At 52.2% G+C, this 57,671-nt stretch carries 48 protein-coding genes, 2 tRNA genes, 21 pseudogenes and 1 riboswitch (1 of these 72 running past the window's edge); of the genes and pseudogenes, 34 read left to right on the forward strand and 37 right to left on the reverse strand.

Annotation, left to right across the window (positions count from 1 at the left end):
* From ACMZI0_RS20305 to ACMZI0_RS20360, 12 genes and pseudogenes are all read left to right on the forward strand, one after another.
* Positions 1–441: pseudogene (locus tag ACMZI0_RS20305) on the forward strand (DUF3102 domain-containing protein); the annotation flags it as partial.
* Between the two features lie 163 nt (positions 442–604).
* Positions 605–2,402, forward strand: a pseudogene (locus ACMZI0_RS20310) (integrase catalytic domain-containing protein).
* Between the two features lie 13 nt (positions 2,403–2,415).
* Positions 2,416–3,567: pseudogene (locus tag ACMZI0_RS20315) on the forward strand (AAA family ATPase).
* 13 nt (positions 3,568–3,580) lie between these two features.
* Positions 3,581–3,865, forward strand: coding sequence for a hypothetical protein (locus ACMZI0_RS20320; protein ID WP_415674304.1), 285 nt, complete (start codon positions 3,581–3,583; stop codon positions 3,863–3,865).
* A 2-nt stretch (positions 3,866–3,867) separates the two neighbouring features.
* Positions 3,868–4,098 carry a hypothetical protein gene (locus ACMZI0_RS20325; protein WP_415674305.1) on the forward strand — a complete coding sequence of 77 codons (231 nt, stop codon included), beginning with the start codon at positions 3,868–3,870 and terminating at the stop codon, positions 4,096–4,098.
* A 97-nt stretch (positions 4,099–4,195) separates the two neighbouring features.
* On the forward strand, positions 4,196–4,660 hold the full coding sequence (locus tag ACMZI0_RS20330) for a host-nuclease inhibitor Gam family protein (RefSeq protein ID WP_415674306.1): 465 nt from the start codon (positions 4,196–4,198) through the stop codon (positions 4,658–4,660).
* A complete protein-coding gene (locus ACMZI0_RS20335) occupies positions 4,657–4,827 on the forward strand; it encodes a hypothetical protein (RefSeq protein ID WP_415674307.1) in 171 nt (56 codons plus the stop codon). Before ACMZI0_RS20330 ends, ACMZI0_RS20335 begins: the two co-directional genes overlap by 4 nt.
* Positions 4,824–5,066, forward strand: coding sequence for a hypothetical protein (locus tag ACMZI0_RS20340; protein ID WP_415674308.1), 243 nt, complete (start codon positions 4,824–4,826; stop codon positions 5,064–5,066). The genes ACMZI0_RS20335 and ACMZI0_RS20340 overlap by 4 nt, the downstream gene beginning before the upstream one ends.
* 107 nt (positions 5,067–5,173) lie before the next feature.
* On the forward strand, positions 5,174–5,353 hold the full coding sequence (locus ACMZI0_RS20345; RefSeq protein WP_415674309.1) for a hypothetical protein: 180 nt from the start codon (positions 5,174–5,176) through the stop codon (positions 5,351–5,353).
* A gap of 136 nt (positions 5,354–5,489) precedes the next feature.
* Positions 5,490–5,912, forward strand: a complete 423-nt coding sequence (locus tag ACMZI0_RS20350) for a gp16 family protein (RefSeq protein WP_415674310.1) — start codon at positions 5,490–5,492, stop codon at positions 5,910–5,912.
* Positions 5,906–6,297: pseudogene (locus ACMZI0_RS20355) on the forward strand (Mor transcription activator family protein). The gene ACMZI0_RS20350 and the pseudogene ACMZI0_RS20355 overlap by 7 nt, the downstream one beginning before the upstream one ends.
* Before the next feature lie 82 nt (positions 6,298–6,379).
* Positions 6,380–7,027 carry a hypothetical protein gene (locus tag ACMZI0_RS20360; RefSeq protein ID WP_415674311.1) on the forward strand — a complete coding sequence of 216 codons (648 nt, stop codon included), beginning with the start codon at positions 6,380–6,382 and terminating at the stop codon, positions 7,025–7,027.
* 7 nt (positions 7,028–7,034) lie between these two features.
* On the opposite strand, the gene ACMZI0_RS20365 is transcribed toward ACMZI0_RS20360, so the two are convergent.
* The 10 genes and pseudogenes from ACMZI0_RS20365 to rhlE form a co-directional block, all read right to left on the reverse strand.
* Positions 7,035–7,190 carry a hypothetical protein gene (locus ACMZI0_RS20365; protein ID WP_415674312.1) on the reverse strand — a complete coding sequence of 52 codons (156 nt, stop codon included), beginning with the start codon at positions 7,188–7,190 and terminating at the stop codon, positions 7,035–7,037.
* 300 nt (positions 7,191–7,490) lie between these two features.
* Complete coding sequence (locus tag ACMZI0_RS20370) at positions 7,491–8,378, reverse strand: flavocytochrome c (RefSeq protein WP_415674313.1); 888 nt, start codon at positions 8,376–8,378, stop codon at positions 7,491–7,493.
* A 44-nt stretch (positions 8,379–8,422) separates the two neighbouring features.
* Complete coding sequence (locus tag ACMZI0_RS20375; protein WP_415674314.1) at positions 8,423–8,758, reverse strand: FMN-binding protein; 336 nt, start codon at positions 8,756–8,758, stop codon at positions 8,423–8,425.
* A gap of 111 nt (positions 8,759–8,869) precedes the next feature.
* A pseudogene (locus tag ACMZI0_RS20380) lies at positions 8,870–10,150 on the reverse strand (flavocytochrome c).
* 7 nt (positions 10,151–10,157) lie between these two features.
* Positions 10,158–11,221: pseudogene (locus tag ACMZI0_RS20385) on the reverse strand (amino acid permease); the annotation flags it as partial.
* A 178-nt stretch (positions 11,222–11,399) separates the two neighbouring features.
* Positions 11,400–12,124, reverse strand: a pseudogene (dusC, locus tag ACMZI0_RS20390) (tRNA dihydrouridine(16) synthase DusC).
* 97 nt (positions 12,125–12,221) lie between these two features.
* On the reverse strand, positions 12,222–12,407 hold the full coding sequence (locus ACMZI0_RS20395) for a hypothetical protein (protein WP_415674315.1): 186 nt from the start codon (positions 12,405–12,407) through the stop codon (positions 12,222–12,224).
* Between the two features lie 63 nt (positions 12,408–12,470).
* Complete coding sequence (locus ACMZI0_RS20400; protein WP_415674316.1) at positions 12,471–12,956, reverse strand: MFS transporter; 486 nt, start codon at positions 12,954–12,956, stop codon at positions 12,471–12,473.
* Between the two features lie 7 nt (positions 12,957–12,963).
* The gene (locus tag ACMZI0_RS20405; protein ID WP_415674317.1) at positions 12,964–13,407 is read right to left on the reverse strand and encodes an MFS transporter; all 444 of its coding nucleotides are present in this window, start codon (positions 13,405–13,407) and stop codon (positions 12,964–12,966) included.
* 193 nt (positions 13,408–13,600) lie between these two features.
* The gene (gene rhlE, locus ACMZI0_RS20410) at positions 13,601–14,965 is read right to left on the reverse strand and encodes an ATP-dependent RNA helicase RhlE (RefSeq protein WP_415674318.1); all 1,365 of its coding nucleotides are present in this window, start codon (positions 14,963–14,965) and stop codon (positions 13,601–13,603) included.
* 320 nt (positions 14,966–15,285) lie between these two features.
* Between rhlE and cecR the strand changes: the two genes are divergently transcribed.
* From cecR to ACMZI0_RS20445, 7 genes and pseudogenes are all read left to right on the forward strand, one after another.
* The gene (gene cecR / locus ACMZI0_RS20415) at positions 15,286–15,963 is read left to right on the forward strand and encodes a transcriptional regulator CecR (RefSeq protein WP_415674353.1); all 678 of its coding nucleotides are present in this window, start codon (positions 15,286–15,288) and stop codon (positions 15,961–15,963) included.
* A 32-nt stretch (positions 15,964–15,995) separates the two neighbouring features.
* Positions 15,996–16,995: pseudogene (gene hlyD / locus ACMZI0_RS20420) on the forward strand (secretion protein HlyD).
* On the forward strand, positions 16,992–17,387 hold the full coding sequence (locus ACMZI0_RS20425; RefSeq protein ID WP_415674319.1) for an ATP-binding cassette domain-containing protein: 396 nt from the start codon (positions 16,992–16,994) through the stop codon (positions 17,385–17,387). The pseudogene hlyD and the gene ACMZI0_RS20425 overlap by 4 nt, the downstream one beginning before the upstream one ends.
* Positions 17,384–17,443, forward strand: a pseudogene (locus ACMZI0_RS20430) (hypothetical protein); the annotation flags it as partial. The gene ACMZI0_RS20425 and the pseudogene ACMZI0_RS20430, both read left to right, overlap by 4 nt.
* The gene (locus ACMZI0_RS20435) at positions 17,444–18,610 is read left to right on the forward strand and encodes an ATP-binding cassette domain-containing protein (protein ID WP_415674320.1); all 1,167 of its coding nucleotides are present in this window, start codon (positions 17,444–17,446) and stop codon (positions 18,608–18,610) included.
* A pseudogene (locus ACMZI0_RS20440) lies at positions 18,597–19,759 on the forward strand (ABC transporter permease). The gene ACMZI0_RS20435 and the pseudogene ACMZI0_RS20440 overlap by 14 nt, the downstream one beginning before the upstream one ends.
* Positions 19,760–19,769: 10 nt before the next feature.
* A pseudogene (locus tag ACMZI0_RS20445) lies at positions 19,770–20,874 on the forward strand (ABC transporter permease).
* A 60-nt stretch (positions 20,875–20,934) separates the two neighbouring features.
* On the opposite strand, the gene ACMZI0_RS20450 reads toward ACMZI0_RS20445, so the two are convergent.
* The 6 genes from ACMZI0_RS20450 to moaA all read right to left on the reverse strand — a co-directional run bounded on the left by ACMZI0_RS20450 (position 20,935) and on the right by moaA (position 24,546).
* Entirely contained in the window at positions 20,935–21,645 is a 711-nt protein-coding gene (locus ACMZI0_RS20450; protein ID WP_415674321.1) for a Bax inhibitor-1 family protein, read from the reverse strand.
* Positions 21,646–21,784: 139 nt separating this feature from the next.
* Positions 21,785–22,249 (reverse strand): molybdopterin synthase catalytic subunit MoaE, encoded by a 465-nt coding sequence (gene moaE / locus ACMZI0_RS20455; RefSeq protein WP_415674322.1) that lies wholly within the window; start codon positions 22,247–22,249, stop codon positions 21,785–21,787.
* 8 nt (positions 22,250–22,257) lie between these two features.
* Positions 22,258–22,503: a molybdopterin synthase sulfur carrier subunit gene (gene moaD / locus ACMZI0_RS20460; protein WP_415674323.1), complete on the reverse strand. Its 246-nt coding sequence runs from the start codon at positions 22,501–22,503 to the stop codon at positions 22,258–22,260.
* The gene (gene moaC / locus ACMZI0_RS20465; protein ID WP_415674324.1) at positions 22,500–22,985 is read right to left on the reverse strand and encodes a cyclic pyranopterin monophosphate synthase MoaC; all 486 of its coding nucleotides are present in this window, start codon (positions 22,983–22,985) and stop codon (positions 22,500–22,502) included. The genes moaD and moaC overlap by 4 nt, the downstream gene beginning before the upstream one ends.
* Positions 22,986–22,987: 2 nt before the next feature.
* Positions 22,988–23,506, reverse strand: coding sequence for a molybdenum cofactor biosynthesis protein B (moaB, locus tag ACMZI0_RS20470; RefSeq protein ID WP_415674325.1), 519 nt, complete (start codon positions 23,504–23,506; stop codon positions 22,988–22,990).
* 50 nt (positions 23,507–23,556) lie between these two features.
* The gene (gene moaA, locus ACMZI0_RS20475; RefSeq protein ID WP_415674326.1) at positions 23,557–24,546 is read right to left on the reverse strand and encodes a GTP 3',8-cyclase MoaA; all 990 of its coding nucleotides are present in this window, start codon (positions 24,544–24,546) and stop codon (positions 23,557–23,559) included.
* Positions 24,534–24,683, reverse strand: a riboswitch (molybdenum cofactor riboswitch). It overlaps the preceding gene by 13 nt.
* A gap of 237 nt (positions 24,684–24,920) precedes the next feature.
* Between moaA and ACMZI0_RS20480 the strand changes: the two are divergent.
* Positions 24,921–25,565 (forward strand): annotated as a pseudogene (locus ACMZI0_RS20480) (gluconeogenesis factor YvcK family protein); the annotation flags it as partial.
* A gap of 31 nt (positions 25,566–25,596) precedes the next feature.
* Here the strand turns inward: ACMZI0_RS20480 and ACMZI0_RS20485 are convergent.
* From ACMZI0_RS20485 to ACMZI0_RS20500, 4 genes and pseudogenes are all read right to left on the reverse strand, one after another.
* Positions 25,597–26,031, reverse strand: coding sequence for a glyoxalase (locus ACMZI0_RS20485; protein WP_415674327.1), 435 nt, complete (start codon positions 26,029–26,031; stop codon positions 25,597–25,599).
* 25 nt (positions 26,032–26,056) lie between these two features.
* Entirely contained in the window at positions 26,057–28,069 is a 2,013-nt protein-coding gene (gene uvrB / locus ACMZI0_RS20490; RefSeq protein ID WP_415674328.1) for an excinuclease ABC subunit UvrB, read from the reverse strand.
* 760 nt (positions 28,070–28,829) lie between these two features.
* Positions 28,830–29,498 carry a dethiobiotin synthase gene (gene bioD, locus ACMZI0_RS20495; protein ID WP_415674329.1) on the reverse strand — a complete coding sequence of 223 codons (669 nt, stop codon included), beginning with the start codon at positions 29,496–29,498 and terminating at the stop codon, positions 28,830–28,832.
* Between the two features lie 97 nt (positions 29,499–29,595).
* Positions 29,596–30,021, reverse strand: a pseudogene (locus ACMZI0_RS20500) (biotin synthase BioB); the annotation flags it as partial.
* Between the two features lie 132 nt (positions 30,022–30,153).
* Here ACMZI0_RS20500 and bioA point away from each other — a divergent pair.
* The 5 genes and pseudogenes from bioA to ACMZI0_RS20525 all read left to right on the forward strand — a co-directional run bounded on the left by bioA (position 30,154) and on the right by ACMZI0_RS20525 (position 35,620).
* A pseudogene (gene bioA, locus ACMZI0_RS20505) lies at positions 30,154–31,444 on the forward strand (adenosylmethionine--8-amino-7-oxononanoate transaminase).
* A gap of 125 nt (positions 31,445–31,569) precedes the next feature.
* Positions 31,570–31,980 (forward strand): CidA/LrgA family protein, encoded by a 411-nt coding sequence (locus ACMZI0_RS20510; RefSeq protein WP_415674330.1) that lies wholly within the window; start codon positions 31,570–31,572, stop codon positions 31,978–31,980.
* Complete coding sequence (locus tag ACMZI0_RS20515; protein ID WP_415674331.1) at positions 31,980–32,675, forward strand: CidB/LrgB family autolysis modulator; 696 nt, start codon at positions 31,980–31,982, stop codon at positions 32,673–32,675. The genes ACMZI0_RS20510 and ACMZI0_RS20515 overlap by 1 nt, the downstream gene beginning before the upstream one ends.
* A 189-nt stretch (positions 32,676–32,864) precedes the next feature.
* Positions 32,865–33,742: pseudogene (gene cdd, locus ACMZI0_RS20520) on the forward strand (cytidine deaminase).
* Positions 33,743–33,922: 180 nt separating this feature from the next.
* A complete protein-coding gene (locus ACMZI0_RS20525) occupies positions 33,923–35,620 on the forward strand; it encodes an NAD-dependent malic enzyme (protein ID WP_415674332.1) in 1,698 nt (565 codons plus the stop codon).
* 62 nt (positions 35,621–35,682) lie between these two features.
* Here ACMZI0_RS20525 and gsiD read toward each other — a convergent pair.
* The 4 genes and pseudogenes from gsiD to ACMZI0_RS20545 form a co-directional block, all read right to left on the reverse strand.
* Positions 35,683–36,588: pseudogene (gsiD, locus tag ACMZI0_RS20530) on the reverse strand (glutathione ABC transporter permease GsiD).
* A gap of 9 nt (positions 36,589–36,597) precedes the next feature.
* A complete protein-coding gene (gene gsiC / locus ACMZI0_RS20535) occupies positions 36,598–37,482 on the reverse strand; it encodes a glutathione ABC transporter permease GsiC (protein WP_415674333.1) in 885 nt (294 codons plus the stop codon).
* A gap of 138 nt (positions 37,483–37,620) precedes the next feature.
* Positions 37,621–39,104: pseudogene (gene gsiB, locus ACMZI0_RS20540) on the reverse strand (glutathione ABC transporter substrate-binding protein GsiB).
* Positions 39,105–39,200: 96 nt separating this feature from the next.
* Positions 39,201–40,334: pseudogene (locus ACMZI0_RS20545) on the reverse strand (ATP-binding cassette domain-containing protein); the annotation flags it as partial.
* 465 nt (positions 40,335–40,799) lie between these two features.
* Between ACMZI0_RS20545 and moeA the strand changes: the two are divergent.
* The 3 genes from moeA (at position 40,800) to ACMZI0_RS20560 (ending at position 43,596) form a co-directional block, all read left to right on the forward strand.
* Complete coding sequence (gene moeA / locus ACMZI0_RS20550; protein WP_415674334.1) at positions 40,800–42,044, forward strand: molybdopterin molybdotransferase MoeA; 1,245 nt, start codon at positions 40,800–40,802, stop codon at positions 42,042–42,044.
* Entirely contained in the window at positions 42,044–42,829 is a 786-nt protein-coding gene (gene moeB, locus ACMZI0_RS20555; RefSeq protein ID WP_415674335.1) for a molybdopterin-synthase adenylyltransferase MoeB, read from the forward strand. The genes moeA and moeB overlap by 1 nt, the downstream gene beginning before the upstream one ends.
* Positions 42,830–42,996: 167 nt before the next feature.
* Positions 42,997–43,596, forward strand: coding sequence for a nitroreductase family protein (locus tag ACMZI0_RS20560; RefSeq protein WP_415674336.1), 600 nt, complete (start codon positions 42,997–42,999; stop codon positions 43,594–43,596).
* Positions 43,597–43,642: 46 nt separating this feature from the next.
* Here ACMZI0_RS20560 and ACMZI0_RS20565 read toward each other — a convergent pair whose 3' ends face one another.
* Positions 43,643–44,542, reverse strand: a complete 900-nt coding sequence (locus ACMZI0_RS20565; RefSeq protein ID WP_415674337.1) for a lipid kinase — start codon at positions 44,540–44,542, stop codon at positions 43,643–43,645.
* 282 nt (positions 44,543–44,824) lie between these two features.
* On the opposite strand from ACMZI0_RS20565, the gene ACMZI0_RS20570 reads away from it, so the two are divergent.
* Entirely contained in the window at positions 44,825–46,201 is a 1,377-nt protein-coding gene (locus tag ACMZI0_RS20570; RefSeq protein ID WP_415674338.1) for a diguanylate cyclase, read from the forward strand.
* Between the two features lie 101 nt (positions 46,202–46,302).
* Here the strand turns inward: ACMZI0_RS20570 and ACMZI0_RS20575 are convergent.
* From ACMZI0_RS20575 to ACMZI0_RS20615, 9 genes and pseudogenes are all read right to left on the reverse strand, one after another.
* A pseudogene (locus ACMZI0_RS20575) lies at positions 46,303–46,701 on the reverse strand (AEC family transporter); the annotation flags it as partial.
* A gap of 252 nt (positions 46,702–46,953) precedes the next feature.
* The gene (locus tag ACMZI0_RS20580) at positions 46,954–47,121 is read right to left on the reverse strand and encodes a YqaE/Pmp3 family membrane protein (RefSeq protein ID WP_415674339.1); all 168 of its coding nucleotides are present in this window, start codon (positions 47,119–47,121) and stop codon (positions 46,954–46,956) included.
* Between the two features lie 191 nt (positions 47,122–47,312).
* Positions 47,313–48,242 carry a hypothetical protein gene (locus tag ACMZI0_RS20585; protein WP_415674340.1) on the reverse strand — a complete coding sequence of 310 codons (930 nt, stop codon included), beginning with the start codon at positions 48,240–48,242 and terminating at the stop codon, positions 47,313–47,315.
* On the reverse strand, positions 48,145–48,570 hold the full coding sequence (locus ACMZI0_RS20590; RefSeq protein WP_415674341.1) for a hypothetical protein: 426 nt from the start codon (positions 48,568–48,570) through the stop codon (positions 48,145–48,147). Before ACMZI0_RS20590 ends, ACMZI0_RS20585 begins: the two co-directional genes overlap by 98 nt.
* A 58-nt stretch (positions 48,571–48,628) precedes the next feature.
* On the reverse strand, positions 48,629–49,540 hold the full coding sequence (aztC, locus tag ACMZI0_RS20595) for a zinc ABC transporter substrate-binding protein AztC (protein ID WP_415674354.1): 912 nt from the start codon (positions 49,538–49,540) through the stop codon (positions 48,629–48,631).
* Positions 49,541–49,591: 51 nt separating this feature from the next.
* A pseudogene (aztB, locus tag ACMZI0_RS20600) lies at positions 49,592–50,478 on the reverse strand (zinc ABC transporter permease AztB).
* Positions 50,478–51,200: a zinc ABC transporter ATP-binding protein AztA gene (gene aztA, locus ACMZI0_RS20605; RefSeq protein WP_415674342.1), complete on the reverse strand. Its 723-nt coding sequence runs from the start codon at positions 51,198–51,200 to the stop codon at positions 50,478–50,480. Before aztA ends, aztB begins: the two are co-directional and overlap by 1 nt.
* Positions 51,201–51,322: 122 nt before the next feature.
* Positions 51,323–52,588, reverse strand: coding sequence for a CobW family GTP-binding protein (locus ACMZI0_RS20610; RefSeq protein ID WP_415674343.1), 1,266 nt, complete (start codon positions 52,586–52,588; stop codon positions 51,323–51,325).
* A 333-nt stretch (positions 52,589–52,921) separates the two neighbouring features.
* Positions 52,922–53,011 (reverse strand) — tRNA-Ser (locus tag ACMZI0_RS20615).
* A 96-nt stretch (positions 53,012–53,107) separates the two neighbouring features.
* Here ACMZI0_RS20615 and mtfA point away from each other — a divergent pair.
* The 5 genes and pseudogenes from mtfA to ACMZI0_RS20640 all read left to right on the forward strand — a co-directional run bounded on the left by mtfA (position 53,108) and on the right by ACMZI0_RS20640 (position 56,344).
* Positions 53,108–53,902 carry a DgsA anti-repressor MtfA gene (gene mtfA, locus ACMZI0_RS20620; protein ID WP_415674344.1) on the forward strand — a complete coding sequence of 265 codons (795 nt, stop codon included), beginning with the start codon at positions 53,108–53,110 and terminating at the stop codon, positions 53,900–53,902.
* A gap of 108 nt (positions 53,903–54,010) precedes the next feature.
* A tRNA-Asn gene (locus ACMZI0_RS20625) sits at positions 54,011–54,086 on the forward strand.
* 285 nt (positions 54,087–54,371) lie between these two features.
* Positions 54,372–54,464: pseudogene (locus ACMZI0_RS20630) on the forward strand (hypothetical protein); the annotation flags it as partial.
* A gap of 631 nt (positions 54,465–55,095) precedes the next feature.
* A complete protein-coding gene (locus ACMZI0_RS20635) occupies positions 55,096–55,974 on the forward strand; it encodes a hypothetical protein (RefSeq protein WP_415674345.1) in 879 nt (292 codons plus the stop codon).
* A gap of 211 nt (positions 55,975–56,185) precedes the next feature.
* Entirely contained in the window at positions 56,186–56,344 is a 159-nt protein-coding gene (locus ACMZI0_RS20640) for a SymE family type I addiction module toxin (RefSeq protein WP_415674355.1), read from the forward strand.
* A 63-nt stretch (positions 56,345–56,407) separates the two neighbouring features.
* Here the strand turns inward: ACMZI0_RS20640 and ACMZI0_RS20645 are convergent, their stop codons facing one another.
* The 3 genes from ACMZI0_RS20645 to ACMZI0_RS20655 form a co-directional block, all read right to left on the reverse strand.
* Positions 56,408–56,758 (reverse strand): hypothetical protein, encoded by a 351-nt coding sequence (locus ACMZI0_RS20645; RefSeq protein WP_415674346.1) that lies wholly within the window; start codon positions 56,756–56,758, stop codon positions 56,408–56,410.
* 4 nt (positions 56,759–56,762) lie between these two features.
* A complete protein-coding gene (locus tag ACMZI0_RS20650) occupies positions 56,763–57,344 on the reverse strand; it encodes an RHS repeat-associated core domain-containing protein (RefSeq protein ID WP_415674347.1) in 582 nt (193 codons plus the stop codon).
* A gap of 82 nt (positions 57,345–57,426) precedes the next feature.
* A protein-coding gene (locus ACMZI0_RS20655) for a hypothetical protein (RefSeq protein WP_415674348.1) crosses the window boundary here: on the reverse strand, positions 57,427–57,671 show its 3' portion. Its footprint extends 1,051 nt past the window's final position; the window shows 245 of its 1,296 coding nt (coding positions 1,052–1,296); its start codon lies off the right edge, out of view; the stop codon is at positions 57,427–57,429.

Below are 57,671 nucleotides of genomic sequence, written 5' to 3' on the forward strand. Positions count from 1 at the left end.
AGCTCTTCATTCCCAGCGCTGGGAATGCTAGGAAAAACTAAGCTCTTTGAACTGATGACAGAAGACGATGAAGACCTCGCCGAACTTGCCGAAGGCGGCACCATTGCCGGTCTAACGCTGGATGAGATTGATCGCATGTCGTCGCGAGAACTTCGCGCAAAACTGCGTGATACAGAAAAATCACTTGAAGCCAGCCGCCGCTTGGCCAACGAGAAAGATCAAAAGATCAATGAACTGAGTGAAAAGCGCTTGCTCGATCAACATCGCCCGTTAGGTGAAGAGGGAATACGCCAGCTCCGTGAAGAAATTGGCCTGGTGGGCTTTGATGTTAAGGCCATATTAATGGGGCGCTTTCGTGAAGGGCTGGAAAAATTGAATGACCACACTGGCGATATGACTTCTCACGCCGACTATTTAGCGGGCCTGCTTAATGATATTTAGTTTTAAATCAATGTGTTGCGCAGTGATTTTCGCTACCCCATCACGCCCCCTCAGATACTGTACCAGACTGGGTAAACGCCGATGCAGAGGCGGAAGACGCAGATTTTCAGTTACCTGAACATTTACGCGGTACCGGACAGGATAGCGGCGAGGAGGTGGAGTAATGAACCCCATCCTGACCGAACGCATACTAGCCATTGCCCAGGCCGCCGAAAAAGCCGGGCATGGCGGCAAAGACGCCGTTTATCAGACGGGTTGCCAGGCACTCGGTATTTCCAGGGCGACTCTGCTGAGAAGAATTAAACAGGTGAGCTATAAACCGCCGCGTAAGCAGCGGGTAGATTATGGTACCAGTGCCCTGACGCGTGACGAAGCTCTGTTGATATCTGGCGTCATCATGGAATCAGAACGCAAGAACGGCAAGCGTCTCTACAGTCTGGAAAAGGCGGTTAACGACCTGCGGGCCAATAACCTGATTAATGCCGGGTATATTGATAATATATTGATAACGAGACCGGCGAGTGGTTCCCCCTGTCGGTCGATGCCATCAGTCGGGCGCTGTACCAATATCGCCTGCACCCCAACCAGTTACGGGCACCAGCCCCGTGCGTTCAATTGAAAACCGACCACCCCAATCATGTCTGGCAACTGGATGCGTCGCTGTGTGTGCTCTATTACCTGAAAAATCCCGACAAAGGGCGCACCACGCGCGATAGCGGCCTGCGCATGATGAATGAGGCGGAATTTAACAAGAACAAGCCGAAAAATCTGGCACGGGTAGTCAATGACCGCGTCTGGTCATTTGAGCTGACTGACCATACCAGTGGCTGGATTTACGCCGAGTACCGCTTCAGCGGCGAAACAGCACAAAACTTTACCGATGTGCTGATTAATGCCATGCAGGAGCGCGGTGGGGCCGACGTACTGCATGGCGTGCCGCGCATCCTCTATACCGACCCCGGTTGCGCGCTGGTCTCGTCCACCATGCGCAACCTGTGTAAAACACTTGGTATTCAACTTATCGCACATAAAGCCCGTAATGCCCGCGCCACCGGCTCAGTGGAAAAGGCGCGCGACATTCTCGAGTGCAATTTTGAATCCGGCCTGCGGTTTGTGCAAGTCGATAATATTGATGAATTGAACTGCCTGGTCGGGTTGTGGCGTAAAAATACAACCGTACCGCCATCCACCGACGTACTGGCATGACCCGCACCGACTGCTGGTTACGGGTCACTCCGCAGCAGTTAATTAAGGCACCGCCCGTTGATGTGTGCCGTGAGCTGGCAGTGAGTCAGCCGGAAAGCCGTAAGGTCACTACTCATCTTCGCGTGTCGTTCAGGGGGAGTGAATACGATGTACGGCAAGTCCCCGGCGTTTGCGTGGGCGACACCGTACAGATAGTGCGCAACCCCTGGCGCGACAGTGAAGCGCAGGTGGTAATGATGAATGAAGACGGACAGGAAATCTTCTGCCGGGTACCGGAAGTGGCGAAAGACGACTACGGTTTTTCCCTCAATGGCCCGACATTAGGCGCATCTTTCAAGGCATTACCCCACACCACGGCGCAACACCATCTGGCGGAAGTCGAGCAGACCCTGTATGGCACCACCACGCCGGGGGAAACCGCCGCCGCGCAAAAAGCCAATGCCTTACCCTTTGGTGGGCGCTTTAACCCCTATCTTGACAATGAACGCGATACCCCACCGATTTACCTCCCCAGACAGGGGCAGACATCCACGGTCTGTGCCCCGCGTTTTGAAGAGCGCTTAAACCCGGTTGTGGTGGTTCAACGCCTGCGCGCGCGTTTTCAGGCAGCAGGCAAGACCTGGCGCAGTGAATTTTACACCACACTAACCCAGCGTTTTCCTGACGGCATTCCGGCTGACCAGGTCGACGCCCTGGGTGATGAGCTGATGGGGCTGACCAGCGATGTGGTGGTCAGCCTGGCCAGCCACGGTTAACCGGAGGGCAATCATGCTGAAACTGAAAACCCTATTACAGCGACACAACCTGACCCAGGCCGCCCTAGCCCGCGCGCTTGACCTTTCCGAGGCGACGCTGGCGCAGATAGTCAACCACCACCAGTGGCCGAAACAGGACACCGACACGCTAAAACACCGTATCCGGGCCTGGCTGCGTGACCAGAGCATAGAGGCGGACGACTGCTTTGACGGGGTCACGCCCGACGGCAAGGAAAATGCACCCCCCCAGCAACGAGGAGGACACCATGTTACTAAAAAACAGGTATTAACCCCTACCACGAAAAAGCATTTCGGGCTGTTTCGCGCCCCGTTTGATGACAACGCGGTACAAGGTCATGAAGATGTTTTTTTAACCCCTGAAAGCCGTTATGTGCGCGAGGCCCTGTACCAGACCGCACGCTATGGCGGCTTTATCGCGGTTATCGGTGAATCCGGCTCGGGTAAAAGCACCCTGAGGCGCGACCTGGCTGACCGGATTAACCGGGAAAATGCCCCGGCCGTCGTGATTGAGCCGTACGTGCTGGCCATGGAGGATAACGACCATCAGGGTAAAACCCTGAAAGCCGCCAGCCTCGCCGAAGCCATTTTCCATACGCTGGCCCCACTGGAAAAACTCAAACGCTCGCCGGAGGCCCGCTTTCGTCAGCTACACCGGGTATTAAAAGACAGCAGCTATGCCGGATACAGCCATGTGCTGGTGATTGAAGAAGCCCATGCGCTGCCCATACCGACCTTAAAGCACCTTAAACGCTTCTTTGAGCTGGAAGACGGCTTTAAAAAACTGTTGTCCATCGTCCTGCTGGGACAACCCGAATTGGGAGACAAGTTATCAGAGCGCCTGCTGACCGTCAGAGAAGTGGTGCAGCGCTGCAAGGTGATTGACCTGCCGCCACTGGATGAACACCTGACGGCGTTTCTTGACTTCAAATTTAAACGCATCGGCGGCGACATGAGCAAAGTCCTTGGCCCGGATGCGATCCCGGCACTGCGCCAACGCCTGAGCTAGCTGCGCCCCAAGAAAGACATAACGGTCAGCCTGCTTTACCCGCTGGCTATCGGCAATCTGGTGACCGCCGCCATGAACCTGGCCGCCGAGAACGCCATCCCGGTTATTGACGCCAATATTATCCACAGTGTGCATTAAACAGGAGGCTACCATGCTGACATCTTCTCTGGCCTGCAAACATCCACCTGTCGTGTTGCAGTTCACGCAGGCCTTCCGGGCCATCGACAGCCTGAGAATGCAGGGCTTTACCGTCGACCACCTGGAAATGGATGGCTACACGCGCCCAACCCTTACCGTTCAGTATGACCACCGCTGTCGCGCCTATCAACAAAGCGGCAGGGCGGTAAGGTATTCCCACGGCGTAGACCACCGGGGACGTTTTGAAAAGTACCAGTTTCAGCAGAACCAGTGCCGAATTATCTGGGAGGTACGTTAATCATGAGGAATGTGCCCGTCTGCATTAGCGCAAAGCAATGGGTCTATCTGGAAAAAACAGTTTATATCACCGAGCAGGACTATGAGGACTATTTATCGATTTGCGAGAACTGCCGTGACATGGATGAACAAGACCGCCGTCTTGGTGAAATAACGGCCCGCTATCGAATTAACGTCTTTGAGCATATTCAACACAGCGACGCCCTTGAGGAGATTATTTTCGAGCGCGTTTAATCCCCAACGTTGTTAATTAAAAGGTAAAAAAATGGCAAAGAAAATAACGCGGCTTTAAGCCGCGGCGGCTTCCTGAACCCCGCAAACCCGTGAGCAGGTGACGGACGATATTAAGCGGATGGGCGATATCCAGCGGGAAATGACCCGACTGGAGACGCATATTAATGATGAAATCGCACGGTTAACTCATCAGCATGCGGCTGATATTGAGGCCATGAAAGCCCGGATAACCCTGTTGCAAAAAGGTATCCAGACCTGGTGTGAAGTCAACCGCGAACCGCTGACCCAAAATGGCAAAACCAAAACCGTTAACCTGATAACTGGCGAGGTGTCATGGCGTAACCGCCCGCCGTCCGTCTCCCTAAAAGGAATGGACGATATCCTGCAGGCGTTAGAAGAAAACGGACAGACCCACTGCATTATTCGTAAGCCGGTCATTGATAAAAATTCCCTGCTAAAAAATCAGGACACGATAAAACAGCTTAATATCCGGGGCATTACGTTTCATAACCAGCTTGAGGATTTCATTATTACGCCCTTCGAGCAGGAGGTGGCCTCATGAGCCATCAGGAAATAAAACATCTGCGCCATCAGATTGAAAGGCACATAAACCGCGCCATGCACCACCTGCGGGCAGACCATTCTGCCGCCGCTTATTGTGAGTTCCAGAATGCCTTCGAGATATTGGCCGAACTGATAGCCACATTAGATAAGGAGAACGTCTTATGAGTATTACCTGCATCAGCTGCCATCAGACAACAAACCAGCTGAATCCTACCCAGGCAGACATTACCCAACAACCGGAAAGTGGCGAGTGGGGGGTTGACCTGCTACTGGTCTGCCCACACTGCGAACAGCAGTATAGCGCCTGGGTGCTTAACTGGGATGTTGTGCCCTTAAAGGGTATCACGGCGAACTCGGCATCAACGCCAACCCATCATCAAACGCACGAGGTCAATAACCCATGAACATTGACCGTTGGTTAGCTTTGTTTGCCGGTTTTATGGTGTTCATTGCGGTCATTATTTGTTTTGTTGAACACATGACCTGATTGACTAAAAGAGGATAAATTATCATGTGGATATTAATTTTAGCCATGTACGCCAGTCCTTATACTGATGCGTCTTTTTCCTCGCTGCATACACAGGAATTTGACACGGAAACCGCCTGTCAACAGGCCGCCAGACAGTTCTCAGAAAAATTTGAAACCTTTAAAGATATTGATGCCAAGGCGATTTTCGTGAAGAAGTCATAGTCTAAAATCGGCATTTAGCACATTCAATTGTGTAGCAAGTGTATTCACTTTATAATCCTTCAAAACCTGAAGGATTATTTTTTGCCCATAGTATAAGGAACCCTGACCTCGACCACGACGATAAAGGACGCCAGCGATGACCCGACAAAAATACCTGCAGTTAATCCATATTGCCGCCCACAATCTCAAGCTGGACGACACGACTTACCGCCAGATGTTGCACAGGCTAACGGGGAAAACATCGGCAAAAGCCCTGAATATCGGTCAACTGGCTCAGGTGTTAAACGCCCCGAAAGCCAAAGGCTTCCGTATCCAGCCCCATCAAGCCAATACAAAAAAGCAGACTGACCGTCCGCAACTCCAAAAAATGGAGGCCTTGTGGCAGGCAATGGCCCACGAGGGCATTGTCCGTGATGCCTTAGCAAAAGCCCTTGCCCACTTTGTTAAACGGGAAACCGGTTGTGATTCGCCTTACTGGCTGGATAGCCAACAGGCCAGCCAGATTATCGAGAAACTCAAGCAGTGGCAGAAGCGCGTGGCGAGGGCAACATCATGCTAGAGAATACCTTTCGTAGCAAAGGGCCAGAGTTACTTTACTGGTTGAGCTGGCTGAACATACGGCGCAGACCGTCAGGCAGATTATCGATGTTGACCCCGCCGTTGCCAGCCAGATAGGCGACACCGTCGCCAGTCAGATGATGGCGGTCTGGGGTGGGCAAAATGTCTATTTCCCGATGGGGCTGATATGGAAACTCAGCCAGCGTGACCGGGAGATATTTGCCAATTTCAACGGCCATAACCACCACGCGCTGGCGCGTAAATACAAAGTCTCACTACAGTGGATTTATTCGGTGGTTAAACGGGTAAAAAAAGAAGAGCTGGCCCGTATCCAGGGCAATCTGTTTGAAGATGAAGATGAAGATGAAGATAAGCAGGCAGGATGATCATCTATAACGCACTTTAAGTACTTTAGTGCTTTTTTGTTACTATCATTGCCACGACAGCATCCATGCAAAGGAGATAAATATGCTTGATTCAACCCTGCTCGATTTACCCTGGGCAACACTCGTCACATTGTCCTCTGGCTACATTAGCTACTTTATTGCTAATGTCGGCCTGAAAGAACACCATAAACCCATTGACATTCTCTTCTCCACACTGATTTTTAGCCTGTTGCCGACAGCAATATACCACGTGACACTATGGTGTGGCGTCAATGCTTACGTGGCAGCGTTGCCGCCAGTGTTGTTGGCATTGACCCTGGGGGCATTGTGGCGTAAATATGGGCGTAAACGGTTGTACGCATTTCTCCGGAAGCACAATATCTCGTGGTCTGATGGCACCCATTCTGCGTGGCAGCAGCTGTTTGGACAGATTGAATACCGGGCCACTGAAGTGTTCGTTATTCTTAAGGATGGCAGCGGGTTATTATCGCGGCCTCTGGCTCGTTTTGAAGGACTCCCTAATGGACCGTTCGCGCTGGGCAATACGGGAGATGTCATTCTTTATGTAACACACCATAGCGCACCTGGTAGTGATGAATGGCACGAGTTTGCCAGTGTGATCGATGATTCTTGGGGAGCGCTGGCGACCTACATTCCTGCGGAGCAGATAGCCAGGGTAGAAATCAGGAGGAACAGGGTTAAAGCTGTATCCACGCCTCCTGAGGTTTAGGTGTCAATTATTTTTTGGGACGGATGCCAGGCTGGTGATTTGACTGTTGCGATGGCGCGGGTTTTTTCTCCTTGCTGGCATCTCTTTCAAATGTGACTACTCGGGCATTTTTGGGATTCTCTGTAAAGTCACAGCTATCATGATTGTTGTTCTTGGTCGTCATGGAAACTTCCTCTAGATAAAATCAATTGTAGCGGATTCTACTCTAGTTCAGTAAAGAGGATGTTTTCAATTAATGGGTTTTAAAACGTAATTTCTGTTTCACTATGTGTAACTTAATCACCATGAATTGTCCCAGGTAGATCCACATTTATCGCACGTTTCCCTTTCAAATATCTCACGTCCTATCAGATTCTCCATCCTGCTAAAGGCGAAAAGTGTGCGTACAACAGAACGCCTGTCGCTTATGCCACAGGCGTTCTGTTCGACGACGCTTTCGCTTGTCATCGCACAATAAAACCGATCATTTACCGGCTTTAATTTCTTTTACGGCTTCATCCGCACCGATACGACCAAAAGTAACGATATCCGCCAGTGAGTTCCCCCCCAGACGGTTGGCACCATGCACCCCGCCAGCAGCTTCACCTGCCGCAAACAGGTTCGGGATTACCTTACCTTGGTTATCGATAACCTGCGCTTTGGTGTTAATGGCGATACCGCCCATCGTATGGTAGATGCCCGGCGTCACTTCGATTGCGTAATATTTTCCGGTATCCAATGCTTGTTTAAAACTTTCGCGACCAAACTCGGTATCTTTGTTCGCTTTCGCGTAGCCCGTGTAGGCAGACAAGGTTGCAGATAACTGTTTGGGATCCATCTTGATGGCCGCGGCGAGCGCCTCCACAGAATCACCCTCGAACACCAGTTTCTGTTTAAAATAGGTATCAATGGTCTTATTCTGTTTAACCAAGGCGTCATTGAAAATCACATAAGCATGGGCGTTGGGCTGTTTTAAAATGTTTTGCGAAACGACATCACGCGTTAGCAATTCATTAATAAAACGTTTCCCTTGTTCATTGACTAAAATAGCGCCATCACCACGCACACCTTCCGTAATCAGAATACCTTTTCCGGGTACTGTTGTTGGGTGAATCTGGATATATTCCATATCCACCAGCTTGGCGTTAATACTTTCCGCCATTTTTACACCTTCGCCCAACGAACCGGGTGCATTGGTTGTTTTAAAACCGATCAGTTTGGGATCGTAGTGTTTAATCATGTCAAAATTGGCACCAAATCCACCGGCGGTAATCATCACCTTCTTGGCATCAATGGTGAACACATTTCCATCTTTGCCTTTGGCTTTAATTGGCTGTTGGCCCATCCCTGGCCCCACCTCTAACAAGGCCACTGCAAGCAGCGTTCCTGCAACGCAAATAATTTAGGTATAACCGATTAAGACTTCGCTTGCTCCAACGCCTGTTTTGCCGCTTCCAGCACGCCAGTACTGGACATGGTCGCGCCCGTCACTGCATCAATACCCTCTGTCGTTTGTTTTTCGACAATTTCCGGCACGATATTATCAATCACACCCAACATCAGCGCTTCGGTGTCCTCGTGTTTTACCACTTCCACATTGGCAATTTTGCCGGCGCTGATATTCACCGAAACTTCGATCTCCCCTTCTTTACCCTGCGCTTTTCCGGTGTATGTTCCGTCTTTATACGTTTGAACGCCGGCCGAAGCCACAAACAACAAGGCGGCAGCCAACGATGGAACGATTTTTTTCATAATTCTCCCGCTTTTCTCTGGTTTTTTGATGACTGCGACGCCGCTGCTCACGAAACGGCGTCGCACTAATAATATGACTTATTTACCTGCTTTAATTTCTTTTACGGTCTTTTACGGCTTCATCAGCACCGATGCGGCCAAAGGTAACAATATCCGCCAGTGAGTTACCGCCAGACGGTTGGCACCGCGAACGCCGCCTGCCGCTTCACCCGCAGCAAACAGGTTCGGGATCACTTTCCCGTCTTTATTGAGCACTTGCGCTTTGGTATTGATGGCAATGCCGCCCATGGTGTGGTGAATGCCAGGCGTCACTTCAATAGCATAATATTTACCGGTATCCAGCGCCTGTTTGAAGCTGTCACGCCCAAATTCGGTATCCTTGTTGGCTTTTGCATAACCTGTGTAAGTTTTCAGGGTTTGCGGCAGCTGTTTGGCATCCACTTTAATGGCATTAGCCAACGCTTCCGGTGTATCACCTTCAGCAACCAGTTTTTGCTTAAAGTAGCTGTTGATGGTCTTGTTCTGTTTCACCAAATCATCATTGAAGACCAGATAAGCGTGGGCACCCGGTTGTTTCAGGATGCTTTGTGATACCACATCGCGCGTCTGTAATTCATTGATAAAACGTTTACCCTCTTCGTTAATCAAGATTGCACCATCGCCACGCACCGCTTCGGTAATCAGAATGCCTTTACCCGGTACGGTGCTGGGGTGAATCTGGATGTACTCCATATCCACCAGCTTGGCATTGATTTTCTCCGCCATCTTTACCCCTTCGCCTAACGAACCCGGTGCATTGGTGGTTTTGAAATTAGCCAGTTTCGGGTCGTACTGCTTGATCATGTCAAAGTTGGCACCAAACCCACCTGAGGTGATCATCACTTTTTTTGCATTGAGCGCAAATTCTTTGCCATCTTTGCCTTTTGCTTTGATGCCGGTGACTTCGCCCTTGTCATTTTGGACAATTTCGGTTGCAGAGGTATTGGTGCGCAGATCGATGTTCAGCGCCTTCACTTTTTTGATCAGTGCCGTCGCGATGAAGCTACCGGCTGGCTCGCCCCGGCAGGTCTGTGGGTACGATCGACGCTGGCCCCATCCGTACGTGTTAAATCAGCCAAACTCTGCGCCGTTATCCTTCAAAAATTGCACAGAGTCTTTTGCCCGTTCAGACAAGGTGCGCACCAGGTCAGGATTATTGATGTTCTTACCGCCCTTTATCGTGTCCTGAAAGAACAACTCCGGGCTATCCTGAATGCCTTTTGCCTTCTGGTAAGGGGTACCCGCCGCGTTCAAGCCAGCCTCGGCGCGCGCCGTATTGCCTCCGGCAAACGGCATTTTTTCCAGCATGATAACTTTAGCACCCTGGTTATGTGCCTTAATGGCGGCGGACATGCCTGCCCCCCCCCAGCATACTGACCGAAATCGCTATCAGCGGGATACCACGCCGTGTGAGGCGAGCAAAGCAGGCGGGCAGCGTACGCTCGTTAGAAAGCGACCAAAGCATACGCCCCGACGCGTAAAGCCCGGAATTCGCCGCAGACAAAATCGCCGTCAGGATAACAAAGTTAAAAATATCTGCGGCATACGGAATACCGATGCGTTCAAAGACTTGTACAAACGGGCTTTTTACAATCCCCGCCTGCTCCATCGGAATAAGCGCCGCCAGCACCAGCATAGTGCCAATAAAAAACACAATCAAGCGCACAACGGTGGTGCGAATCGCCAGTGGTACCACTTTATGCGGATTCTCCGTCTCTCCGGCAGCAATGCCTATCAACTCGGTACCGGAAAAAGCAAAATTAACCGCAACCATGGTCATCAGAATGGGCAATCCACCGAACGGGAACCAACCGTGTGCGGTAAGGTTGGTTAACAGCGGCGCAGGCGTGCCATCTTTCAGCGGAATGATGCCAACGATCGCCCCTGCCCCTAGGACAATAAAGGCCAGAATCGTAATCACTTTAATGACGGAGAACCAAAATTCCCCCTCAGCAAAAAAGCGCGCGGAAATCACGTTCAACACAAAAATTACTATGCAAAACACCAGGCACCACACCCAAACCGGGACAGCAGGAAACCAGTACTGCATGCAAAAACCTGCCGCCGTCAGGCTCGAACCTAATGCGACCGTCCAGGTCAGCCAATAAAGCCAGGCGACGGTGTATCCCGTGGCCGGACTCAGGTAACGCGCGGCATAGGAGTGAAACGCCCCGGTTTCCGGCATCGCGACCGACAATTCCCCAAGCGACAGCATCACCAGACACACCACTGCCGCCCCAATCAGATAGGCAAGCAGCGTGCCCGCGGCACCCGTAGTAGAAATGATATAGCCGGTATTAAAAAACAGCCCGGTTCCGATAACGCCCCCCAAGAGAGCATAATCAGATGACGCTCCTTCATTGAGCGTTTAAAGGTGCCCGTTTGCGCGGTGGCTTCCTGCGTGGGTGAGGTGTGCTGCTGCATGCGTTTCCTTATACGTATAGACGTCTACACATCCAAATTGTGTCGTGTTATACCGCTCCGCCAACGGGAAAGCAATGGGATCCCCATAAAGTGATTGATAGATGGAGAAAAAACAGGCGTATTCAACACAGCATTCGCCAATACATAAGGCGTATGGCAAACGCGGATCACACGCCTGTTAGTTCAGCGCAGCGATACTCCGCGCGATGGCCTGTGACGTGGTCAGGGTTCGGATCTGGCGGAATAAGTCATCGGCCTCAACATACTCCTTGCGCAGATAGCCCAACCACTGTTTGATGCGCGCAACGTGATACATGCCGGTATCACCCTGCTTCTCAAGTTGGGTGTAGCGCTGCAACAGAGCAACAACGTCTGACCAGGGTAACGGCGGGTCGTTGTATTTAATCACCTTGCTGAGATTGGGCACGTTGAGCGCGCCGCGTCCAATCATTACGTCCTGACATCCGGTTGCCGCGATGCAGTCCTGAGCACTTTGCCAGTCCCAAATTTCACCGTTAGCCACTACCGGAATCGACAACCGCTTACGGATCTCGCCAATGGCCGCCCAGTTAATGAGCTCAGCTTTGTATCCGTCTTCTTTGGTACGTCCATGTACCACAAGCTCGGTAGCGCCCGCTTGCTGAACAGCATCCGCAATTTCAAATTGACGTTCGCCTGAATCCCATCCCAAACGGATTTTAACTGTCACGGGGAAATGGCGTGGCACAGCCTCACGCATGGCTTTCGCCCCCTGATAAATCAATTCAGGATCCTTGAGCAAAGTAGCGCCTCCACCACGCGTAAAAACTCGGTGACGCACAGATCGTACTCATTGATGTCGGTCAGCAGTTCCCGCACCAGTGCATCGAGAACTCCTTCCATCGGCGCAAGAAGGATACGCATAACGCAATTCAGCTCATCAGGGCGCCGCACGGCGCTCCGGTTAAAACAGCCCGTCATGGTACTGAGGCGGGCGGGAAAAGCAAGCGTTACCCTATTGCTAGTCTTTATCCGCAACCGAGGGGTTAAATGCCTGGCGGGTAAAACTCAGCAGACACGCCAACGCCGCCGTGCCACATCCCATGTAAAGCGCATAGTAACCTCCCTGCATATCGAATCGCTCCAGCAGCATGCCAACAAACGCGGTGCCGCTTGATTGTCCGATCAAACGCGCAGTTCCCAGCATTCCCCCCGCCGCGCCACTGCGCTGGCGAGGCGCAGAGGTGACCAGCAAGCGGTTATTGGGCGATTAGAACAGGCCGAAACCTGCACCGCACAGGGCCATACGCCAGGCTATCCCCCCCATGGTGGTGACGGGTGAAAGCTGACTCAGGGCCAGCATCCCCACAGCGAGCAGCAGCAGCCCGACGCCCCCCAGGATCGCCGGTGACATCCGATCCGAGAGCCTGCCCGCGACCATTGCCATAACGCCGGTTGCCAGCGGCCAGGGAGTCATCATCAGACCAACCTCGGCCGGTGTCAGTGCCAGCTCGTGATGGAACAGAAACGGCAGGGAAACAAAGGCCAGCATCTGGGTAGTGAAAGAAGCAATTGAAGTAGCGAGCGACAAACTGAACACCAGAATGCGCAGCAAATCAAACGGGAACAGCGGCGCAGTGGCAGACGCTTCCCTGCGCACCAACAGCATTGCGGCCACGAAAGCCAGCACCAGTTGCCCGCCGATCAACACGCCATTGCTTTTATGACCGATGCTCTCAATAGCGGTAATCGCCACCAGCGCATTAATCCCTATCGCCCCCCAGCTTGGCGCGCGGAACGATATAACGGATAAGCGCGGTATTCACGCTCATCAATCCCGCTGCACCGATACCTTGCGCCACGCGCGCCAGCGTCAACATCGGCATACTGTTCGCTAACATACAGGCCAGAGACGACACGATAAACATGGTCAAGCCATACATATACACCGTGCGATAACCGTAAATCTCGTCCAGACGTGCGAAGGGGATCAGGCATACCACCACCGCCAACTGATACCCATTGACAATCCAGATCGCGCTGGCCGCGCTAATAGTAAAATCTGTAGCAATGACCGGCAATGCCACATTGGCAACCACAGCATCCATCACCGCCAGTGTAATACTGATGGCAATCGTCAACATGGCATAGTAGCGCTGCGGAGTCGGCAGACCATCTTCAGTGATACCGGGTGCGGCTATTCTCATTATTCAGTCTTTATTCGGGCAAAGCGCGTCGGCTTGCGGATGAAAGCTAGTTAAGCAGCTTACTGATAATCCACAGTAATGGGAAGCATGTGGCAAGAGGAAAGGCTAAGTAGGTGAAACGCTAAGGTAAAGGCATGCAACACAGGGGGCGCAATAGCGCAGGAGAGCGACAGCTCCCCTGCGAATGGCCTGATTACTCGCTTCTAGCGCGCGCCGGGCGGCGCTGGCCATTGCCCTGCGCGCGCGATGTAGCCGGTTTCCCCTGACCACCACGACGAGGCTCGCCGGAATGGGCGGCTTCCCCACTGCGTTGGCGGCGCGGTACCGTGCTATGGCGCTCACTGCCGGAACGATTGCCGCAGCGCGGTGCACCGAGCTGACTTTGGCGTCCGTTTTGAATCGGCTCAGCTTTAATAGTCGGATCGGGCTCAAAACCCGGCACGGCAATGCACGGAATTTCACGTTTCAGCAACCGCTCAATGTCACGCAGCAGCTTGTGCTCATCGACACACACCAGCGACAGGGCTTCCCCCGTGGATTCCGCACGTCCGGTACGACCAATACGGTGCACGTAATCTTCCGGCACGTTGGGCAGCTCATAGTTCACCACATGCGGCAGTTGATCGATATCCAGACCGCGCGCGGCGATATCCGTTGCCACCAGCACCCGAATCGATCCTTCCTTGAAATTCGCCAGCGCACGGGTACGCGCGCCCTGGCTCTTGTTACCGTGGATAGCCGCTGCGGTAATGCCGTCCTTGCCCAATTGCTCAGCAAGATGGTTAGCACCGTGCTTGGTGCGCGTAAACACCAGCACCTGCTGCCAGTTCTGTTTGCCGATCAGCAAAGAGAGCAACTCGCGTTTGCGCTTCTTGTCGACAAAATGCACGTTTTGGGTCACCAGTTCTGATGGCGTATTACGACGCACCACTTCGACCGACGCAGGACGCGTCAGCAGCGTATTGGCCAGCGCCTTGATTTCATCGGAAAAGGTCGCGGAAAACAGCAGGTTTTGCCGTTTGGCAGGCAGTTTTGCCAGTACGCGACGAATGTCGTGGATAAAGCCCATATCCAGCATCCGATCCGCTTCATCCAGCACCAGTATTTCGATACGAGAGAGATCAACCGCGTTCTGGCGTTCCAGATCCAGCAGGCGTCCCGGCGTTGCCACCAGAATGTCGACGCCACCGCGCAACTTCATCATTTGCGGGTTGATACTGACGCCGCCGAACACCACCAGTGAGCGCAAGCGCAGATATTTGCTGTAGGCCTGCACGTTTTCACCAATCTGTGCGGCCAGTTCACGCGTCGGCGTCAGGATCAGCGCCCGCACCGGACGACGGCCTTTAACGTCACTGGGTTTTGCGCTCAGCAGTTGCAACAGCGGCAGAGTAAACCCGGCGGTTTTACCGGTGCCCGTTTGCGCACTGGCCATCAAATCCTGACCAGACAGCACCACCGGAATCGCCTGGCGTTGTACAGGCGTAGGTTCACGATAGCCCTGTTCTTCAACAGCGCGGAGAATATCGGCGCTCAGGCCGAGAGATGCGAAAGACATAGAGAAAACAACTCCAGATCCACCCTGACCGAGCCAAAGCCGGTGCAGTTTCCAGGGGGAACATCAGGCGGGTTTGCCGAGCCACCATCAACCGAGCAATAACGACGTGAGCAACAACCACAATGAACGAGCACAAACTACGGTGCATAAGGCTACTAGTGTAACAGAGATTTTACCTTTCTGATATGCCGTCCTGATAGCTACTATTCCTAATTACCGTGTCAGAGCGATCCAGCACATAATGGCCCAAATTCAGTTATGTGATAAATGTCACCTATAAAAACCGAAAATCCGCTAAATTTAATCATACAATTGATTGAATAAGACCGTGTGCCATATTCCTCCAGGCTGCGTCGCCTACGCGCGGCCATCAAACTGAGCAACGACTGTTACAGGCAGCACTTGAGGTGTTTGGCGAGTTTGGCCTGCAAGCCGCCACCACGCGCGATATTGCCAGGCGTGCCGGGCAGAATATCGCCGCCATCACCTATCACTTTCACTCAAAAGAGGGGCTATACCGCGCGGTGACCAGCACCATTGCCGATGAAGTAGCGCACACCTATCTCCCCTTGCGCACAGAAATTGCCGATTATCTGCAACGGCCCACATGCACGCCAGAGCAACACATGGTGTATCTGCAAAAGCTGGTACTGAGTTTTACCCGGCTGATGACCAGCCCGGAAACCCTGCACTTCAGCCGCTTTATATCACGCGAGCAGTTGTCACCGACGGATGCCTACCCGCTGGTGCATGAGTGCATTATTGCCCCGATGCACCAGTTGATGACGCAACTGGTCGCGGGCTACACCAGGCTGGACAGTACAGACCGCAGAACCGTGATCCACACCCATGCGCTAATTGGTGAAGCGCTGGCATTTCGCGTTGCTCGGGAGGGCTGGGACGATATCGGTCTGGAACAGAGCCTGGTGATTAACGACGTGGTGACACAACACATAGAACTGGTGCTTGACGGCCTGAGAGCCGTACATCAGCGCTGATGCCTTCAGCCCGTAACAGAGGGACGCCTTCCATGAGTAAAGTTAAATCAAGCGCGACCATCGTGGTGCTTTTGCTGCTGGCAGCCGCACTCTATGCCGGTTGGGCGCACTATGCGCGCCGCGACACGCCCATTACGCTGTACGGCAACGTGGATATTCGCACGGTCAATCTGGCGTTTCGCGTCAGTGGACGTCTGGCCACCCTGAATGTGGATGAGGGCGACAGCGTTAAAGCAGGACAGGCGATAGCGGCGCTGGATACCGCGCCGCACAACAATGCGTTGCGTCAGGCCGACGCCAGTGTTGCCAGTGCAGTGGCCCAGCTGGCACTGCTTGAAGAAGGCTATCGGCGCGAAGAGGTCGCTCAGGTACGTTCTCAGGTAGCGCAGGCCCAGGCCGCCTATCATTACGCGGACAGTTTCTATCAACGCCAGCAAGGCATGTGGCGTAAAGGTGCCGTGGCACAAAATCCCCTGGAAGATGCCCGCTCGGCGCGTCAGCAGGCACTCGCTACGCTGCAAGCGGCTAAAGAGAAATTGAGTCAATTTGAAAGCGGTAACCGCCCGCAAGAAATTGCCGCTGCACAGGCCTCACTGGCGCAAGCGCAAGCAGTACAGGCGCAGGCGACGCTCGATCTGAGCGATACTACGCTGATCGCCCCTTCTGATGGTGTGATCCTCACGCGAGCAGCCGAAGCAGGAAGCATGTTAAACGCAGGCAGCACCGTTGTTTACACTCTCATTGACGCGCCCGGTGTGGATTAGCGCCTATATTGACGAACCACAGCTTGGGCAGGTGAGGCCGGGGCGAGAAGTGCTGATTTTCACCGACAGCCGCCCTGACCAGCCCTACCATGGCACCGTTGGCTTTGTGTCACCCAGCGCAGAATTCACCCCCAAAAGCATAGAGACAGAAGCACTGCGCACCGATCTGGTCTACCGGCTGCGTATCATCGTCAACGATCCGGACAACCTGCTGCGTCAGGGAATGCCGGTCACGCTACGCTTCGCCAATGAAAATGTGACGCCATGAACAGCACGACACCGCGCATTACGCTGGAAGGGGTAGAAAAAACCTTCCCTGGCAGCACTACGCCAGCGCTGAAACCGCTGACGGCCACCCTTGATGCCGGTGCGGTTATTGGATTGGTGGGGCCGGACGGTGCGGGCAAAACCACGCTGATTCGCATGCTGGCCGGGTTATTGACCCCTAGCAACGGTACGCTGCGCGTCATGGGGCTCGATCCGGTACAGGATGACCGGCAGTTACATGCCATCCTGGGTTATATGCCGCAGAAATTTGGGCTGTATGAAGATTTGAGTGTGATGGAAAACCTGACGCTTTACGCCGACCTACGCGGTATTACGCCGACCTACGCGGTATTACGGGCACACAGCGTCAGGAAACCTTTGAACGTCTGCTGACGTTTACCGATCTCACGCACTTCACTACCCGTCTGGCGAAAAAACTTTCCGGAGGCATGAAACAAAAATTAGGGCTAGCCTGCACCCTGCTGGGCCAACCTGACGTGCTGCTGCTCAACGATGGCGAACTGTTATACCGCGGCGCGCCGCAGGATCTTACCGCGACCATGGCTGGGCGCTACGTGCTGGCCCACGCCGATGGCATTGCACACCGCACGCTGCTGCAACAGGCGTTGCAACATCCCGCCGTCAGCGACGGTGTGATTCAAGGAAAATATTTGCGGCTGATGCTTAAAGCAGGCGCAGACCCGCACAGCCTGTGTGGTCCCTTACCGCCGACGCCAGGCAACATCGAAGAAACTGCTCCTCGCTTTGAAGATGCCTTTATCGACCTGTTGGGCGGTGGCCCCAAAGGGGATTCATCTCTGGCGCGCATCATGCCACGCATCCCGGATGATGGCGATGACAAGGTCATCGAAGCCCACCACCTGACCAAAAGATTCGGCGAATTTGTCGCGACCGATCGGGTCGATTTTACCGTGCGGCGCGGCGAAACTTTTGGCCTGCTCGGTCCCAACGGCGCAGGGAAATCAACCACGTTCAAAATGATGTTTGGCTTACTCACGCCAAGTGAAGGTCATGCTCGCGTGCTGGGCATGGACCTTAAAATCAGCTCAGGCAAAGCACGCCAGCATCTGGGCTACATGGCACAAAAATTTTCCCTGTACGGTAACCTGACCGTTGAGCAAAACCTGCGCTTTTTCTCCGGCGTGTACGGATTACGGGGCCGTCAGCAGCATGATAAAGTCGCCGCGATGACTGAGGCGTTCAACTTTACGCCTATCAGCCGCCAAACGCCGGACGCTCTACCGCTCGGGTTCAAACAGCGTTTGGCCCTGGCCTGCGCCTTAATGCACGAACCGGATATCCTGTTTCTTGACGAACCCACGTCTGGCGTCGATCCCCTCACCCGCCGAGAATTCTGGATGCACATTAACGGTATGGTCAACCGTGGCGTGACGGTGATGGTCACAACCCACTTTATGGATGAAGCGGAATATTGCGATCGTATCGGCCTGGTTTATCGCGGAAAACTGATTGCCGGTGGAACCCCGGATGCCCTGAAACAGCAGGTTGTTACGCCAGAAATGCCGGATCCAACCATGGAGCAGGCCTTTATCGCCCTGATCCATGCCTACGACACGGAGAATGCACATGGCTAGCGCGAACAACACTCAAGCATCGGGCAGTGGCGCATTTTCATGGCGACGCCTACGCGCCTTATGCCGCAAAGAAAGCAGATCGTGCGCGATCCCAGCAGCAGCCTGATTGCGTTTGTCATCCCATTAATGTTGCTGTTTATTTTTGGCTACGGCATCAATCTAGACTCTAGTCGTCTGCACGTAGGTATTCTGCTAGAGCAACAAAGCGAGGCAGCGCGTGATTTGGCTCAGACCTTTGCCGCTTCGCCATATATTGAACCCACCATCAGCCACGACCGCCAGACGCTGATTCAGTTGATGCAGGCGGAACGCATTCGCGGTTTGATCACCATCCCCAGCGACTTTGCCGAGCAACTGGCCCGCCCCGGAAGCCTTGCGCCCATACAGGTGATCACTGACGGCAGCGAACCTAACACCGCCAATTTCGTTTCTGGCTATGTGCAAGGAGTCTGGAAGGTCTGGCAGGAGCAGCGCGCGCTGGCTCAGGGGGGCACATTTACGCAACCCATTGAGATACAACTGCGCTATTGGTTCAACCCGGCAGCAGTCAGTCAGCACTTTATCATTCCCGGCGCCATCACCATTATCATGACGGTTATTGGCGCCATTCTGACCTCGTTAGTGATAGCCCGCGAATGGGAGCGCGGCACCATGGAGGCGCTGCTGTCAACTCAGGTCACGCGAGCAGAGCTGCTGCTGGCCAAGCTGATCCCCTATTATGGACTGGGCATGATAGCCATGGTGTTGTGCATGGTCGTTGCCGTCTTCATACTGCATGTTCTCTACCGCGGATCGCTATGGATACTGTTTGGCATCAGTAGCCTGTTTCTCGCCTGCACCCTCGGCATGGGGCTGCTGATTTCTACCCTGACGCGCAATCAGTTCAATGCCGCGATGGTGGCGCTGAACGCCGCCTTTCTCCCTGTGGTGATGCTCTCCGGGTTTATTTTTGAAATTGATAGCATGCCGGCATTGGTGCGCGCCGTCTCCTACGTGATCCCGGCGCGTTATTTCGTCAGTACGCTGCAAAGCCTTTTCCTGACCGGTAACGTGGTTAGCATCTTGCTGATCAATCTTGGCTTTTTAACCCTTGCCACGCTGTTTTTCATCGGGCTGACCGCCTTGAAAACGCGCCGCAGACTGGATTAGGAGGGCGGCGATGTTTTACCGCTTATGGACGCTGATCGTGAAAGAGCTGCAATCGCTGTTACGCGAACCACAAACCCGCAGCCTGCTGATTCTCCCCGTGGTGCTTCAGGTTTCTCTGTTTCCCTTCGCTGCGACGCTGGATGTCACCAATGCCACAATTGCCATTTACAGCGAAGACAGTGGTCCTGCATCGATTGAACTGACCCAACGCATCGCCAATGCGCGTACCTTTTCTCAGGTGTTAACGCTGCGCAGCCCACAGGCCATTGCTCCAACCATCGATAACCAAAAAGCGTTGTTGCTGGTGCGGTTTCCGCCTGAGTTCTCACGCGACCTTGCCAGTGGCAACGGCACGTCAGGTGATTCTGGATGGGCGACGCTCTAACAGAGCGCAAATTGCAGCGAATGATATACAGCAGATTGCTCAGGATTATGAACGGGAACTGATGGACGGAAAGACGCGCAGCAACCAGAGCGAACTGGTGATACGCCACTGGTATAATCCCAATCTGAACTATAAGTGGTTTGTGGTACCCTCACTGATTGCCATGATCACCACCATCGGCGTACTGATTGTTACTGCGCTCTCTGTGACACGCGAGCGTGAACAGGGAACGCTGGACCAACTGTTGGTATCGCCACTGGCGACCTGGCAAATTTTTATCGGTAAAGCGGTCCTGGCGCTGATTGTCGCCACCGGCCAGGCTACCATCGCACTACTGGCGGGGATCTTCGCTTACCAAATCCCGTTTGCGGGTTCATTGCTGCTGTTCTATGCCGCTATGCTGCTGTACGGCTTGTCTCTGGTGGGATTCGGTTTACTGATTTCGTCTCTGTGTGCCACGCAGCAGCAGGCGCTTATCGGCGTGTTTGTTTTCCTGATGCCCGCCATCCTGCTCTCGGGCTACGTCTCGCCGGTGGAAAATATGCCACTGTGGCTACAAAACCTGACCTGGGTAAATCCAATCCGTCATTTCACCGACCTCACGAAACAAATTTACCTCAAAGGGGAAGATTTCAGCGTGATATGGCACAGCCTGTGGCCGCTGCTGGCTATAACAGAGACCACCAGCAGCGCTGCCTACTATGGGTTGTTCAGGCGAAAGATGTCGTGAATATCCTAAAAAAAGCCCCGCACGTTCTACGCACGGGGCTATAGCTTGTATTACTGCGTCTTAACGGCGGTTGCCAAAAATGCGCAGCAACATCAGGAACAGGTTGATGAAGTCCAGATAAAGCGTCAGTGCACCGACAATGGCGTATTTGCGGAAGCTGTCGCTGTCATCGGCGGAGAGTTGCTCGCCGATATTCTTCAATTTTTGCGTGTCGTATGCCGTCAGGCCAACGAACACCACCACGCCGATATAGGTCACTGCCCACATCAACGCATCACTTTTCAGCCAGATATTGACCAACGAAGCCAGCACGATACCGATCAGGCCCATAAACAGCATGCTGCCCAGACCACTCAGATCGCGTTTCGTGGTGTAGCCGTACAGGCTCATGGCACCAAACATCCCCGCAGTAATGACAAAGGTGCTGGCGATGGATTGCCCTGAGTAGAGGATAAAAATGCTGGAGAGCGTCAATCCGGTCAACGCCGAATAGAGCATAAACAGCCCTGTCGCCACGCTGCCGCTTAAGCGCTGTACCATGCCGGAAATCACAAACACCAGACCAAGTTGAGCGATGATCAAGCCGAAAAAAGTAATCCGACTGGAAAAGACGAAACTCATTATTGCGGGCGACTGCGCCGCATACCAGGAAACAAACGCCGTCAGCAATAAGCCACAGGTCATCCAGCCATAGACCTGCGCCATATATGCCTGAAGGCCGCTATTAGCGCGTTCGACTATCGAATCGCCTGAACGAGGGAACCGATCCATGATACTACCCTTACGTTGCTGTCTGGCACGGCAGACAGAGATTGGGACTCGGGCTTGCATGCCCACCACTAACAAGTGTATCACATGGTGTAGTACTGCATACGGCGATCAAAAGCGGAATGGAAAACTCAATGCGGGATTATTGCCAGCGTTGCGCTGCCGCATGGTCGCTATCACGCGCATCCACCCAGCGATCGCCTTCTGGTGTGGCTTCTCGTTTCCAAAACGGGGCGCGGGTTTTCAGGTAATCCATGATAAATTGCGTAGCATCAAACGCTACCTGGCGATGTGCTGCACTCACGCCAACAAACACAATTTCATCGCCCGGATAGAGCGGCCCAACCCGATGGATCACATAAACATGCGGCAGCGCCCAGCGTTCTCTCGCCAGCTCAACAATCTCCGCTAACGCTTTCTCCGTCATCCCCGGATAGTGCTCCAGCGTCAGTGCGCTGACATCTGAAGCCAGATTATGGTTACGCACTTTACCCGTGAACGTCACCACGGCACCGTCTTCATCGCATTGCGCCAGCCAATGATAGGCCTGCCCCACATCAAACGGTGCGGTTCCTACCTCGATACGGGTTTCAGGTTGTGGGTTCACTGACATCATCAACCCCCGGTTACCGGAGGAAAGAACGCCACTTCATCACCATCACGCAACGGATGGGAGGGCTCAACCAGTGTCTGATTCACCGCTGCCAGCAGTTTGCCGGATTCCAGCGCCAGCGCCCAGCGTTCACCGCGCGCTATCAGAGCCTGACGCAGCGCGTCCACAGTGCCAAACTCCGCCGGAAGGCTAAGCGAATCCGTTTGCGTCAGCTCTCGCACCTGAGCGAAAAACAGTACGTTTATCATTCAACCTCCGCCTGAAAATCCCCGGATTTGCCACCGCTCTTTGCCTGTAAACGCACTGGACCAATAGTCATGTCTTTTTGCACCGCTTTGCACATGTCATAAATGGTCAATGCCGCCACCGAAGCGGCAGTCAGCGCTTCCATCTCCACGCCGGTTTTTCCGGTTAAACGGCACAGCGACTCGATACGAACCCGGTTGTGCTCGGGTTCGGCCGTCAGATCAACGGCAACTTTGCTTAGCAGCAGCGGATGGCAGAGCGGAATCAACTCCCAGGTGCGTTTAGCCGCCTGAATTCCGGCGATACGCGCGGTGGCGAACACGTCACCTTTGTGGTGCTGCCCATTGATAATCATCGAGAGCGTTTGTGCTGACATGGTGACAAACGCCTCCGCGCGTGCTTCTCGCACCGTTTCGGCCTTTGCTGATACGTCCACCATAGCGGCTTCGCCGGCGGCGTTAATATGGGTGAGCTGAGAGGACATGATTAGTTCAGTTTCTTCAAATGTGGGAAAAAGTTGCACGGTTTTTGTCGGGCATCCAACTGTTCCTGAATGATACGTTCCCAAGCTGTGCGACAAGCGCGTGTCGAACCGGGCACGGCAAAGATAACCGTTTGATTTGCCAGCCCTGCGACAGCGCGGGATTGAATGGTGGCGGTGCCGATATCCTCATAGGAGACCATACGGAACAGTTCACCAAAGCCCTCAATCGGGCGATCGAACAGCGGTGCGATCGCTTCAGGCGTGACATCGCCTGCGGTAAACCCAGTTCCGCCATTGATCAAGATAACCTGTACAGTATCACTGGCAATCCAGGCGGCAACCTGTGCCTGAATCTGGTAGCGGTTCTCTTTGACGATGGCGCTGGCCACAATCTGATGACCCGCTTCTTGCGCCACTTCGCGCAAATAATCACCGGAGGTATCATCTTGCGCGGCGCGGCGCGAAGAAACGGTTAACACCGCAATTTGCAGCGGGATAAAGTCATCACTGACCTTGCTCATATCACACACCTCTCAACACGGAAAATCGCGAGTAACACCAAGGGCAGCTATCAGCCACCGATAAAAGAAAGATTCTGCGTTATGCCACTGTTGCCATCATGCAGGAAGTGGGTCTGCTTTTTCAGCGATAACCCACCCGCAATACGCAGAGCCAGATCGTCCAGTTGGCTATCTTCCGCCAGCAGGTCACGCAAAGGGATGCCCTGCTCGCCAAACAGACACAGGTGCAAGTTACCCACAGCAGACACGCGCAGACGGTTGCAGCTCAAGCAAAAATCTTTCTCGTACGGCATGATCAGGCCAATTTCACCCTGATAATCATCATGACGAAACACCTGAGCGGGCCCATCACTGCGGCCGCGCGCTGCCAGTTGCCAACCCTGCACCAGCAGTTTATCGCGGATCACCGTTCCGGGCAGATGGTGACGGGCAAACAGTTCTCTCCCCTCACCCGTTTCCATCAACTCGATAAAACGCAGTTGAATGGGTCTGTCCTTTATCCAATGCAAAAAGGCGTGCAACTGAGTGTCGTTCACGTCACGCATCAGAACCGTGTTCACTTTCACTTTGGCAAAGCAGCAGTCAAAGGCTGCATCAATCCCAGCCATCACCTGATGGAACTTGTCCTGCCCGGTAATGGCGTGGAACTGGCGAGCATCCAGACTATCAACGCTGACATTCAGCGCCGTTAGCCCTGCCTCGCGCCACAATGCAACATCACGCGCCAGCCGATAACCGTTGGTGGTCACCGCCAGGGTTTTGATCGAGGGATTTTCGCGGATAGCAGCCAGAATCTCGACAAAGTCACGTCTTAACGAAGGCTCTCCCCCGGTTAGGCGAACCTTTTCCGTGCCGAGCGCGGCAAAAGCACGGCTGACACGACGAATTTCATCCAGCGAGAGAAAACGCTTGGTGGGTGCGCCAGAAAGCTGGTAGCCATTAGGCAAACAATAGGTGCAACGAAAGTTGCATACATCAGTGATCGAAAGGCGCAAATAGTAAAACTTACGCGCAAACGCATCCGTCAATTGACTCAGCATAAACACCCTTCCAAATTCGGGAGATGCGAGCATTTCTACCCTGCACCCTGGTGACCTCAAGGGTCACGGCCAGAGCACCGTATGACGCAGTCATTGCCACATCACTTAGGCACAAAGGCTAGGAGTCTGATTTCATCAAAGAAGAGTCTAGCGTTACTTAGGCATAACGTCACCCAAATAATCGTTATATATTTATGTATATAAAAATTATATAAGGGTTTTTTCTCTTCCACAGGTCTCCAGAATAGTCGAAAAGGGGCGAGAAAAGTTGTCGTAAATCATCCTGAAGCAAAGATTTTTGGTTTTTTTCGCCTTTGTGATAGAAATCAGCTACCTTTGCCACGTACGTTCCCCTCTTTATGTAAAAGGTCTCTATGCGCAATCGCACGTTAGCCGATCTCGACAAGGTTGTCGCGCTGGGTGGCGGACACGGTCTGGGCCGCGTCATGTCATCACTTTCCGCGTTAGGTTCGCGGCTTACGGGGATTGTTACCACCACGGATAACGGTGGTTCGACGGGAAGGATCCGCCGCGCGGAGGGCGGCATTGCCTGGGGAGACATGCGAAACTGCCTGAACCAACTGATTACCAGCCCCAGCGTGGCCTCCGCCATGTTTGAATATCGTTTCACTGGCAGCGGCGAACTCGCCGGACACAATCTGGGCAACCTGATGCTCAAAGCGCTGGACCATCCGAGCGTTCGGCCTTTGGAAGCGATTAATCTGATTCGCGGGTTGCTGAAAGTCGACGCAGTGCTGATCCCGATGTCTGAATATCCCGTCGATCTGGTGGCTACCGACGACGGAGGAAACCAGATCTACGGTGAAGTGCAAATCGATAACCTGAGTGTGCTCCCACACGATCTGCAACTCCACCCGGCGGTCAAGGCAACCCAGGAAGCGGTTGACGCCATCAATTAGGCAGATTTGATCCTGATCGGTCCCGGCAGCTTTCTGACCAGCCTGATGCCACTACTGTTATTGGATGATCTGGCGCGCGCGTTGCGCCATTACCCTGCAACGCCTGGGCTAAAACCGCTCCGTCAGCATGCTATTCGCTGCGCAGCCACGGGGTATGGGTGACGCCAACCAAAATACCTTCCGGACTAAGGAAACGGGTAACCGACTGCCCCCAAGGCTCCAGGCGGTTATCCACCAGTAACACATAACCTGCTTGCTTGACAGCGGCTGTGGCTGTCGCCATATCTTCGACCTCAAATTCCAGCCAACTTTGCGGCACCGTTACATCCTCTGGCCAATGCTCTGTGCCAAAGCAGGATTGGCTTGCCTGCGCCAACGGCCACAGCGCAAAGTGCTTCACCCCACCCAAGGTATCTGCTACCAGATAATCACCCGACTCTGCCAGCGGTTTAAGCGGCAAACGCAGCGTGTCCAGATAGAGTGCCCGGCTTGCTGCCAAGTCCGCTGCAATCGGACCGAAGCCCGCGACAAACAGCACATTAATATCAGGTAGGGAAAATGTCATCTCTGCTCCGAGGCTTACAGGGAAATCACGATGCGGCAATAAACCACTCACGTAAGGCATGAATCTGATCGCGCAGCGCGGCCGCTTCTTCAAACTCCAGATTCTGCGCGTGGGTCATCATTTGACCTTCCAATTCACGGATTTTTTGCTCCAACGCTTTCGGCGTTAGAGCATGATATTCTGCGGCTGGCTCAGCGGCTTTACGACCCGTGCGCCCTTTTCCTTTCGGCGTTGGCTGGCCCAGTTGTAGAATGTCGTCGATTTTTTTGTTAAGACCGGTCGGCATGATGCCATGTGCTTCATTGTACGCCTGCTGCTTCTCGCGACGTCGCTCCGTTTCCTGAATGGCGCGCTGCATTGAGGGCGTTATCTTGTCGCCATATAGAATGGCTTTACCATTCAGGTTACGCGCAGCGCGGCCAATAGTCTGAATTAATGAGCGTTCCGAACGCAGGAAACCCTCTTTATCGGCATCCAGAATGGCCACCAGCGACACTTCAGGCATGTCCAGTCCTTCTCGCAGCAGGTTGATACCGACCAACACGTCAAATTCACCCAAACGCAGGTCACGAATAATCTCAACGCGCTCTACCGTATCAATATCTGAGTACAAGTAACGTACTCGCTCACCGTGCTCTTCCAGATACTCGGTAAGATCTTCCGCCATGTGCTTAGTCAATGTGGTGACCAGCACGCGCTCATTCAACGCAACACGTTTGCGGATTTCAGACAGCAAATCGTCCACCTGCGTCGCAACCAGGCGCACTTCCAGTAGCGGATCGAGCAGGCCGGTAGGACGCACCACTTGATCGACAACATCACCGCCGGAATGCTCCAGTTCATAATTGCCGGGCGTCGCCGAAACATAGATGGTTTGCGGCGCGAGCGCTTGAAACTCCTCAAACTTCATCGGGCGGTTATCCAACGTGGACGGCAGACGAAAACCATGCTCCACTAGCGTCTCTTTACGCGCCCGGTCACCGCGATACATGCCGCCTAATTGCGGAATCGTCACGTGAGATTCATCGATGACCAGCAAACCATCGGCAGGCAGATAGTCAAACAGCGTCGGCGGCGGCTCGCCTGGGCCACGCCCGGAGAGGTAGCGCGAATAGTTTTCGATACCGGAGCAATACCCGAGCTCGTTCATCATTTCAAGGTCGAACTGGGTACGCTGGGTCAGGCGCTGCTCTTCCAGCAGTTTATTGTTGGCGAGCAACACCTGGCGACGCTCTGCGAGATCCACTTTAATCTCTTCCATCGCCTGAAGGATACGTTCACGCGGCGTGACGTAGTGCGTTTTCGGGTAAATGGTATAACGCGGCACCGTTTGTAGCTGCTGACCGGTGAGCGGATCGAACAGCGTCAGGCGCTCAACTTCCTCATCAAACAGCTCAACGCGCAGCGCAATTTCGTCAGATTCTGCCGGAAAAATATCAATGACGTCACCCCGTACGCGGAAAGTACCGCGCGCGAAAGCCTGATCGTTACGCGAATACTGCAACTCAGTCAGCCGCCGTAAAATCGAGCGCTGATCGATGATCATGCCCACCGTGAGGTGCAGCATCATTTTCAGGTAGAGATCGGGATCGCCCAACCCGTAGATGGCGGAAACTGACGCAACAACCACCACGTCGCGCCGCTCCAGCAACGCTTTGGTGGCTGACAGACGCATCTGCCCAATGTGCTCATTGACCGAAGCATCTTTCTCGATAAAGGTGTCGGAGCTTGGGACATAGGCTTCGGGCTGGTAATAGTCATAGTAAGAAACAAAGTACTCAACCGCATTGTCAGGGAAAAACGCTTTCATCTCGCCATAAAGCTGGGCTGCCAGCGTTTTATTGGGGGCCAATACCATGGTGGGACGGTTGAGGTCCGCAATCACGTTGGCAATGGTAAAGGTTTTTCCCGAACCGGTTACCCCCAGTAACGTCTGATGCGCCAACCCCGCCTCCAACCCTTCTTCCAGCAGGCGGATCGCTTCAGGCTGATCGCCTGAGGGGGTAAACTCGGAATGCAGTTTAAAGGGTTTGCTCATGAACAACCTGCCAGCAAGTGGACCGTGCGTCGCCGGACGATGCAACGCACAGTCAAATTCAACAATGAGGGTAAGACGTCAAGCATAGCACTAACAATGCCCCCTCAGATATCCATTCATCCGTAGTATACTGGATATAAAAACAGCATCCAGTCATTTATTGATGAAAATGCCTTGCTGAACAAAACATCTGATTAGCTAAACGGTTTTGCCATCAAGGCACTAGAGAAAAAAAGTGGCAATAACACAGCAGGAAGGATTTATCCAGTTAAAAATGTGCTATTTATCCCCAGAAAATGCGTTTTGCTTAACAAAGTGGTTAGACCAGCTCTGGGAAAATATGCAACCATTAGCTGCGCGTAAATTGAGACTTGATTTTATTTAACGATATGATTTTCAACTATAAAATAAAAAAGAGGCGAATCACTCCAACCTAACGAGAACCCGCGCCAATTCTCGCTTTCCGCCGTTTTTCTAAACCTAATGCACATGGTTATCCACAGAAGTAGTGGATAACTCCCACAAGCCCGCATGCCTGCTGCGTTAGTGAAATATCTTATCGCTATGGGACTAAGGCAAATCAGGATTTTTTTGGCATTTTTGCAAGGATTTCACATCCGCTAGGTGTTTTGCGATTTTGCAGCAAAAAGGACGCAGGTATGCTGTTCCGATGTCATCACTTGCTGTGATCAGGGTAGCTGTTTGGAAGTGCATTCTCGGTAAGCTGACCAATGCCCTATTTGCAGGCAAAAATTGTCTGTCAGACAGACAATAAAGAAATGCCCAAATCCTGCGTATGCGGCGCATCGACATAGGGAATCTCGCCGAGCAACGGCGCGTGCAAATGGCATTGCAGCGTTTCCAGATAAGCCTGATGCCAGCGCCCGACCGGTTGGATATCGTTGGCAATCCAGCCAGCCAACCTCAATCCGGCATGTGCAACCGCCTGAGCCGTGAGTAATGCGTGATTGATGCAGCCCAGTTTTATACCGACCACCAGGATCACCTGTAGTTGCTCGCGCTGCACCCAATCAGCAAACGTCTGCCGTGGCGTCAACGGTGTGAACCATCCACCCGACCCCTCCACCAGAACCCAGTCAGCTTTGGCGGTCAGCGCTGCCAAGCCACGCGACATCACGTCGAAATCAATAGGACGCTGCTCCAGCGCACTCACGATATGCGGTGAAGTCGGCTCAATAAACACCAACGGATTCACTTCATCGTAAGTCAGCGACACGCTACTACAAGCTTGCAGATGGCAGGCATCTTCATTGCGTATGCCTTGTGGCGTGTTCTGCGCTCCGGAGGCGACAGGTTTATAGCCCGCGCAGCGGTACCCTGCCTGTTCAGCTGCCTGTAACAGCGCCCCGCTGGCAATGGTTTTGCCCACTTCGGTGTCTGTTCCGGTAATAAACCAACGTTTAGTCACGATAAATAATTCCATAAACCAAATGATAACTGAGAGGAAACCCGCCCGGCGCGGCAGGGTAAACCTGCGACAGTGCTTGCAGCCGCCGACGGGTGAGTAAACCGCGGGCGCGATCGCCGTGCAGTATGCCTAACGTCATGCAGGTTTCCATTCCCATGGCTTTAACGCCTTTCACCATCTGCTCCAGATAGGGCATATCGCGTTCATGCGGGTTTTTCCAGGCAGCGCCCATGCAGAAACGGGTTGAGCCCGCCGCTTTGGCCTGCCGCGCAGAATCCAGCACCTGCCCTACCTGCATCAACCGCTCTGCTTCCAGTCCGGTACGATAGCGCGCACTCTGCGGGCAGTATTTGCAATCTTCCGGGCAGGCACCGGTTTTAATCGAGAGCAGCGTGCTCACCTGTACCTGACGCGGATCGAAGTGCTGGCGGTGTACCTGCTGCGCCTCAAACATCAATTCCAGAAACGGTTTATCAAACAGTTGTTGTGCTTGCTCCAGCGTCCAGTGAATACGTTCTGCCATATGGTTGTCCTCTTTGTTCGACAGGGTGCCACGCCTCCTGCGCGGCATGAAAATGTGGCATAAGTGTAAATGTCGAGGTTATAATGTCAATCAAATCAATATTAATTTAGTTTACAATACGGTTTATTAATAATGTTGCTCTCCCGCGCGAATTTGGATTTCGACCAACTCCATATCTGGCACCCTTATACGTCGATGACGCAGCCCCTCCCCTGTTATCCGGTGATGGCCGCCCACGGCTATCACCTGCAACTGGACGACGGGCGAGAACTGGTGGATGGCATGTCTTCCTGATGGGCGGCAATCCACGGCTACAAACATCCGCGCCTCAATCAAGCGTTGCAGCAACAAATCAGCCAGATGTCCCATATGATGTTTGGTGGCATCACGCATCCTCAAGTAATTGCGCTATGCCAGCAGACGTCCGTGCCGTTAGAGTGCGTATTTCTGGCTGATTCCGGCTCGGTGGAGGTGGAGGTGGCGCTGAAAATGGCGCTGCAGTATTGGCAGGCTCGCGGCGAACGCCGGGCGCGATTTTTGACCCTGCGCCACGGTTATCACGGTGATACCTTTGGCGCGATGTCGGTGTGCGATCCGCTGAATGCCATGCACAGCCTCTATCAGGGCTACCTGCCTGCGCATCTGTTTGCGGATGCGCAGCGCTGCCGTTTTGATGAAGCGTGGCAAGAATCTGATATCCAGCCGTTTCACAGCATGCTGGAGGCACACAGCCACGACATTGCCGCTGTTATCCTTGAACCGGTGGTACAAGGCGCAGGTGGTATGCGTATCTACCACCCCACGTACCTCAAACGTGTGCGTGAGTTGTGCGATCGCTACGGTATCTTGCTGATAGCAGACGAAATTGCGACCGGATTTGGCCGTGCAGGTAAGCTGTTTGCCTGTGAGCATGCAGATATCGCACCCGACATCCTGTGTCTGGGTAAAGCGTGAACCGGGGGATACCTGACGCTTTCTGCCACCTTGACCACGCGAGAAGTTGCAGACACCATCAGCAACGGCGAAGCCGGTTGTTTTATGCACGGCCCGACCTTTATGGCAAACCCGCTTGCCTGTGCCGCCGCGAATGCCAGTCTGGCACTGCTGACAGAAGGCGACTGGCAACAGCAGGTGATGGCGATTGAGCACCAGTTGCACGATGAATTATTGCCATTAATGGATTCGCCACAGGTTGCGGATGTGCGCGTTTTGGGGGCTATTGGCGTGGTGGAAACCGTGCGTCCGGTGGACGTGGCGCACATACAGCGCTTTTTTGTTGAGCGCGGTGTGTGGATCCGGCCGTTTGGCAAGCTGCTCTATCTGATGCCGCCTTATGCCGCCTTATATTATCTCGCCGGAGGCATTAACACGCTTGACTGACGCACTGCGTGACGCCGTACAGCAGCCAGCGCTGTTTCAATAACGCACTGTTCTAATAACAAACGGTTTCAATAACGACAGAGAAAGTCAGCGGAAAAAACCTGTGATCTGTGGCACACCAAATTGATTAGCGCTATGATAATCGCCTCAGCTTATCAGGAACTTCCCATGCGTAATACGATCATCCTTAGCGGGCAGTATTTACGCGCTTTCGCACTTATTTATCTGTGTCTGTTCGCAGGTAATGCAATATCCGCGTTACTCCCGCTGACTATTCCCGGCAGCATTATCGGCATGCTTATCCTCTTCGCCCTGCTGGCCTCGCAAATTCTTCCCGCCCCTTGGGTCAAACCCGGTTGCCATTTGATGATTCGCTATATGGCTCTGCTGTTTGTGCCTATCGGCGTTGGTGTCATGAATTACTATGACCTGCTGAGCCAGCAGTTCGGTCCGATCGTGGTGTCCTGTTTAATCAGTACGCTGGTGGTGATGCTGGTAGTCGGCTTTAGCACACAATTGATGCAACGCGAACATATCATCACTACGCATGAACCACCTGATGAGGAAGGGAAAAAATAATGTTGTCCACTATCTGGTGGTCATTGCCTCTGACGCTGCTGACCTTTTTCGCTGCGCGCAGACTGGCCATCAAATGCAAAATGCCCTTGTTGAATCCGCTGCTGGTGTCGATGGCGATCCTGATCCCGGTATTGTCGCTGCTCGATATCCCATACGAACACTACTTCGCGGGCAGCAAGGTGCTTAACGATCTGTTGCAGCCCGCCGTGGTGGCGTTAGCATTTCCGCTCTATGAACAGCTCCATCAGATCCGCGCGCGTTGGAAATCGATCATCAGCGTCTGCTTTATCGGCAGCATCACTGCCATCATTTCCGGCACCGTCATCGCACTGTGGTTAGGTGCTACCCCAGAGATTGCTGCATCCGTTCTGCCTAAATCTGTGACCACGCCCATCGCCATGGCTGTCGCAAGCACCATTGGCGGCATTCCCACCATCAGTGCCGTATGCGTGATTTTTGTCGGTATCCTCGGTGCCGTATTTGGGCACACCCTGTTTAATCGCGCGGGTATCCATACCAAAGCCGCGCGCGGTCTCGCCATGGGCACAGCGTCACACGCACTGGGCACCGCGCGCTGTGTAGAGCTCAATTTTCAGGAAGGGGCGTTCAGCTCATTGGCATTGGTGATTTGCGGCATCATGACTTCACTGCTTGCGCCTTTTATCTTTCCGCTGCTCGTGCAACTGTTTCACTAGCCAGAGAGAGGATGCAGACAGCGCGATAGCGGCAGAACCGTTGCATCTTGCTCAATAATTTGAGATATATTGCGCAGTTTGCATTTTATTTTCAATAAGTTCACATTCGACGAGATACTGGTCACGATTTATTGATACGCTACTTTTTACCCTGACAACAAACAATAATGGCAAAAAGAGTACATCGCTATGCATCCACGATATCACGCCCCTTTTACACAACTTTCTGACACATTGCAACACGCGTTGTCTCCGTTACTTGAACATCCTGATTTTACCGGGATGTTGCTTGCCGACGACGTAACGGTGATTTGTGCTCAATGTGAGCTCGCGCCAGAGGCACTGGCATACGCGTTGCTGCCACTGGCGCCCTTGCTCCCATTTCTCAGTTTCAAGTTGGTGCCGTTGCTCAGGGTGAGAGTGGCAACCTCTACTTCGGTGCCAACATGGAGTTTACTGCGGTACCGCTGCAACAAACCCTGCACGCAGAGCAGAGCGCCATTGCTCACGCCTGGTTGCGTCAGGAACGTGGTTTGATCAGCATTACTGTGAATTACACGCCTTGCGGGCACTGCCGCCAGTTTATGAATGAATTGAACCGCGCAGACACCTTGCATATTCACCTGCCGGGCCGTGAGCCTGCGCTGCTGCACCACTATTTACCCGATGCCTTTGGGCCGCGGGATCTCAATATCACCACGCTGTTGATGGATCAGGTGAATCACGGGCGCACTCTGCCCGATGCCGATCTGCTGGCGCACGCCGCACTGGACGCGGCCAACCGCAGTCACGCCCCGTACAGTAACGCGCTGAGCGGTGTGGCGTTGGAAACGGAGCGCGGCACGGTGTATACCGGGCGCTACGCAGAGAATGCCGCATTCAACCCCAGCTTACCGCCGCTTCAGGTGGCGCTGAACCTGATGAATCTAGCCGGCGATGATATTCACAACGTACGCCGAGCGGCATTGGTTGAGCCGCGCAATGCCACGCTAAGTCAGTGGGTTATGTTGCAAATCATTCTGGCTGAAGCCGGGTGTACCGACGTACAGCAACACTTTATCGACTGATACAGGACACAAAATGGTGATCAAACCGGGGAGTATTGGCTAAAATGTTGTGACGCAAGTCATGTGTAACTAATTTAATTAACATTTTCTGTACATATTTTTTGGGTAATTTAAGATCCGCCCTGTCATGTCGTGTCATTACCTAAATTCGTTTCTGTTACCCGAAGAGTAAGAAAAGTCATGGAATTAGAATACGAAAGCAAACGCGCACTCTACATCCCTTATGCTGGCCCAATCCTGTTGGAATTCCCTTTACTGAACAAAGGCAGCGCCTTCACCAATGAAGAGCGAGCCAACTTCAACCTGCATGGTCTGCTGCCAGAAGCGGTGGAAACCATTGAAGAGCAGGCAGAACGCGCCTGGCGTCAGTATCAGGAATTCAAAAATGATATGGAGAAACACGTCTACCTGCGTAATATTCAGGATACCAACGAGACGCTGTTTTACCGCCTGCTGGACGCACACCTGACCGAAATGATGCCGATCATCTACACCCCTACGGTAGGTCAGGCGTGCGAACACTTCTCTGATATTTACCGTCGTGCTCGAGGATTGTTTATCTCTTATCCGAACCGCGAAAACATCGATGACATGTTGCAAAACGCCACCAAGCAGAACGTGAAGGTGATTGTGGTCACCGACGGTGAGCGTATTCTTGGCCTGGGCGATCAGGGCATCGGCGGCATGGGGATTCCTATCGGTAAGCTGTCGCTCTACACCGCCTGCGGCGGTATCAGCCCGGCTTATACACTGCCCGTGGTGCTGGATGTGGGTACCAACAACCCGCAACGCCTGAATGACCCGCTCTATATGGGCTGGCGTCACCCACGTATCACCGGTGAAGAATACGATGCCTTCGTGGAAGAATTTATCCAGGCAGTGAAACGTCGCTGGCCGAATGTGCTGCTGCAATTTGAAGACTTTGCACAAAGCAACGCCACGCCGCTGTTAAACCGTTACCGCGATGAGATCTGCTGTTTCAACGATGACATTCAAGGCACAGCCGCTGTGGCGCTGGGTAGCCTGATTGCCGCCAGCCGCGCCGCTGGCACTCAGTTGCGCGATCAAACGGTGACCTTCCTCGGTGCAGGTTCGGCCGGTTGCGGTATCGCTGAGCAGATTATCGCACAGATGAAATCTGAAGGTCTGAGCGAAGAAGAAGCGCGCGCCCGCGTGTTTATGGTGGATCGTTTCGGCCTGCTGACGGACAAGCTGCCGAATTTGCTCGATTTCCAGAGCAAGCTGGTGCAGAAGAGTGAACTGCTGAGTGAGTGGGATGTCGCCAGCGATGCCATCTCGCTGCTGGAAGTGGTACGTAACGCCAAGCCGACCATCCTGATTGGCGTATCCGGCCAGCCGGGGCTGTTTACGGAAGAGATCATTCGCGAAATGCACACCCATTGTGCACGTCCTATCGTGATGCCGCTCTCCAACCCGACCTCCCGCGTGGAAGCGCGTCCAGAAGATATCATTCGCTGGACCGACGGTGCCGCGCTGGTCGCAACGGGAAGCCCGTTTGCACCGGTTAAGCACAAGGATACGCTGTTCCCGATTGCCCAGTGCAATAACTCCTATATCTTCCCTGGCATTGGTTTAGGCGTGCTGGCTTCCGGGGCCAAGCGCATTACCGATGGCATGCTGATGGCAGCCAGCCGCGCGTTGGCCGACTGTTCGCCGTTGGCAAACAACGGTGAAGGTGCGCTGTTGCCGGACTTGAAAGATATCCAGGATGTTTCTCGCCGTATCGCGATGGATGTGGCAAAAGCAGCGCAGTTGCAAGGTGTCGCGGAAGTGACCTCCAGCGATACTCTGGCGAAGGCCATTACACACAACTTCTGGCAACCGCAATACCGCAGCTATAAACGCACCTCGTTCTAAGCGATTTCGCTGCCTGAAACGCAACGGCCCCGATAATCGGGGCCGTTTTCATTGGTGGCGAGCTACGGGCGTAATTTGAGATCGAGTGCATCGCTCAAACCATCCCCCAGCAGGTTAAACGCCAGAACAGTCAGGAAAATCGCCAGGCTGGGAAACAGCGCCACGTGCGGGGCCATGACCATATCGGCCCGCGCTTCATTGAGCATCGCCCCCCACTCCGGCGTCGGCGGTTGCGCACCCAACCCGAGAAAAGAGAGGCTGGCAGCGGTAATGATCGACATGCCAATACGCATCGAAAAATAGACCACAATTGAAGAGAAAGTGCCAGGAAGAATGTGACGCATGAGAATGGTGCTATCGGATGCGCCGATACTGCGTGCCGATTCCACATACGTTTACTGTTTCAACACCAGCGTATTCCCACGCACCAAACGCGCAAAAGCAGGAATACTGAAAATGGCCACGGCGACAATCACATTGACCATACCGCTGCCCATCACTGCAACCACGGCAATCGCCAGCAGAACGCCGGGAAAGGCAAACAGCACGTCGCACAGCCGCATGATCAACCGATCCCACACGCCCTCGTAGTAGCCAGCCACGAGTCCCAGCAATGTACCGATCACCATACCTACAACGACGGATAAGATGCCTGCCGCCAACGAGATTCGCGCGCCGAGCAGAATACGACTGAAGATATCACGCCCAAGCGCATCGACACCTAGCCAATGCAGTGAAGAGGGGCCCTCGTTTAATCGGTCGTAATCGAAATAGTTTTCCGCATCGAACGGGGCCAGATAAGGGGCAAGCAGCGCCACGGCGATCAGCAACAGCACAAAAATCCCCGCAATCACGGCGGTACGCTGCAACATAAAACGTCGCCAAAATTCGCCTAGCGGAGTGCGAATGGTGGTTTCCCGCAGCAGCGGCAACGATGCCAGCATCGCCTTGCGGCGCCAGTGTTTCATCGCGAATCCTTATCGATAGCGAATTGACGGGTTGATTGCGGCATAGAGCACATCCACAAGCAGATTGATCACAATAAACTGCAGAGAGAACAACAGCACCAAGCCCTGAATAACGGGATAATCACGCATCTCCACCGCATCAACCAACAAACGCCCCAGTCCCGGCCAGTTGAACACCTTTTCCACCACGATCGACCCGCCCAGCAAAAAACCAAACTGGAGTCCCATCATGGTTACCACTGGGATCAGTGCATTACGTAGACCATGCTTGGTAATCACCAGAAACTCACGTACCCCTTTGGCACGCGCGGTACGCATGTAATCCTCTTGCAGCACGTCCGCAAACGATGCGCCCAGGGTGATTGAAGGCAAAATATAATGACGCCAGCTATCAGCGCCCACCGTTGGCAACCAGCCCAGCTCGACGGAGAACACCTGCATCAACAGCATCCCCAGCGCGAATGCCGGAAATGACAAGCCGGAGACCGCCAACGTCATCCCCAGACGATCGGGCCAGCGGTTATGCCAAATGGCAGAAATCATACCGATGCTCATGCCGAAAATGACCGCCCAAACCATGCTGGTTAATGTAAGCCAGAGTGTAGGCAAAAAGCGGATGGCAATCTCATTGGTGACCGGGCGCTTGGAGGCCATGGAGGTACCCAGGTCCCCCTGCAACACATGGGTGAAAAAACGCCAGAACTGCTCATAGAGCGGTTTATCCAAGCCTAAATCCTGCCACACCATGGCAATCACAGCGGCATCCGCTTCTCGCCCGGCCATCAGATGGGCCGGATCGCCTAGCAGAAAATGTACAAACAAAAACACCAGTACCAGCACAATCAACAATGTAGGGATCATACCCAGCAGGCGTTTGAGGAAGTAATTCAGCATAACGGCATGGTTGTCCTTATCGTCTCATCTTCTGGCATAACGCTCTCTGCATCCTGTTCTACATGCTGCGGCAATACTGAAACGATGAGGTTCTCAGCCGCGTCGAATCACACGGCTGAGAAAAATCGCCGACATCACCTATTGCGCCAAATCCGCCTCATCAAAACTGAATGCGGTGTCAGGCATCACATAGAATTCGCTCAGTTTCTTGCTGTTCGCTGATACGAGCTGTTCCGTGACCAAAAACGCCCAAGGTGCATCCGCCCAGATCTTGTCCTGCGTATCTTTATACAGCTTTTCCTTCTGCATACAGCTTTTCCTTCTGCACGCGATCGGTGATCTTCAACGCATTAGTCAGATCGGCATCCACCTGCGCGTTGCTGTAGAACGCGGTATTGAACAGCGCTGGCGGCCAGGAAGCGGTGGCGAACAGCGGCGTCAGCGCCCAATCGGCTTCGCCGGTAGAGGCTGACCAGCCGGTGTAGAACAGGCGCACGCCGGTTTCATTCACGCCCTTCCCTTCCACTTCTGCGGCGCGCTGCCCGGCATCCATCGCCGTGACTTGCACTTTAATCCCCACCTGCGTGAATTGCAGCACCTTTTGCGCCGTACTGTGGTTATGCGATGACCACAACGTAGTGGTAAACCCGTCCGGATAACCCGCTTCTTTCAACAGCTCGCGCGCTTTTGCCGGATCGTGAGGCCACGGCTGGTACTGCTGGGCAAAATCGATGCTCTTTGGCAACGGTCCCTGTGACGGCACGGCATAGCCAGAGAATGCCACCTTGATCAACGCCTCTTTATTGATGGCGTAGTTAATGGCTTGCCGCACTTTAGCATTATCGAACGGCTTTTGTGTTACGTTGAAGCTGATATAACGGTGCAAAATTGAAGGCGATGTCACCACGGCCAGTTGGTCGTTTTTCTCCAACACCTTGGCTTGCTCAAACGGCACCGGGAAAGCGAATTGCGCTTCGCCCGTCTGAAGCAGTGAGGCACGGGTGTTGTTATCCACCACCGGACGCCAGGTAATGCTATCAAGCTTGGGCAAACCCGCACGCCAATAACCGGAGAATTTCTCCACTTTCACGTAGTCCGTTTGGTTCCAGGTGACAAACTTGTAAGGGCCAGTGCCCACCGGGTGGAAACCAATCTCCTTGCCATATTGCTGCAATGCGGCAGGAGAAATTATCACGGCGGCGGGGTGCGCCAGATTGTTGATAAACGCCGAGAACGGCTGTTTCAGCACGATTTTCACCGTCTGCACATCCACCACTTCCGTTTTCGCAATCACCTTGAACAGGTTATAGCGTTTCAGGCGATTTTCCGGATTGCTGGCACGATCGAGGTTCACCTTCACCGCCTGCGCATTAAAATCAGTACCATCATGGAATTTCACACCGGAGTGCAATTTTATCGTGTAAGTCAGGTTATCGTCGCTGACCTGATAGCTCTCGGCCAGCACGTTAACCAATTTCATGTCCTTATCGAAACCGAACAATCCCTGATAGAAGGATTTCGCCACCGTTTGCGACAGCGTGTTGTTGGCATCATAAGGATCGAGAGTAGTGAACAGCAATTACCGCATCTTTCGCCGCCCAGGCGGGCGCAGACGCCATCATGGCTGTCGCCACCGCCAGCGCAACCGCAGGTTTCGCGGTGAGCAGATTAATACGAGTCAAAAGTGTCATTGTGGTCGTTTCTCCCTGTATCCTCTGTCAATAAGCGCCCGCTATCGTGTGGTGGGCCACGTAGTGCCGTTCACCCACTTCAACCAGCGGTACGATCGTTGGTTCATCGCCCAGCGCCCGGACAGGGCTGGGTATATCATCCGCCAGCAGCGCATGGCGGTGATGGCGGCGGCCCGGATCGGCGACCGGAACTGCTGCCATCAGTTTTCGGGTATAGGGGTGTTGAGGGTTCTCAAACACGGCCTGCCGTGGGCCGATTTCCACAATCTGCCCCAGATACATCACAGCAACACGGTGGCTGATTCGCTCCACCACCGCCATGTCATGGGAAATAAACAGGAAAGCGATACCGTATTCCTGCTGCAACTCCATCATCAGATTGACGATTTGTGCCCGAATCGACACATCCAGCTCGGACACCGCCTCATCAGCGATCACCACCTTGGGATTCAGCGCCAATGCGCGTGCAATGCAAATACGCTGACGCTGCCCGCCAGAAAATTCATGCGGGTAACGCCCCGCGTGTTCCGGCAGCAGTCCCACGCGCTTAAGCAGTTGCGCGACCCGCGCTTCGGCAGCGCGTTTATCCATTACCCCATGCACCAACAGAGGTTCCATGATCGAGAATCCCACCGTCAGGAGGGGATCCAGCGAAGCATAAGGATCCTGAAAAATCAGTTGAATATTGCGACGTATCCGGTGCAGCGCCTCGCTGCCCAGACCTTCAATACGCTCACCGGCAAAGGTGATACTGCCGTGCTGGCTAGGCACCAGTTGTAGCAAGGCGCGGGCTGTAGTCGATTTGCCGCAACCAGACTCCCCAACCAGCGACAACGTTTGGCCGGGGTAAAGATCGAAACTGATGTGCTCCACGGCATGCACCTGATGGGTAACGCGGTTGAGTATTCCCCGCTGCAGCGGAAAACGCGTGACCAAATCACGCAGGCGACGCATGTCGCGTTGGCTGGCCTGGGTGACATCCAGAATTTGACCATTACGCCGACGAAACAGAATATCGCCGTGATGAATATCGCCCCCATCCTGCTCGATTAAGCGCATGATCGCCAGCGCCGTGACTGATTTTCCCAAGCCGGATTCACCGACTATCGCCAGCGTCTCACCGCGCGTAACTGTCAACGAGAGATCGTGGATTACCGATACCGGCTCCCGCTGCGAGTGAAAACGCACGCCGAGTGACCGCACTGACAGAATCTGCTCTTCCGGCAAAATCAGTGTGGTATCAGCAGCTTCACGCACGGGCGCATGGGATATCATGAACGGTTTATCTCCTTGTTTAACGCGTAGCAGCATCAGTCCGTATGAAAAACGGTTTTAGTTTTATTTAGCACACTGAGGGAGGTTTAGCATAAAACCACCGTGCAATGAATAAAATACGTGTCTTATAACATTGAGTTACAGCACATAATCAATCCGTCTATACCTCGCATGCCTTAACAGGTGCTACTCCCTGATGATAGGGTTTCCTGCCATAACCTTGACGTTGCCACATTCACCCGCCGGGTGTTCTCTGACATAATAGCGTTCACTTTGCTGGCGTTATCCCAGTGCACTGTACCGAGTTTCGCCCGATCTCCCGACGCACAGACGTCGGCGAATGGAGTCATCATGGAAGCATTTACCTCAGGTTTACTCGCGCTTGAGCAAGCGCTGCAACGTATGCTGGCGCTGGTTTCGCCGCTTACCCAAACTGAAACTATTCCTTTGGAACAGGCGGCGGGTCGCATTACCGCCATGGATATCACGTCGCCGCTTGACGTACCCGCATTTGCCAATGCGGCGATGGATGGCTACGCGGTGCGTATGGCCGATCTGGTGAGCAGCGAAGCGCCGTTACCGGTGGCGGGGAAAGCTTTTGCCGGTAACCCGTTCCCGTTCGTTGGCGACTGGCCTGCGGGAAGCTGTATTCGCATCATGACGGGCGCACCTGTGCCACCGGGTACAGAAGCAGTGATCATGCAGGAATATGCCGAAGCAGACACCCATGGCGTGCGTTTCACTCATCCTGCAAAAATCGGGCAAAATATTCGTCTGGCGGGTGAAGATATCCAGTGCGGCGCGCGCGTACTGCCGGCGGGCTGTGCACTGGGGCCCGCTCGGCTGCCGCTGTTAGCATCGCTGGGTATTGCAAAAGTCACGGTAATACGCCGCCTGCGCGTAGCCGTGTTTTCTACCGGCGATGAGTTGCAGCGTATTGGCCAGCCGCTTCAGGCAGGGCAGATTTATGACACCAACCGTTTTGCCGTGCGCCTGATGCTGGAAAAACTGGGTTGCGATATTCTCGATCTCGGTATCATTCGTGACGATCCGGTTGCCTTGAGTGAGGCATTTCAACGCGCCGACAGCGAGGCCGATCTGATCATCAGCAGCGGCGGCGTCTCGGTGGGAGAAGCCGATTATACCAAGCAGATTCTGGACAACATTGGCGACATCCATTTTTGGAAGCTGGCGATCAAGCCCGGCAAACCGTTCGCCTTCGGCAAGCTGCGTCAGGCCTGGTTCTGCGGCCTACCCGGTAATCCGGTCTCTGCCGCTGTCACCTTCTATCAGTTGGTGCAACCGCTCATCGCGCAGCTTTCCGGCCACAGCCAATGGCACTTCCCACCACGCCAGCGAGTGAAAGCCGCCTCGGCGTTGAAGAAAACTCCAGGTCGGCTCGATTTTCAGCGCGGCATTGTTAGCCGGAATGCACATGGCGATCTTGAAGTGCAGGCCACAGGCCACCAGGGCTCGCATATTTTCAGCTCATTTAGCCTCGGCAACTGCTTTATCGTACTGGAAGCAGAGCGCGGTGCGGTAGCTGCGGGTGAATGGGTGGAAATTGAGCCCTTCAATGCGCTGCTGGGAGAGTGATGATGTTAACAACCGCCACAGAATCACCAGACAGTGAGGATGTGCTGAGCCACAGTGAAATGCTGCGCTACAACCGCCAGATCATGCTGAAGGGCTTTGATTTTGACGGACAGGAAGCGCTGAAAGCGGCAAAGGTGCTGGTGGTGGGGTTGGGCGGCCTGGGTTGTGCCGCAGCGCAATATCTGGCTGCGGCGGGTGCAGGGCATTTGACGCTGCTGGATTTTGACACCGTCGCGCTCTCCAACCTGCAACGCCAAATCTTACACCGTGATGCGCGCATCGACATGGCGAAGGTAACCTCTGCCGCCGCGGAACTTGCCGCCATTAATCCACATATCTCGCTGGAATGTATCAACGACGATCTGTCGGATGACGCCTTGCAAGCGCTGGTAAATCGCCATCAGGCGGTGCTGGATTGTACCGACAACGTAGCGATCCGCGATCGCCTTAATCGCTTTTGTTTTCACAGTAAAACGCCGTTGGTCTCTGGCGCCGCCATCCGTATGGAGGGCCAGCTCAGCGTGTTTACCTATAGCGCGCAAGAGCCCTGTTACCGTTGCCTGAGCCGCTTGTTTAGCGAAAACGCGCTAACCTGTGCTGAAGCTGGCGTCATGTCGCCATTAGTCGGCATCATCGGTGCATTACAGGCGATGGAAACGATTAAACTGCTGGCGCATTTTGGTGAGCCGGCTGTTGGTCGACTGCTGTTGTATGACGCCATGACGACACAATTTCGCACGATCGCGCTGCCCAAAAGCCCAGACTGCGAGGTGTGCGGGCAGTGATTGGCGTAACCATTGTCGCAGCATGTTTTTGCTTAGCCACTATTCTTCTATTGTATTTTGCTATCAGGCTTGAACCTGTCACCTAAGGGTGCCACAGTGTTATAGGTATTTTGCGCCAAAGTTGCGAAATAACATCCTGATAAAGAATCATTAGAGGGGAATAAAGCATGAGCAACGCATTTTTGCAGTCTATCAAGGTTCGCCGTTCTATCTACGCTATCGGTTCACATCTGCCGATTTCCGAAGAGAAAATCACAGAAATCGTCACTACGGCTGTCAAGCAGAGCCCATCATCTTTCAACTCGCAGAGTTCTCGCGTCGTGATCCTGTTCGGTGCACAGCATAAGAAGCTGTGGGATATCGTCAAACATCAGCTACAAAAAATCGTGCCTGCGGATGCTTTCGAACCCACAGAAAAAAAATTGGCCTCATTTGCTGCGGGTGCGGGTACCATACTGTTTTTTGAAGATACCGACGTGATCGAGACCTTGCAAAAGCAGTTCGCGCTTTATGCTGATAATTTTCCCGTCTGGTCGGAACACTCTACGGGTATCGCGCAGTTCGCCGTGTGGACTGCTTTGGCGCAAGAAAGCGTTGGGGCGTCGCTACAGCACTACAACCCGCTGATTGATGATAATGTGAAAAAAGCGTGGAATTTACCGGTGCAGTGGAAGCTGCGCGCACAGCTGCCGTTCGGCTCCATTGAACAACCTGCCTGTGAAAAAACCTATATTGATGACAAAACCCGCTTTCGTGTCTTCAAATAAAGAATAAGGGATGCTGGCACTCAGGGGCCGTTCTACAGCCCCTGAATCAGCCAGGTGCAAACACTTTAATCGCTTTCTGTTTAATCATGAAATGTGCGGGAGTGCGCCCAATCAGCTCACCGTCTGCATTGATATCATGAGGTCGACGGGTATTGATTATCAGCCCTGTCGTGGAAAAAGCCCGCACCTGACGCCAACGCCCTTGAGTTCCACGGCGTAAAAACGGGATCAGCGCAACCATCTGCCACCAATGCGTCACTTCCAGACTGTAGACGTCCAGCCAACCGTCATCTGGCGCAGCGCTCTGTTCTACCGCCATACCACCGCCATAAAAACGGCCATTGCCTACCGAGATTTGCACCATCCGCACAGGTTCCGCTATACCTTCGTGGATAATTTCAGCGCGAAAAGGCCGACTCTGGCGCAACAATTTACAGGCCGCCAGCGCGTAGCCAAGCGTGCCCCAGCGTTTTTTGGATTCTGCCGTCAGTTCGCGCGCCAAGGCAGCTGAAAAACCAATGCTGGAAACATTAAAGAAAAGGTGACCATTCACCTCCCCTAAATCGACGGGCCGACGGTGACCAGAGGCAATAACCTTGATAGCACTTTTCAGATCCACAGGAATGCCCAGTGTGCGAGCAAAATCATTGGCGGTTCCCGGCGGCAGCACGCCAAGCGGCAACCCCGTCGCGACCAGGCCCGGCGCTGCCTCATTCAAACTGCCATCGCCGCCAACAACAATCACCCTATCAACACGATCAGCATAGTGCTCGATCAACTCGCTATAGCCCATCGCCCGCCCCACCGAGGGAATAATCACTCGCAGTCCACGCGCCGTTAGCTGAGTGAGCACCTCTTTGCGCGCGCAGTGGCCCTTCCTCGATTTTTCATTAATCAGTAACAGGGCTGTGGCGGGTTCATGTTGGTGTGTCATCATTGGTAGCATGATCTTCTTTCCCGTATGGCGTACCCAAACGACCCTCGATTTAACCACAGGATAAATCGTCTGCTCAATCTCCCTTGCCAAGCGCGACAATAGTCTACAAAACATGACATTGAATGGCTTTCTACTTCCGCTTGAGCGACAAAAGATTTATCTGCACAGAATCTATGCCGCTGTTTGCCGTTTCGCTGCGCGGCTGCTTAACTTCAGTTAGCTGCACGCATCATCTTGATGCATAATCATCGCGTCCTTCACTCCAGCACAGAACACTACGAGGGTACGATTTTGCGACTAGATTTAATGACAAGCGCGGTTTGGCTAAATAAAACACGAGCAGCCGTGTTATTTACCGTCATGCTACTGACCGCATTTCTGATCATCAGTTGGACCAGTTTTAAGGTGGCTCAACAATCGATGGAAGCGGAGATCAAAGAAAATACCCTTCCGCTCACCAGTGACAATGTCTATTCAGAAATCCAGCAGGATCTGCTACGCCCTATTTTTATCTCCTCGCTTATGGCGCACGATACCTTTGTGCGCGATTGGGTGTTAGAGAATGAATCCGACCCGCAGGCAATGATTCGCTATTTGCGCGAAATCGATAATCGCTTTGATACCATTTTTTCTTTTTTTATTTCTGACAAAACCAAACGCTATTACGATCCGCAGCGGATTTTAAAAACCATGTCGGAGAGCGTTCAAGAAGATCAATGGTATTTTCAGGCACGTGAACTCTCGGATGAGCATCCTTATCTCATTGAGGTGGGACACGACCCTGAAAAACGCGACCGTCTTGATATCTTTATCAATCACAAGGTCAAAGATTACAACGGCAATTTTATCGGCATCGCTGGGGTAGGGATTTCCGTTGAAAAGGTCAAACACCTGATTGAGAAATATCAAGAGCGTTATCGTCGCACTATCTATTTTATGGACAAGAGTGGCCAGGTGGTGCTGCACGGCGACGATTTTCTCAATGCGTTGAATATCCATCAGCAACCGGGGTTGTCTTCCCTCGCCATGGCGATTTTGACCAACCCCGGCGGCAGCTATCAATATGACAACGATGGCCCGGTATTCCTCAACACGCGCCTTATTCCCGAATTTGACTGGTATTTGATGATCGAGCAGCGCAGCCACCCGAGTGAGCAGCGGCTGTGGATCACGTTGATGAAAAATCTCGGCGTCAGCCTGGCAGCCAGTCTGCTGTTTCTGTTTTTACTGTGGTTGACCATCGGCGGTTACCAGCGTCGTCTTGAGCGAATGGCCACCACCGATAAGCTGACCGGGGTGATGAATCGTCAGGCATTTGATTACTTTTTCAAGCGGTTGCGCGCCATGTGTTTTACTCACCGCAAACCCATGTCGATCCTGATTCTGGATATTGGCCATTTTAAACGGGTCAATGATGCTTACGGCCACGGCGTGGGCGATTTGGTGCTGCAAAATATCGCTCAACTTCTGCAACAGGCGATCCGTAGCTCCGATCAGGCCTGTCGCTGGGGAGGCGAGGAATTTGTGGTGTTACTGGATGACTGTACGTTGGAGAATGCGCTGCAACGCGCTGATATTTTGCGGCGCGCGGTCGAAATTGCCGAGGTGTCGTACCAGAAAGAGAAAATCCACATCACCATCAGCGCGGCAATCATCAGGAACACATAGACATCGAACGGCACTGAAGAGAACAAGCGTTTGATGATGTTAAGCCAGCCGGAGCTTCTTCCGGTTGCGGCCGACGCCGCTGCAAAGCGCCCACCGGTACAGATGACCGAGTTACCGGCATCGAACAGGCACGTAGCAACAATGCCGACCGGCCCGAGAAAACTCTGCACATAGGGCAGCGTAAAACAGCCAATGTTATAGCCGGGTGAGTTGATCATGTAATACGCTTTCAGGCCTTCCGGGCGGCGGCGGCCAATCATATAGCCAATCCCCAGCAACAGCAGATTACATCCAAGCCCAAACGCCACCAGAATCAAGAGCGAATGATCGACCTGAAAGCTGGCAAATCCGGTGATAACCGCCGCGGGCAACGTAAAATTCATCATCAGCTTGGATAACGCCGTTCCGCTTTCCGGCTGTAACACCCCACGCTGTTTTAATTGATAGCCAATAATAATAACCAGAATAAATGAAAACGCTTTTATCAGAACATCAACCATCTCTTATCCCCGAAAACGGACTGCACTACATCAGCCTCGCGCAGAGCCAAAAGTAGCAGCAGTGAAGGCGTAACAATACCATTCTCCGCTACGCCAGTAATGAGGGATATCATGACAATCGCATTTGATGAGCACAAAAAGGCCAGAGACGTCAACGATCGGCATCACAACGATGCTAAAAGCAACAAATGCTCTTTAAATGAAAACACCACAGCAGGCCGTGGTGCTGTGAGCAGAACAGCTACACGGTGTTCAGGGTGTTTCAGGCCGCGTCTGCACCCAGAATGCGTGAATCAATCCCGGGATATAGCCCAGCAATGTCAGTATGATATTAAGCAAAAACGTCAGCCCTACCCCTTTACCTAATAACACACCCAACGGCGGAAGAAGAATGGTTAACACAATACGCCAGAATCCCATAGTCACCTCCAGTCACCGTTAAAAGCCACGGGCTACCATTAACCCGTCACTATTCAACCTAGTACAAAAATGCCCCTATGGCGAAAAAAACAAACGAATTCAGCGCTATTCGGTAATAAAAAAGCAGCGCCATCCATGACAGCACTGCTTTTCGATTTCGTCAGGAACACATCACCTCAGGATGCGGTGCCTCATTTCTCTTTTTTTGCATAATTATGGTTATGGGAGTGCTCGTGATGATGCCCCTCATCATGTACCTTGCCTGAACCGCCTACTGCCACAATATTGAAGGGCTGACCTTCAACGGGTATTTCTCCGGTTTCTTTAAATGCCACAGCGTCCAGAACATGTATTTTACTTTTCAGTGGATCGGTGACAAAAATTTTATCGTCAGCCACAGCAATACGTGGCCGCGAATCGTTCCAATGCCCGTCCATAGAATAGGGCTCGGTGACAGGGACAGATTTAGCAATCTGGCCCTTTATCACATCAACCTGATTCAGCTTGCCATCCTCCGTAAATACGTAGGCATATTTAGGACGCACCGGGTCGACGGCAAAATGCACGCGACGGGTTGGCAATTGAATTAACCGAAAACTGTCAGACTGGGTCGGATCAATCGGCACAATGCGGTCAGGACCGTAATTGCCGATAAAATATTGCATCCCTTTGCCGCCAATAAGCGTGGAAGCGCTGCCTTGCGGTAGCGAATTCGAATAAGGCAGATGTTTGATTTCAGGTGCCGCGTTGTTTTGCGTAATCAACAATAACCCGGTGCTGCATGCCAGCGCATAAATATTTCCCGATCCGGCTGAGCCATATAATCCCGGGCATAAAGCATCCTCACCCACTTTTTTCCCATCCAGCCCCACTACGCGCACCCCGACAGGCCGTTTGGATGCATCCTCCGGGTTAGGGATAGAGACAACGGCATACTGGTCGTACGGCACGGCGACCCCGTGATGAGCCGCCACGACATTCACGTTGGTTGCAGCATTTTTGCCTTGCAGAACAGCCGCTTCATTAAAACAGCAGTGCATGGTTTTCGCCATCAAACCACTGCGCCACATTGCCTTGTCGCTCCACGAAGTGACCGGGTTTGGTGCCGGTAAATTCGGCATTAAGCAGCTCCGGCTCATCGACGTCAATATCCGCGTGATCGCCATGATCGTGGAAAGAAATTCCCGATGAAATGGCCGTTACGGTATTGGCACTGCCCTGCGCCGCAAAAACTACCGCACCACTCTCGCTACGGTATAATGCGGCCGGGCCTTTGACGGTAAAGGCATTCAGTTTGTCACCGTCAAGGGCATTAATCACATTGATCACCGGTTTATTATGATCGGCGACGAATAAACGCCAGGCATTGACATCTTCAGCCAATGACGGTGCAGCAGTAAGTCCCAGAAATATTGTTGAAATGGTTAATGATAATAAGCGTTTTTTCATAGCTATCTCCATATTCATTATTTTCAGCATGATAAATCTCACCAAATGTTGTGATGATTTATTGTGTCTTTTGGTTTTCCCTCAGGGCAGCAATCAGCGTACTGGCGTTATGCTGCATCATATCGATATAGGTTGGTGCAGGCCCCGATGCGCCAGAGAGTGCGCCTGAATACAGCACACCGGCGAGCCGAAGCCCGGCTTCAGCCGCGATTTGCTCAACCAGACGGGAGTTTGCGATATTCTCGGAAAATACCGCTGCCGCTTTATTCTTCTTTATCTCTCTTAAAATTCCGGCCACATCTGCGGCAGAAGCTTCAGATGCGGTAGATACCCCTTGAGGTGACAGAAAATGAATGCCGTAATCTCGTTCGAAATAACGAAATGCATTATGGCCAACTACTACCGTGCGTCTGTTTTCTGGAATGGCCTTAATGTTGTGTTGAATACGCTCATGCAATTGGGCCAGCTTGGCATCGTATATTTTGGCGTTGGTTCGGTAGGTATCACACCCTTGTGTATCAGCAATGCAGAAGGCATCAGCAATGTTTTTTACATAAACACGCGCGTTGGCAATGGATTGCCAGGCATGGGGATCGAAAGGTGCAGCATGAAATACCGCTTTACCGTTATAAAAGTGGTAATGCCCACCAGCGGGATCCTGAATAATATTCGCGCCCTTCGTGACTTCAATAAGCTGTGCCGACGTTTCACTCGCTGCAACCAGACGCTTGATAAAACCTTCGAGCTGCAAGCTGTTGGTGAGGATGACGTCCGCTCTGGACAGCGCAATAGCGTCTTCCGGAGAGGGTTCATACACATGAGCATCGCTGTCTGGTCCGACAATCGTGCGCAGTTCAATCCGTTCTTTACCAACATTGCTGGCGATATCGCCAATAATAGAGAAACTGGCAACAACCTGTATTTTCGCATTAACCGGTAAAGGCCCCCACGCAGCGATAAATATCATCATCGCCAGATTACAGCGTAAAAACTCAGTGAAACGCATAACCATTAACTCCTTTCATGACTGCCCGTTATCCACTCGGCGAAAAGTGATTCGGGTGATGACGTGACTATTTTTCAGCACAACGATGGCGGCAGAGAACAGGTATAAAAATCCGCAGGCAAGAATGATGGCAGGCCCCGAAGGCAACGATAAATGGAAAGAAAACAGCAAACCGCTGACACAGGCGACGCTCCCCAACAGCGCGGCAATCGCGCACATCGTCAGCACCCTCTGGGCCCAGAAACGCGCAGTTACGGCGGGTAAAATCATGACACCCACGGATAACAGCGTGCCTAACGCCTGATAGCCAGCAAAAAGATTAAATACGACAAGCATTAAAAACAGAAAATGAACCGGTGAGCCTAAGCGCGAAACCGAACGTAAGAATAACGGGTCCAAACATTCGGCAATCAGCGCGCGCCAGAAAACAAACAGCATAAACAGGCTGAGCAGCGTTACCGATGAAATCAGCAGCAGCGCATCTTTACCCAAGGCCAGCACCGTACCGAACAGTACGTGCATCAGGTCAACGCTTGAACCACGCAATGACACGATGAGTACGCCGAGCGCCAGTGAAATCAGGTAGAATGCCGCCATGGCTGCGTCTTCTTTTTGTACCGTCAAGCGCGACACCACTCCTGCGCTCAGGGCTACAATCAGCCCTGCTACGGCTCCCCCCAGCGTCATCGGAAAGATATCCAGCCCAAACAAAAGAAACCCGACCGCAGCCCCAGGCAAGATTGCATGTGACATCGCATCACCCATCAGACTCATGCGACGCAAGGTTAAAATACCCCCACAGGGCAGGCACTCAGACAAAGGAAAAGAGCACCAAGCAGGGCGCGCCGCATAAAACCAAACCCAATAAATGGCGCGAACAAAGAGGTATAAAGCCAGGCCATCATTCGGCAACCCCGTTCGCCACTGAAAACAGTGCGTCAGTAGACAGTGATGACGCTAGCGTATCGAGCACGACGGGAGTCTTTCCCCAGGCCAGCAACTCGCCATTAACGGCCATTGTTGCAGGAAAGTGGCGTCTGACCAGATTGAGATCGTGAATAACCACCAGCACCGTTCGGCCCTGTTGGTGCCAGTGATTAATGAGCGACAACATCACCCACGTGGTTTCTGCATCGATGGCATTAAACGGCTCATCAAGCAGGATGATGTGAGCATTCTGCACAATAACCCGCGCAAACAGCGCTCGTTGGAATTGTCCTCCCGACAATGCGGTAAGCGGTGTGTTTTCAAACCCCGCCAGACCGACCGTCTCTAATGCATCGACCACCTTTTGGCGCTCCTGTGCGCGATGTCGCCGGAGTAATCCCCTTTCGGGCCACAATCCCAGCGCGACCAAATCGCGCACACAAGCGGGAAAACTGCGATCCAGTTCAGTCGTTTGTGGCAAATAGGCAATACGCGCCCCCAAAGCCCTGGTGTAACTCCCCGCCATGGGGCGCAAAATGCCAGCAATGCCTTTGAGCAGCGTCGATTTCCCAGAACCGTTTGCACCAATCAAAGCCGTTAATGTGCCCGCAGCAATACTTCCCGTGATCTTTTTTATGACGGGATGACGACCATACCCGAATGCCAATCCATTGAGGTGCACCGAGGCATCAATCATGTCTGTCACTTCCCATACAATACGTTACGAACTGATACATTATAACATAACTTATCAATATTGGTAAATGAGAATAAATCCATTTTTTTGTAGGGAGAAGGGTAGGCAGTGTGAAAATCAGCTCAGAGGGCGCCGTGTCCCTTTAGACGAACAACCGTGTGGGGCCAGGGATCGGCAAAGATTCCTCCCCTTTTCCACCAGATAATCTCATCCTCCGTAAGAAAGCATTGGCGCAGCACTGTAGCAAAATCATCAATTTCTTCTTTCTCACCGATCACGGTCAAATAACAGTGTCGATCGCCGAATCGACCTGATGATTTTGCTAACTGCTGTTGAAGTGCCTGCCGCTCTTCTGTGGTCAAATGATTATCCGTGTGTCTAAGAACCCCCGACTTCCAGTAACTGATGAACGCCAGGCTGATGCTCCCGGCAGCCTGGTTCCATAACAATGCAAGATCGTCTCTTCCCGGTAACCAGAAGAAACCTTTACTGCGATATACCCCGGTGCCCATATGGTGGTGGTACACATCCCACAACCGCTGAGGATGGAAAGGCCACTCATCTTGAATGACGCATGAGGAGAGAACAGAGTGCGATGGCGCTATCGATACCGGCGAACAGTTGGTACCAATGTCATCGGTTAGTTCGTCGATCAACAGCGCAACACGGTGAAAATCGTAAGGGGGTAACGCCAGCACAGCCTCCAGATCAAGGTTTCCCCACGGCACAGCAATAATGCCAACCTGTGGGTTTAAAGGATGAATGGCTGTGGCAATGTCAGTGAGCGTCTCGCGCGGCAATCGGTCATATTTAGTCAAAATCATCTGACTACAAAACATAAGTTGCTCTGCCAACAGGTTGACCACACCTCTCTTGCCCCTCTCCAGATGTTGCTGCAATGCAGTGATAAGGCCATGCCCATCGTCATAATCCTCATGGAGCATCACCGCATCCACCAGCGACAGGAATGCATGCAGACAAACTTGCGGATGATCGCGCAAATAGCGCACCAAAGGGAGAGGATGACTACTGCCAGAAGTCTCAAGCAAGATGAAATCAGGGGTCTTATCACTCCCCATTTTGTTACTCAACAAGCGCGCGATGGCGTTGTTGAGTTTCATAATCCCCGTATCACTACTGATATTATCTGCGGCGATGCTGACCATATTTTGGCTGTGAGACGAAACGATTTCCGTATTTGAAATCAGCACACCATCGACATCCAGCTCACTCATATCATTAACGATCACCGCGACGGAATATTTGCGTTTATGTGCCTGGACAAGTAGGCTTTTTAGCAATGTGGTTTTTCCCGCGCCGAGAAAGCCATTGAGAATAATCAGGGGTATTCGTTTACCCCAACTCATCGTTGATACCGTATCCGACATATCCCCTCCTATTTTCACTCTGTAATTTCACGATGCAGACCGACACCAAGCCGCACAAACATCGTGACCGCCAAGCCCACCTCATTATGTTATAACATAACAATAAATATTTTAAGGTGAACAAGACCAAATCCGCATGGTGCTGAAGTAATGAAAACAAGCGAAGGGGTAGAAAGCTCAGGGGTTAACCTTCGTTTAAGGATTTACTCTTCAAATCAATGGGAAGAGATGGAGTGAATGCCAACAGGCTCAGAACGCAGGTTGAATTTTCTCTCAGATTTTCTCAGCGGGATTTTTATCACAGAAGGGAATGGCTATAACTGTTTGAATATGTGGCGGAGAGGGAGGGATTTGAACCCTCGGTAGAGTTGCCCCTACTCCGGTTTTCGAGACCGGTCCGTTCAGCCGCTCCGGCACCTCTCCGTTTAAGTGGTTGCTATCATGCCCTGTTTTACGGCATTTTAACAGCAGATATCCTTGCCTTTATATTCAAGTGACGACTTAGCGAGCAACACGACGATGAAATGGCCATGGAAAACACAGCACACACCGGAAAACACGCCTGCGCAGTGGCAAGATGCCCTTGCTATTCCGCTTCTGGCACCGTTGAACGATAGCGAACAACAGCAACTCGTCGTGCTTGCCAGTGAGTTTTTACATCAAAAGCGCATCATTCCCTTACAGGGTTTAACACTTACCTCGGTGATGGAACAGCGCGGATCTCACTGCTGTTTTGTTCTGCCCGTTCTCAAGCTCGGCATTGAGTGGCTAAACGGCTTTCATGAGGTACTCATCTATCCGGGCCCTTTTATCGTCAACGATGAGTGGCAGGATGATATCGATCTGGTGCACGCCGGGCCTGTAGTGCAATCCGGTCAAAGCTGGGATCAGGGCCCCATCATATTGAACTGGCAAGAAGTGCAAGACAGTTTTGATTTATCAGGGTTCAATCTGGTTATCCATGAGGTCACACACAAGCTGGATATCCGTAACGGCGGCGAGGCCACTGGTGTTCCACCGATTCCTTTACGCGATGTGGTGGAGTGGGAAACGCAGTTACACGCGGCAATGGAAGCACTGCAAGATGAAATCGATCAGGTTGGAGAGGATGCTGCCAGCATGGATCCCTATGCAGCACAAGATCCAACAGAATGCTTCGCGGTGCTCTCTGAATATTTTTTCAGCGCGCCAGAACTGCTTTATGAACGTTTTCCCACGCTTTATGACTGTTTCAGCCGCTTCTACCAGCAAGACCCATTGGCGCGATTAAAGTCCTGGCAGCAGGCCAACCAGCGGGCCCCCGTACTTTATTGATGAATATTTATCCTCAACTGTACAGAGCCTAAGCAATTAGATAATACGGACGAATTTACCGTTGACAGCCTGCCAGCAGCCCGATACTATTCGCCCCGCTTACGCAATTCCTCTGTAGTTCAGTCGGTAGAACGGCGGACTGTTAATCCGTATGTCACTGGTTCGAGTCCAGTCAGAGGAGCCAAATTCAAAAAACCTCACTTCGGCGAGGTTTTTGCTTTTTGAAACCTGGATTTTTTGTTTTGTATTTTCAATAAGTCAGCGTATTTTATTTTTTCCCAGCGTAATCGTCTTTGCTTTTACATCGCAAAAATTTGGTGGTTAGATTTAGGGTCTTTTCGGTTCGATAAAGGAGTGACCCGCATATGTCCTTTAACGACACGAAAATCCGCAACATAAAGCTCCAGTTCCCACCGTCAAACGGTCCGATTCACACAGTCTATATCTTCACGTTAAAGCGACTGACTCACGTCTCTGGTATTTCAGATATGATTTCGGCAGTAAAGAAATCCGAATTGCCTTCGGCGCTTATCGGCTATTGAGTCTGTCGGAATATATCTAAAAGTAAATAGTGCCCTTTGCCGGGATACTTACACCACGCTGAACTTGTCTGTAAAAAAATCGCTCTGCAGGCAGTCAAATTTAAATTTTCGCTTTTTATAGAAAAGCACTGCTGACGTTGCCTCATATGACTGGTACGGTATCAATCTCTTTCATAGTCCCTTAAACGTACACATTGATGACTGATATAGGGATCGGTATTCCACCGATCGACAGAATTCAATTGCCCAGCAAAAGACACTGGTCAGGCAGAGGCATTATATCAATAAAGGGTTGGTCGGCTTAGAACGACAGAAGCTTGGTATAGTCACTTTTTCTGAGTTTGAAGGAAGCCTGATGCGTTTTTACCCCCGAGCAAGGGTGGCTATTGTCACAGAGAAAGGGAAAGTGCGAGGAAAATAGCCTAAGCTATCTGATAAATAACAAAAAGGACTGTGCAAGATGTATAAAACTCAAAAGTACGCTATCAGCGATCTGGAGCAATTATCTATGGAAACACAGCCAATGTCCTATCGCATCTTGGCACGTAATATGAGTACATGTAATTTTTCCGAGCCTTGATTCAGTGCAAAACCAACATATTAGAAATGTATAAAATCACTGTTTAATACTGTTTTCAAAGGAGTTATTTTATGTATGTAAACAATACCTCAGGCGTACAGAGCCAAAACCCAAATAACACAGGTAGTACCCGACAGTTTATTAATGGGATATACAAATCCAATGACAATATTAGATTATCACAGAAGAATATAACAGGGTTAACTGAATCATCCAATGGAAATATCACCCTTGATAACTGCCAGGCTAAACATAGCGACAATAATCATCACGTAAGCGACGTCTTGCTAAAATCCAATAATGGAAATATAAAAATAGATAATAATTCTCATATTTATGGAAGTGTTAAAATTTCAAATGGAAAAGTTAGTGTCGCTAATTCAGTCGTCGCAGGAAACATAAAAAATAGTAATGGTAACATTACATTGAAAGCAGGTAGCTGCAATGCCATTGTCACTTCAAATGGAAAAGTAAAGCTATCTCATGCGACGGTGTTCTCAGTTAACAATTCGAACGGTAAGATTGTACTTGATGAGACTACTGTCACAGGCGATGTAAAAATGAGCAATGGAATATTATGTGTTAATAATTCAAAAATTCAGGGTAAGCTAGAGTTTAATAGTAACAAATTTACCTTAGGGAGGGACTCAGAAGTCAATTACCTAAAATTAATTCATGTCGACACTCTTTCGTCAGAATCGATATCCTCGCTGTTAAGAGTATGCACTATAACCGGAGGGGGAAGCACTACAATTAATGGCATTCGTTATAGTAATTCAGCACCATCTCGTAGGTCAAAGACCGATGAAACTACTGAAAATGTCACGCTGGAAAATGGTTCAAAACTTAACCATCTGGAATTCACAGGAAAGAGATGTATCTTAACGCTGGAGGGAACAGCAGAATATATTGGTTCTTCCCAAGAAAAGTTAGAAATAATTCGCACTTAAATAAATTTACAATGCCGCTTCGAGTTGGCTGGGTTCGACAAAGTAAACGAAACGGCGTTAAAATTGCGAATGAGAGATACAGACATAAAAATCTTTCATAAGGAATATCTCTACCGCATTAATTTTTACAGCTACCTCAGACATCCCTCCTCTGACAGTTGTCCCCCATGCATCTTGCTTACTCAGCAATCCAAATTGATCGTCATTAGACATTGGAGTATATCGACCCCAGGACGGCAGACCCAACTCGCTGTTTACCATCAACCATAAAGGCCACTGGCTGGAAGAGTCGGGATTTATCACCGGGATGCCCGTCACCGTCACGGTTGAGCGCGGCAGAATTATTATTGAGACGCAGATTAATCTTTAACAACTAACTCGCTAATAAAATAAAAAGCCAGAAGGATCGTGTGCTCGCTTCCGGTTCTATATATTAATTATAAATACCTTTACCCTCGGCCTTCTCGATAAAAATATCTTGTAACTCCCCTTTAACTTCCTCATCGCCATAAATTAATTTAAAATCATTATCGATTCCAGCAGGAAAATGAGAGCCATCAATAGTCCCTAATATTATTGATGCTGTATCTGTGATGGTTATTCTAAAAAAATCGAAAACAACTTCTTTATCCTCGTCACTAAGTAATGACAACACTTTCCTAGCTTTAGCATAAATATCAACACCTTCATCAGGCTCTTTATTCAGAATATTTTTATAACGAATGAAATTATCTTCAAGTATTTCATTGAAAATTGCATTAACAATCTTCTCGTTACTAGACATAAGATTATCTCCCAAAATTTTTATATCTAACTTCTGGATACTTCAATTTATTTAAATCAATCAGTTCGCGCAATTTAGAATTTGGAACATCAGGATAAACTCTTCTAAGCTCTTTAATATCTCTGGCGATAACATCCCTAGCCGAACTGAACGGTTTCTCTGTTGTCGGGTTTATTTTGCTTCTTGATACTATTCCAACACCTTCTTTAGAAAGTGTATGACCTTCTTTAGGAGCTAATATTGAGGGAGCGGTTTTAGGATCGTAATCTTTTACCAGATCTTTCATTATTGCCTTTTGGCCAACATGGTGAGCATCTAACCCAAGATCTTGTCCCTTCACTGAATTTCGTAGGTCTTCATAACTCCCTACATCCCATTTCTCAGGGCACTTACTACTTAAACCAAGAGGATCGATCCAACAAAAAAGATTGTTTACATACCCCTGCGGCCTTATACCCCCAGCCATCCCTATCGGGTCCGGCGAAATATACTGCCCGCTCTCTGCATCATAGCAACGATGCCGGTTGTAGTAAAGCCCTGTCTCCGCGTCGTACAGTTGCCCCTGATAACGCAGTTCGCAGTACACCTCCTCATTCGCGGCATCGCCCAGGTAGCGCCGCAACAGGATGGGCCGTCGTTCCTCTCGATGTGCGCCCCACAGCGCCTGTTCACCGCGCCAGTGACCCCCCCCCCCCCCCTTCGCTGCACAGCTCGCGCGCCGTTCCCGTCAAATCTGTGACGATATAGTGCAGCCGGGTAACGTCGCCTTTCCCTTCCACCTGCGCCAGCGGCCGGAAGCTTCCCGGCTCATACACCCACTGCACTTCACGCGCCGCCGTGCCATCCGCCAGATACTGGTGCTGGCCCACCAGTTGGTCTCCGTCCCAGCGGTATGCTACGCGCGCTACCGCCT

This window comes from Symbiopectobacterium sp. (assembly GCF_047692315.1).
In the GTDB taxonomy this organism is placed as follows: domain Bacteria; phylum Pseudomonadota; class Gammaproteobacteria; order Enterobacterales; family Enterobacteriaceae; genus Symbiopectobacterium.

Coding starts and splice junctions, on each gene's coding strand:
- gsiC (WP_415674333.1), bottom strand. CDS start 37,482: ATGCTGAATTACTTCCTCAAACGCCTGCTGGGTATGATCCCTACATTG.
- ACMZI0_RS20585 (WP_415674340.1), bottom strand. CDS start 48,242: ATGCCGAATTTACCGGCACCAAACCCGGTCACTTCGTGGAGCGACAAG.
- ACMZI0_RS20635 (WP_415674345.1), top strand. CDS start 55,096: ATGTATGTAAACAATACCTCAGGCGTACAGAGCCAAAACCCAAATAAC.
- rhlE (WP_415674318.1), bottom strand. CDS start 14,965: ATGTCTTTCGCATCTCTCGGCCTGAGCGCCGATATTCTCCGCGCTGTT.
- ACMZI0_RS20645 (WP_415674346.1), bottom strand. CDS start 56,758: ATGTCTAGTAACGAGAAGATTGTTAATGCAATTTTCAATGAAATACTT.
- ACMZI0_RS20515 (WP_415674331.1), top strand. CDS start 31,980: ATGTTGTCCACTATCTGGTGGTCATTGCCTCTGACGCTGCTGACCTTT.
- ACMZI0_RS20345 (WP_415674309.1), top strand. CDS start 5,174: ATGTGGATATTAATTTTAGCCATGTACGCCAGTCCTTATACTGATGCG.
- ACMZI0_RS20425 (WP_415674319.1), top strand. CDS start 16,992: ATGAACAGCACGACACCGCGCATTACGCTGGAAGGGGTAGAAAAAACC.
- ACMZI0_RS20610 (WP_415674343.1), bottom strand. CDS start 52,588: ATGTCGGATACGGTATCAACGATGAGTTGGGGTAAACGAATACCCCTG.
- ACMZI0_RS20565 (WP_415674337.1), bottom strand. CDS start 44,542: ATGCTACCAATGATGACACACCAACATGAACCCGCCACAGCCCTGTTA.
- moaC (WP_415674324.1), bottom strand. CDS start 22,985: ATGTCCTCTCAGCTCACCCATATTAACGCCGCCGGCGAAGCCGCTATG.
- moaA (WP_415674326.1), bottom strand. CDS start 24,546: ATGCTGAGTCAATTGACGGATGCGTTTGCGCGTAAGTTTTACTATTTG.
- moaD (WP_415674323.1), bottom strand. CDS start 22,503: ATGATAAACGTACTGTTTTTCGCTCAGGTGCGAGAGCTGACGCAAACG.
- moeA (WP_415674334.1), top strand. CDS start 40,800: ATGGAAGCATTTACCTCAGGTTTACTCGCGCTTGAGCAAGCGCTGCAA.
- ACMZI0_RS20335 (WP_415674307.1), top strand. CDS start 4,657: ATGAGCCATCAGGAAATAAAACATCTGCGCCATCAGATTGAAAGGCAC.
- aztC (WP_415674354.1), bottom strand. CDS start 49,540: ATGATGATATTTATCGCTGCGTGGGGGCCTTTACCGGTTAATGCGAAA.
- ACMZI0_RS20320 (WP_415674304.1), top strand. CDS start 3,581: ATGCTGACATCTTCTCTGGCCTGCAAACATCCACCTGTCGTGTTGCAG.
- ACMZI0_RS20560 (WP_415674336.1), top strand. CDS start 42,997: ATGAGCAACGCATTTTTGCAGTCTATCAAGGTTCGCCGTTCTATCTAC.
- ACMZI0_RS20360 (WP_415674311.1), top strand. CDS start 6,380: ATGCTTGATTCAACCCTGCTCGATTTACCCTGGGCAACACTCGTCACA.
- ACMZI0_RS20580 (WP_415674339.1), bottom strand. CDS start 47,121: ATGGGATTCTGGCGTATTGTGTTAACCATTCTTCTTCCGCCGTTGGGT.
- ACMZI0_RS20395 (WP_415674315.1), bottom strand. CDS start 12,407: ATGCTGGGAACTGCGCGTTTGATCGGACAATCAAGCGGCACCGCGTTT.
- ACMZI0_RS20365 (WP_415674312.1), bottom strand. CDS start 7,190: ATGACGACCAAGAACAACAATCATGATAGCTGTGACTTTACAGAGAAT.
- ACMZI0_RS20350 (WP_415674310.1), top strand. CDS start 5,490: ATGACCCGACAAAAATACCTGCAGTTAATCCATATTGCCGCCCACAAT.
- moaB (WP_415674325.1), bottom strand. CDS start 23,506: ATGAGCAAGGTCAGTGATGACTTTATCCCGCTGCAAATTGCGGTGTTA.
- uvrB (WP_415674328.1), bottom strand. CDS start 28,069: ATGAGCAAACCCTTTAAACTGCATTCCGAGTTTACCCCCTCAGGCGAT.
- ACMZI0_RS20325 (WP_415674305.1), top strand. CDS start 3,868: ATGAGGAATGTGCCCGTCTGCATTAGCGCAAAGCAATGGGTCTATCTG.
- ACMZI0_RS20525 (WP_415674332.1), top strand. CDS start 33,923: ATGGAATTAGAATACGAAAGCAAACGCGCACTCTACATCCCTTATGCT.
- moeB (WP_415674335.1), top strand. CDS start 42,044: ATGATGTTAACAACCGCCACAGAATCACCAGACAGTGAGGATGTGCTG.
- ACMZI0_RS20375 (WP_415674314.1), bottom strand. CDS start 8,758: ATGAAAAAAATCGTTCCATCGTTGGCTGCCGCCTTGTTGTTTGTGGCT.
- ACMZI0_RS20485 (WP_415674327.1), bottom strand. CDS start 26,031: ATGACATTTTCCCTACCTGATATTAATGTGCTGTTTGTCGCGGGCTTC.
- ACMZI0_RS20405 (WP_415674317.1), bottom strand. CDS start 13,407: ATGAGAATAGCCGCACCCGGTATCACTGAAGATGGTCTGCCGACTCCG.
- ACMZI0_RS20450 (WP_415674321.1), bottom strand. CDS start 21,645: ATGGATCGGTTCCCTCGTTCAGGCGATTCGATAGTCGAACGCGCTAAT.
- mtfA (WP_415674344.1), top strand. CDS start 53,108: ATGAAATGGCCATGGAAAACACAGCACACACCGGAAAACACGCCTGCG.
- ACMZI0_RS20510 (WP_415674330.1), top strand. CDS start 31,570: ATGCGTAATACGATCATCCTTAGCGGGCAGTATTTACGCGCTTTCGCA.
- ACMZI0_RS20435 (WP_415674320.1), top strand. CDS start 17,444: ATGAAACAAAAATTAGGGCTAGCCTGCACCCTGCTGGGCCAACCTGAC.
- ACMZI0_RS20340 (WP_415674308.1), top strand. CDS start 4,824: ATGAGTATTACCTGCATCAGCTGCCATCAGACAACAAACCAGCTGAAT.
- ACMZI0_RS20590 (WP_415674341.1), bottom strand. CDS start 48,570: ATGAAAAAACGCTTATTATCATTAACCATTTCAACAATATTTCTGGGA.
- aztA (WP_415674342.1), bottom strand. CDS start 51,200: ATGATTGATGCCTCGGTGCACCTCAATGGATTGGCATTCGGGTATGGT.